Raw genomic sequence first — 54,646 nt, 5'->3', positions numbered from 1 at the left:
GGCAAGGCCAACGACATGCACGGACAGCGGGTGGAGAGCGCGAAGGCCCGGTTGGACGAGGCCGAGCGGTCGCTGCGGGACGACAAGACGATCTCCCTGTCGTTGCCCGACACCACCGTTCCGGCCGGCCGCACCGTGTTCCACGGCGAGCACCTGCGGGTGCGGGACCTGTTCGCCGGCGACGGCGTGAGCCTGTCGATCCGTGGGCCGGAGCGGATCGCGCTGCTCGGGGCCAACGGCGTCGGCAAGTCCACGCTGATGCGCGTCGCCGCCGGCCTGGAGGAGCCCGCCCACGGCGTGCTCACCCGGGCCGACGGCCGCGTGGCCTACCTGTCGCAGCGGCTGGACCTGCTGGATCCGGAGCTGTCCACCGCCGACAACCTGCGGGCGTTCGCCCCCAGCCTGCCCACCTCCGACATGATGAACCTGTTGGCGCGCTTCCTTTTCCGTGCCGAACGGTCCCAGCTGCCGGTGCGAGTGCTTTCCGGCGGCGAACGCCTGCGGGCCACCCTGCTGTGCGTGCTGTGCGCCGAGCCGGCGCCGCACCTGCTGCTGCTCGACGAGCCGACCAACAACCTCGACCTGGCCAGCGTCGAGCAGCTCACCGGGGCGTTGAACGCCTATCAGGGCGCGTTTGTGGTGGTCAGCCACGACGAGCGCTTCCTGGCCGAGATCGGCATCACCCGCCGGCTCCAGCTGGAGGATCGGGCGCTCACCGAGGTTTGAGGTCCTCGGGTCTCGGCACGCCGAGGCGGTCCATCTCCGTCACACACAGGCGGACGGCCGTCTCGGCGTCGCATATGGCGATCGGCTCGCCGTGCCAGCGGTCCCCACTTCCTGAGCACACCTTGAACTGGCCATCGTCCTGCCCGAGTCCCAGGACCCACGGCCCCGGCACGTGGAACTCGTCGGCGGTCGGCCGGAACGACAGCCATCCCATCTGCACGAACGGGTACATGCATCGCAGCCGAGGCTCGTTCATCGCCACCGGGATGAACCCTTCCAGCCGGAACGAGTCATGCACGAGGGCCGACTGCCACATGCGCTCGATCCGGTCGCCACGCTCGAACGCGTCGGCGATGGCCACGAAGTCGGCGAAGGGCCACGCGGCGGCGAATTCCCGTGACGTGGCCCCGCCGAGCCATGTCGCCGCCGACGCCGTGGCCACCCCGAGGTCCGGGGTGCGGGCGTGCCGCAGGATCGCCTTCCCGACCAGGTAGCTCACTCGGAAGGCCGACTTCTCCCGGTGCCAGAACACCGACGCGGCCCGTTCACCGCGGCGCGCCTCGACCTTCGGGCCGCCCCGGTTGTCCCATGCCTTGATCTCGCAGTCCGGGCAGGCGTGCTCCAGCGCGGCCCGCAGGCCGTCGACATCGATCAGGTCGCTCACACCGTCCCAAGGTAACCGTGGCGCTGCCCACCGCAAGGCATACACACCACGGCTCGCCACCCCGTCGACCTGAGCAACGACGAGCCGTACGACCTGGCCGACATCGGTATCACCCGCCGGCTTCGGCTGGCGGACGGTGCTCTGACGGAGATCTGAGGTCCTCCGGCCTCGGCACGCCGAGGCGGTCCATCTCCGTCACGAACACCTGGACCGCCTCGGCCGGGCTGTAGTCGATATCGGTTTCTACCGGCCGGTTCTCCACAATCGTGTACCGGCCATTGTCGGCCGCCCGCACCCACGGCCCGGGCACCCGGAACTCCTCGGCAGTCGGCCGGAACGACATCCACCACATCGAGGTGAACGGGAACATCTGCCGCAGCCGGGGTTCCCGCATGGCCGCGTCGATGAACTGATCCAACCCGAACCGGGGATGCGCGCGGAACAGTTGCCAGCAGTATTCGATGCGGTCGCCGCTCTCATACGCGTCGGCGACATCGACGAAATCGGCAAACGGCCACACCACGGCGAATTCCCTCGCCGTTGCCCCACCGAGCCAGGTCGCCGCGGAGCCGGTGACTTCGGCGAGATCGGTCCGGGCCGCTCGGTTCATGAACCCCCTGGACAGCCGGTAGCTCACCCAGAAAACCGACTTCTCCCGGTGCCAGAACACCGACGCGGCCCGTTCACCGCGGCGCACCTCGACCTTCGGGCCGCCCGGGTTGTCCCATGCCTCGATCTCGCCGTCGGGGCAGGTGTGCTCCAGCGCGGCCCGCAGGCCGTCGACGTCGATCATGTCGCTCACGCCGTCCCAAGGTAACCGTGCCGCAGCTCACCGCACGTAAGTTGCCAACGCCATTAGACGGCGTCTGCAATTATTGTGTACGCTGGCTTCCGTACCGAGCAAGCATACGAAGGGCGTTCGCACCATGGCTCACCACCCCGTCGACCTGAGCAACGACGAGCTGCGCGACCTGCTGGACACCGCACGCGGCGAGGCGGAGCGGACCGGTATCAAGGTCAGCGTCACCGTGCTCGACCGTGGCGGTCACCTGCTCGGCTTCGTGCGCGACCAGGACGCGCTGCTGATCTCCGGCGAGACCAGCACCCGCAAGGCCTACACCGCCGTCCAGCTGGACGCCGCGACCGCCGACGTGGTCGACGCGGTCAAGCCGGACGGCCCGTTCCACAGCCTGCCGACCGCCCTCGACCGGCCGCTGCTGTTCATCGCCGGCGGCGTGCCGCTGCGTCGTGACGGCGTGCTGGTCGGCGCCATCGGCGTCGGCGGCGGCGCCCCGGAGCAGGACCACAAGGTCGCCACCGCCGCGGCCGCTGCGCTCGCGCCGGCGAGCTGACGGCATCAGGCTGGACCCTCACCTTCAGAACAGGAGATCCCCTCACATGCGCCTCGACCTCACCGGCAAGGTCGCCCTCGTCACCGGCTCCACCCAGGGCATCGGCCAGGCCATCGCGGCCGGACTGGCCCGGGCCGGCGCCACCGTCGCCGTCAACGGGCGTAAGGCCGACGGCGTCGCCGCCACCATCGAATCCCTGGCCGGCCGGGGCGAGTTCCTCGCCGCGCCCGGCGACGTCTCCACCGACGAGGGCGCCGCCCAGGTGCTCGCCGCCGTGCCGCACGTGGACGTGCTGGTGAACAACCTCGGCATCTTCGGCGCGGAGTCGCCGCTGGAGATCAGCGACGACGAGTGGCGGCGCTACTTCGAGGTCAACGTGCTGTCCGCGGTGCGGCTGACCCGCGCCTACCTGCCCGGCATGACCGAGCGGGGCTGGGGCCGGGTGCAGTACATCGCCAGCGACTCGGCGATCGCCACACCGGCCGAGATGATCCACTACGGCATGACCAAGACCTCGCTGCTAGCCGTGTCCCGCGGCTTCGCCAAGTTCGCCGCCGGCACCGGCGTCACCGTCAACTCGGTGATCGCCGGCCCCACCCACACCGGCGGCGTCGAGGACTTCGTCTACCAGCTCGTGGACAAGGACCTGCCGTGGGAGCAGGCCCAGCGCCAGTTCATGCGCGAGCACCGGCCGCAGTCCTTGTTGCAGCGGCTGATCGAGCCCGAGGAGATCGCCAACATGGTCGTCTACCTCGCCTCCCCGCTGTCCTCGGCCACCACCGGCGGCGCACTGCGGGTCGACGGCGGCTACGTCGACGCGATCCTGCCGTAGTCCCCCCGTACCGCGTCCTTCGGCAGATTCCTTGCCAGGTAAGGCATTGCCGCCACCGCGACCGTGGCTGCCAGCAGCGCCACCAGCCACGGCAGCCACGGTCCCAGCGCGAACAGCGCCACCACCGCCGGCGCGAGCACCCCGGCCGCCGTGAAGGCGTACTGGAACGCCGCCAGGTGCCGCCCCCGCGTCACCTTCGGCGCGGACGCCTCGGCCAGGGCGTTGGCCCGGTTGCCGATCAGCGTTCCCAGCGCCAGGAACGCCGCCGTGCCCAGCAGGTACGCCGGCAGCCACGACGTCGGCACCAGCACCGCGCCCAGGCTGGCCAGCGCCCACACCCCGCAGATGGCGGTGCCGATGCGGATGGCCGTGGTGCGCCACAGGGTCCGTGTCCAGCGCACCACCAGCGTGCTGAACACCATGCCGCTGACCGTCAGGGCCGTGATCATCGCCCCCGGTATCCACGCCGGCCCGTGCAGCACTTCCGTCACGTACACCGAGCCGCCGTCGAGCATGATGTCCACCGGGAACGTCGCGAACGCCGTGACCACGATCAGCATCAGGTAGGGCCGGTTGCGCAGCACACTCACCGCCGGTTCCCCGTCCTTGTGGCGCTCGTGTGGCACGTGCAGGAACGCCGCCAGCACCGCCGCCGCGACCAGGAACGTCACCCCGTCCAGCGCCACCGCCGCCTCGTAACCTTCCCGGCCGAGGCTCGTCAGGCCCGCCACAGCCAGCCCACCCAGGCCGAAGCACACCCCTCGCACCTGCCCCACCAGGGCATACGCCGAGTCCTTGCTGCCGTCCCGGACTGTGTCCGCGATCAGGCCGAACACCGAGCTGTAGAACGCCTGCTGCCCCGCCGCCAGCAGCGCCGACGCCACCAGCACCAGCACCGCGTTCCCGGCCACCAGGTACACCCCCACCCCGGCGGCCTGAAGCAGCTGCGACCCGATCACCACCTGCCGCGGTCCGAACCGGTCGACCAGCCTCCCCGCCACCGCCGGCATCGCGATCCCCACCAGCTTGCCCACCGTCACCACCGTGCCCGCCACCGCGATCGGCAGCCCCACGACCTGGATCGCGTACAGCACCGACAGCGGCAGAAACAGCCCCGACCCGAAGTTGTCGATGCCGAGCGCCACAAGCAACGCCAGTCGTCCCCCCATGCCGGCCAAGCTAACAGCGCCCGAGCACCGCGATGACGTCGTCGTACGTCTGGTCGACGCCACGGCCATCGGTCATCACGACCACACATTCCGGTCGACCCCGCACATACGCCGTGAGCTGGTCATGGATCCGCACCAGCAAAGCCGGCCCACCCCCGCGCGCCACGATCTCCTCGATGTGCCGATGCCGTTCCGCGTGCGTCTCCGCCATCCCGATCGCCAGCCGCCGCCCGGCTGTCAGCGCCTGCCAGAAGTTCTCCCGCCAGCCTCCGATCAGGCTGACGACCTGATCCGTGTCGAGGTTGAGCACGCCCGGATGCCGATCGGCGTACCGCTGAGCCACCGTCGACTTTCCGACGCCGGACGGGCCGTTCACGTGGATCAGCTGCGCCATCCGCCGGATGCTACCGACGGACCGCGGCCGAGCTCGATGGCCAAAGAGACGGGGAAGCAGCGACTGGCTTGACGTTCGGCTCAAATCTCCCGTCACCTTCCAACGGGCTCGCAGCGGCTGAGTTCCACGGCCGGGAACTGCACGAGGGTCGGCGGGCGGCCGGCCTGGACTTCCCAGACCTGGTTGGAGTCGACGCCGGAGGCGATGTGCTCGACGGCGGAGGCGACGTCGTCGGGGGTGGCGATGGCGAAGCCGTGGGCGGGGAGCTCGTGGCGGAAGGCGGAGATCATGGGGGTGTCGACGAAGCCGGGGCAGACGGCGTTGAGGGTGACGCCGGGGAGCTGGAGCGACCGGACGAGGCCGATGAGAGCGTGCTTGCTGGCCGCGTAGACGGGGTCGAAGGTGGCGGGGGAAATGCCGGCGAGGCTGGAGGTGACGACGATGGACCGGACGCCGGCGCGGAGGGCGGAGCGGATGCCGTGGACGGTGCCGTCGAGGTTGACGGACATGACGCGGCGGTACCGGTCGAGGTCGAGCTCGGTGCCGCCGTTGCCGGCGCCGGCGTTGAGGTGGGCGATGTCGAGGCGGCCGAAGGCGGAGACGGCTGCGGCGACGGCGTCGTCGTTGGCCTCGGGAGAGGACACGTCGGTGGGCACGAACAGGGCGCCGATCTCGGCGGCGACAGCGGCGCCGAGAGGGTTGAGGTCGGCGATGACGACGGAGGCGCCGCGGGCGGCGAAGCGGCGGGCCACGGCGGCGCCGATGCCACTGGCGCCGCCGGTCACCAGGATGACGGTCACTTCTTCTTCCCCTTCATCAGCATGACCTGTCCCGACTCGGCCAACACCTTGGCGGCCACGGACTTCCGCCGCATGTAGAGCCGGGTCCCGATCTCCAGCGCCAGGTACACGACGAAGTACTGCAGGGTGTTGATCAGCGGCACCTGGTCGACGGGCAGCCCGTAGGCCAGCACGACCCGGACCACGGAATCGCCCAGCAGGCCGACGCCCCACATCACGGTGGCCATGCGCAGAACATGGCGGTACGTCGGCGAATCCCGCCAGCTGAGCACGAACCGCTCGTGCGTCTCCCCCGAGGTGAACGACAGCAGGAACTGCTGCAGGAACGGCGTCCGCCACAACGTGGCGAGGATCCACACGCCGGCGATCGCGGTCATCCAGCCGTCCTTGGCCAACAGGAAGCGCGGACTGCCGGTGACGAACGAGGTCACGACGCTCAAGCCGAGGATGGACAGGGTGAACAGAGCCAGGGCGTCGATCTTGCGACGGACGATCACGCCGTGCACGGCGTGCGCGGTCGGCGGGATCGCGCCGAGCACCAGGGCGAGCCACTGGTCGACGCCGGCGGCGCGGAGTCCGTAGAACAGGGCCAGCGGCGCGACCAGGTTGAGCGCGAGGTTGACGATGACGGCCCGGCGCGGGTCGGCGGTCCGCCGGGTGGTGTCTGCTGCGATGACCATGCCACCAAACTATTGGGGCGCATGCGCCGGCGGAATGTACCTGGCTGCCGTTCCCGGGTGTACCTAGCTCCACCGCCGATCGTGGAGGTTATTCCGCCCCGCCCGCTTCCTCCACGTCGCGTCGATCCACACCGTGGTGCTGGGTGCGTCCGATATCCGTAGAATGACCGCTCGACGTGATTTCAGGGGGGAGAACCTGATGCGGTTGACGCTGTTCGCCGTCGTGCTGGGCGCGGCGGTGCTGACGACCGGATGCAGCGCGCTGCTGCCACCCCAGCCGGCGCCTTGCCAGCAGGAGCGGAGTGATGTCATCGGGGCCAAAACGATGCGGGACCTGGCCGACACCGAGTCGGCGGACGCCTCGCTCAAGGCGGCGAACGAGCAGCTGGCGGCCCTGGAGGTGAAGTCGGCGCTGACCAACGCGACCACGCAGCGGACGTTCGCCGTGATGAACCACGCCGACGCCGCGACCATCGCCCGGCTCGACCAGCAGATCCCCGACGCCACTCCCAAGGTGGCCGCCGCGGACGCCGCGATCAAGGCCGCCGAGGCGGATGAGGACCAGGTCAAGGGCTTCGTCGAGACGAGGACCAAGCAGCTGGCCGACGCCCAGTCCAAGCTGGACAAGTGCCGGCAGGAGCATCCCTAGCGGTCGCGCCGCCCGCCGCCCGCTTCCCCGACCTGGGGAGGCGGGCGGTTTTTTTGGGGAGGAGAGAGAAGAAGAAGGACACGGAGCCGGGCGGCTTCGGCGGACGGGAGCGAATCTGAGCGGGTCGGGAATCAAAAGCTTGAGTCGATCGTTGTCAAGTGTGTCGGCGGCAAGGGGTCGCCGGAAGACCGAGAGAGGGGCGGTGCACCATGTTGGTGCGCACGGATCCGTTCCGCGAGCTGGAGCGGCTGATGTTCTCCACGGGCGCCACCCGGACGCGCGCCGCGGCCATTCCGATGGACGCGTTCCGCAAGGGTGACGAGTTCGTGGTCACGTTCGACCTGCCGGGCGTCGCGCCGGAGTCGATCGACGTCAACGTCGAGCGCAATGTGTTGACGGTCAAGGCCGAGCGGCCGGCGAGCAAGGACGACGAGGTCCGCTGGCAGGTCGCGGAGCGGCCGACCGGCACGTTCACCCGGCGGGTCGTGCTCGGCGAGGCGCTGGACCGGGACGGCATCCAGGCCAGCTACGACGCGGGTGTGCTGACCCTGCGCGTGCCGGTGGTGGAGAAGGCCCAGTCCCGCAAGATCGCGGTGACCGCGGGCGCGGCTCCGCAGATCGAAGGCTGACGACGAGGCTGTGGACAGTTTGTCCACAGCAGATGTACTGTCCACAGCGTGTCCACGATGGCTGACCGGCTGGCCCCGGTGTGCGAGGCGATCGCCCGCCTGCTTTCACCGCACGCCGAGGTAGTGCTGCATGACCCGGCCACGGACTCGGTCATCGCCATCTGGAACCCGCTGTCGAAACGGACCGTGGGCGATCCGTCCCTGCTGGGCGAGCTCGACGAGCTCACCCCGGCCGGCGCGGACGTCTACGGCCCGTACCCCAAGTCCCTGCCCGACGGGCGGGGACTTTCCAGTGTCAGCGCGGTGATCCGCGACGACGAAGGCCGCCCGGACGTGGTGCTGTGCGTGAACGTGGACCGATCCGCGTTCGACGCCGCGGCCCGCATCCTGGCGGCCTTCGCCGCGCCGGTGGCCGCCCAGCCCGAGGCGCTGTTCGCCCATGACTGGACGGAGCGGCTCAACGAGACGGTGGCGGGGTTCGTCCGCGACCACGCCACCACCGTCGACGGGCTGTCCAAGGACCAGCGGCTGGACCTGGTGGCGCAGCTGGCTTCCGCGGGCGTCTTCGACCAGCGGCGGTCCGTGCCCACGGTGGCGCGGGCGATGGGGATCTCCCGCTCGGCCGTCTACCAACTGCTCGCGCTGACCCGCAAGGAGCCCGCCGATGCCGACCCTGCCTGATTTCCGGCTGGAGACCTACTTCTCCGCGTGGGAGTTCACTGCCCGCTACCACCTCACGGCATCGGACGCCCAGAGCTTGCCGATGGCCGAACTCCTGGCCATGGCCGACGACGACGGCCGCCGCCGCTGGGAGTCGCTGACGCTGGGCTACACGGAGACCCGTGGCCTGCCGGCGTTGCGCGAGGAAATCGCGGCGACGTACGACAACGTGGAGCCCGAGGACATTCTGTGCTTCGCCGGCGCGGAAGAGGCCATCTACCTGGCGATGCAGGTGCTCCTCGACCCGACCGACCACGCGGTGGTGCTCACGCCGAACTACCAGGCGGCGGAGACGCTTCCGCTGGCGCTCGCCGAGGTCACGGGCGTGGCCCTGCGCGAGGACGACAACTGGGCGCTGGATGTGGACGCCGTCGAAGCGGCGATCAGACCCAACACCCGGCTGGTCTCGGTCAACTTCCCCAACAACCCCACCGGCGCGGTGCCGGATCCCGACTCGTGGCGGCGGTTGGTGGCCCTGTGCGAGGAGCGGGGCATCACGCTGTTCAGCGACGAGGTGTACCGCGGCCTCGAACTGGACCGGCCGTCGCTGCCGCAGGCCGCGGACCTCTCCCCCACCGCGCTGTCGCTGAACGTCATGTCCAAGGCGTACGGCCTGCCCGGCCTGCGGATCGGCTGGATCGCCTGCCGTGACCGGGGTGTGCTCGACCGATTGGAACGGGCCAAGCACTACACGTCCATCTGCAACTCCGCGCCGAGCGAGGTGCTGGCGCTGATCGGCCTGCGGGCGCGGGACCGGCTGCTGGCCCGCAACCGAGGCATCGTGGCGGCGAATCTCCCGCTGTTCGAGGACTTCTTCGCACAGAGGCCCGACCTGTTCGCCTGGGAACGGCCGCAGGGCGGCTGCGTGTGCTTCCCCCGCTACCTCGGGGCCGACGGCGTCGAGGCGATGTGCGCCGAGCTCGTCCAGGACGTGGGCGTGCTGTTGCTGCCGTCGAGCATCTACCGCTCGGACCTGACCGCGACCCCGACCGACCGGTTCCGCGTCGGCGTGGGGCGAACGGGGCCGGAGGAGGCGTTGGAGCGCTGGGGCGACTGGCTGGACCGGCGGTGAGGATCGTTGCCGCGGAAGAGATCCGCGCCGCGGTGGCGCCGGAGGTCGTGTTCGGCGCAGTGAAGGCGACCTTGCTGGCCCACGGTGATGGGAACCGGCCAACGGGCTCTGCTCCAGATGACCTGACTGGCCTGGTTGCGCCCGATCCGCCGGGTGCACGTCCGGGGCCGCCGACCCGAGGCCGCAACCCTTCTGTGCCAACAACTTCGCACTGAGGGACTCGCCGCCCTCATCGTCACCGACGACCACGACCATGCCTCGACCACGGCGACTTCGGCCACGCCGTCCGGGCCGGATTCGTTTCCCCGCAGGCGGATCGGCCCGCCGGATCAGTGCTGGACGGCACGCACCGCAGCCGCCGGTCCATCGCCGACCTCACCGGCATCGGCGCGACCGATGCCTGGCGTTGCCGGGGCGGTGTGGCAGATTCTGGGCTAGGTTCGACGGCGTGACCGACATCGCCGCCGATCTGCGCCGTTACCTCCAGGAAGCCCGCGACAGCCTGGTGTCCGCGCTGGACGGGCTCAGCGAGTACGACATCCGGCGGCCGCTCACGCCGTCCGGCACCAACCTGCTCGGGCTGGTCAAGCACGCGCTCGGCGGCGAGTTCGGCTACCTCGGCGACTGCGTCGGGCGGCCGGCGCCGGTCACGCTGCCCTGGGTCGAGGACGGGTCGGTCTGGGACGGCGCCGACATGTGGGCCAAGGCCGACGAGAGCCGGGCCGAGATCCTCGATCTGTACCGCACGGCCTGGAAGCACAGCGACGAGTCCATCGAGCGGCTCGGCCTCGACGCCCCGGCCAGCGTGTCCTGGTGGGCCGAGGAGAAGCGCGCCACGACGTTGGGCCATCTGCTGGCTCGGGTCCTGGCCGACACCGCCCAGCACGCCGGCCACGCCGACATCGTGCGGGAGATGATCGACTGCCGCGGCGGCGAGGACCACGACGAATTCGGCGACGCCGACTCCTGGAACCGTTACGTGGCCGGCATCCAGGCCGCCGCCGACACACACAAGGTCACGGGGCCGGTGCTGGTGATCGGGCTCGACCCGGCCCGGATCCCGGGCTACGACCCGGAACCGGTCCAGCAGGCGATCGCCCGCGGCAACGTCCGGTTCGAGGAGCTGGGGATCCAGGCCGACATGTGCCTGGTGGACCCGGAGGACGATCCCGAGGCTCCGATCATGGAAGCGTTGGGCCGCAAGAATTATGCCTGCGTGGTGGTCGGTGGCGGCATCCGCAAGCACGAGCCGCTGCTGCTGTTGTTCGAACGCGTCGTCAACCTCGTGCACCAGCACCAGCCGAGCGCGGCGATCGCCTTCAACCAGCGAGCCGACGACACGCCCGACGCCGCGCTCAGGTGGTTGTGAGCGCGGCGTCGGGAACCGCCTACATCAGGTGTCGCAGGAAGAACCGGACGGCGCTGTCCGCCTCGAAGCGCGGCAGGTCCTTGTGCCGTCCGGTGTTGGCGTGCAAGGACTTCACGGTCGAGCCGAAGGCGTCGAACAGCGCGAGACCGGCCTCGCGCGGGATGTGCTCGTCGTCCCACTGGAGTGTGTACTCGATCGGCACGGTGATCTTCCGGGCCGTCTCGACCAGGTTGTCCGGCCAGAACAGGCCGAAGGCCGCGGCGGTGATGCGGGAGTCGACGGCCGTCAACGGCACGCCCGTGGCCGTGCCCATGTTCAGGCCGAAGTAGCCGACCGGGCCATGGATCACGTCCTGTAGCGCGTCGAGGGTGGCCTGCCACTCGGGCACGGCCTGTTCGGCGAGATGGCCGTTGTAGCGGACGACGATCGGCCCAACGGGTTCACCCGTGGCCATCGCCTTCTGCATCAGGGCGATCTCCCGCTCGTCGTGAGCGGTGCGCGGCCGGTCGCCGTGCCCGGGGGCGTCGATGCACGCGGCGGCGAAGCCCGCGTCGACCAGGATCCGGGCGCGGCCGGTCATGGCCGGCGCCTTCTTGTGCCGGCCGCCGCCGTGTCCCAACAGGACCAGCGGCACATCGGCCGAAGCGGTGTCCGGTGTCCACAGGACGCCGGGGACGTCGCCGACGGTGAACTCGCGTTCGAGGATGCCGTCGTACGTGGTGTCAGCGGTGAAGTTCATGGCGTGTCGCCTTTCGGGAGTGCTGGGGAGCGCTCCCGGCGACACCTACGTCGGCCCGTCCGTGATCGGGAGTGGGAGCACCCACGTCGTAACAACGGTCACGGGTCTCACCTCCTCGGTCGGGTCACGGCGCGCAGGACATTAGCAGGCCGGTCCGATGACGCCCAGTGATTTAGCGAGACAAGGGGAAGAAGTCACGTTCGCGACGCCGTTGCGGTGCTACTTTCCGTGCTGTCATCAGCGGACCAGCTGGGGGTCGGACCGTGATCGCCTCGACGCAGACGGACAAGTTCGCCGCGTGCCTGCGCATGCTGAAGGACCGCAGCGGCAGGGGCTTCGACCGGCTGGGCAAGCAGTCCGGGGTGAGCGGGTCGAGCCTGCACCGCTACTGCTCGGGCCTGAGCGTGCCGACCGACTATCGCGTGGTGCACACCTTCGCCAAGGTTTGCGGCGCCAGCGCGGAGGAACTGCGCGAGCTGCACCAGCTGTGGGCCCTGGCCGACACCGAGCGGGACACGCCGCCGCCGCTGGCCGAGATGGACCTGGCCGAGGTCGAGGTGCCACCGCCCGCCCCGAAAGCCCGAAAATGGCTCACGTCCTGGTATGCCGGCGTGGCCGCGGCGGCGGTGGTGCTGCTGGCCGGGGGCCTGGTCTGGGTGACGAGGGCGCCGGGCAACGCGGAAAGCCTGTCGGACACCGGCTGCCAGACCGTCAGCATGGGCGAGCACGACGACTGCGTGGCCGAGGTGCAGTCGCTGCTCCTCAAGGCCAGCACCAAAATCTCCGTGGACAGCGACTTCGGCCCCGAGACCCTGCGCAAGGTCACGGCCTTCCAGGTGCTGGCCGGCCTGCCGGCCAAGGGCGTCGTGGACACCGCCACCAGCAAGGCGCTGCACACCGGCACGGTGTCCATGGCCACGTGGAGCCCGCAGCAGGTGGAGCAGAAGATCCGTGAGGTCTTCACGGAAGATCCCGACACCGCGGTGGCCGTCGCCCGCTGCGCGTCCTTTCTGGACCCGCTGTACGTGCTGCCCAACACCAACGGCAGCCGCAACTGGGGTGTCTTCCAGATCTCCGACATGCGCCTGCAGCAGCAGGACGGCACGCCGCTCAAGGCGTTCGACCCGGCGTGGAACATCGAGGCGGCGCACAAGCTGTGGGCCGTGAAGCGGGACTTCCACGACTGGCCGTCCTGCCAGGCGGCGCTGTCCTCGACCCCCAGCCCATCGAGGTAGCGCCGCCCGCAGTTTTTCGGTCACACGGTGCCGTTCTCCCACCACCAGGCGCGGCCGAGGTCGGCGCGGCTGTCCACGTGCTGGTGGTCGGTGTTGTACGTCTCCAGGCCGGAGAAGCCGCACGTCTCGGCCTTCTCGTACACGGTCTTGTTGGCCACGCCCGGCACGTCCAGGTCGGCCGCGGTGCCGTACATGTGCATGCTGTCGCTGGCCCCGCCGATGTCGGCGTTGTGCTGGATGGAGCGGAAGCCGGAGTTCACGGTGATCGGCTTGTCGCCCAGCTTCTTGCGCAGCGCCTCCAGCTTGTACATGCAGCGGCGGGCGTTCTCCTTGGCCGTGGCGGCGCTGACCTTGCCGCCGTTGAAGGTGCCGCTGACACGGTCGGTGAACTCGCTGAAGTTGAAGTGCAGGGTGGAGCCGTCGGACTGCTCCAGCGAGTTGAGCTTGGCCTGCGTGTTGGCGCCGACCTCACCGTCGACGGACAGCCCGTAGGCGGCCTGGAAGCGCTTGACCGCGGCGTCCGTGCCCGGGCCGAAGTCGCCGTCAACGCTGACCCGGGTCTGGCTGGCGCTGGACGCGGCCCAGCCGGCGACCCGGATCTGGAGCTCGGTCACGTCGGCGCCGTTCATGCCCTGCTTGAGGGTGCGCGACCAGGTGTAGGCCTGCGCCGTGCCGGCCAGCAGGGTCGGCGCGAGCACCGCGCCGGCGCCGACGACCAGCGCCCCGCGCAGCATCGCCCGGCGGCTCATGGAGAGGTTCATCGTCTATCCCTTTCTTCAAGCCCGGTCAGAAGGCCAGCTGGAAGTGCACCAGCTGCGAGTCGATGTCGTAGGCGTGCACGCGCAGCTTGAAGTGGGTGCCGTCCTTGACGTCGGTGGCGACCGTCAGCCACGGCGGGCCCATGGTCTGGTAGGCGTTGTCGTTGTTGCACAGCGTGGTGTGGTCCACGAACACGACGCAGGCGTCGAGGAACGTGCCGTTGTCGGTGGTGAGCCGCATGTTGATGTCCTTGCAGCGGGACGAGGTGGTGTACGTCCCGTACTCCACGGCCGCGGACGAGTAGTGGTAGGTCAACGAGATCGCGCCGCCGTAACAGCTGGTCGCCGCCTGGGCCGGCGCCGGCATCACGGTGAGCCCGAGCAGGACCGGCAGGCCGAACAGCGCCGGCAGCAGTCTGCGGATCATGGCGGAGACTCCGTTCCTAGAAGGCGAACTGGACGGTGGCGTCGTCGCCCTCCAACGGCACGCCGACGAGCACCTCGAAGTGCGTGCCGTCGAGCACGTCGGTGGCGATGGTGTGCCAGGCGCCCTTGGGCACCCTGGTCCACCGGTTGCACTGGCTGGTGTGGTCGATGAACACCACGCAGGCGTTCACGTAGTCGCTGGTGCCGGCGGTCAGCCGCAGGTTGATGTCCGTGCAGCGGCTGGAGGCGCTGTAGGGGCCGAAGAAGGCGCCGTCGCCGTAGTGCTTGGTGATCGCGCCGCCGTAGCAGGTGGTGGCGGCAGCGGCGACCGTGGGCGTGGCCACGGCGGTCGTCGCGGCCAGGACGGCGCTCAGGGTCAGGACGTCGAGCCGCACGGCCGGTCTCCTCACTTGTTGGCCAGGTGGTCGAGGTCCGCCTGGGAGCCGTTGAAGACGTCGCCGGTGGCCGGGGCGGGCACGCCGTCCGGGATCGCGGCGTCGGTGTACTGCCACATCAGCCACGTGGAGGAGCCGGCGGGCAGCGGCGGCGCGGTGATGGAGCGGCGGTAGTCGGCCAGCTGCATGGGGTAGCCGCTGAACGCCGTGGTGCCGCCGTAGCAGTCGTCGATCACGGACTTCTGCGTGTAGATGATCGGCGTGCGACCGAAAGCGGCCTGCACCTTGTCGAGCCAGGCCTTGGCGTCGGCCACGGTGCCGAAGGCCGGGCAGTTGCCGGTGCCGTCGTCCGCGCGCTCGAAGTCGAACACCGGCGGCAGGTCGCCGGGGCGCTTGCCGGTGTAGCCGGTGGCGCGGACGGCCGCGATGAAGCGGTCGGCCTGCGCGCCGCCGGTATTGGCCGCGCTGGCGGTGTAGTAGTGGTACGGCGCGACGTCGAGGCCGGCGTTGTGCGCGGCCGGCAGGTCGGTGGCCAGGTACTCGTCGGTGACGTTGGTGCCGCGCGTGGCCTTGACCGTGGCGAACTCGACGCCGGAGGCGCGCACGGCCGCCCAGTTGATGGCCGCGCCGCCGGGGTGCTGGTACTTGGCGGTGTCGATGCCGTCGACGGCGTAACCCACGGGCTTGGGCGGCGCGCAGTAGGTGTTGCGGCTGGACCAGTCGACGAGCTTGGCCCACGTGTTCGGCCCGAGCACGCCGTCGGCGCTGAGGTTGTTGCAGCGCTGGAAGTCCTCGACCCGGTCCTGCGTGCCGCCGCCGAAGTTGCCGTCGATCGTCAGCGGTGCGTAGTGCCCGGGCTCCATGGCCAGGTTCAGCCGGCACTGCGCCTCTTTGACGTCCGCGCCGGTCGCGCCCTGCTTGAGGGTCGGCTGCGCGGTGCTGTGCCCGCACACGACGGACTGGGCCGCCGTGGAGGTGCCCGTGGTGGCACAGCGGCGCGGGTGCGCGGCCCAGGTGTTCAGCGCCGCCCACGTGTTGGGGCCGACGACGCCGTCCACGCCGAGGCCGGCGCACTGCTGGAACACCCGCACACGGGCGTCGGTGGCCGGCCCGAAGGTGCCGTCGGCGCCGATCGGCGTGTAGCGGCTCGCCTTGGTGGCGAGGTTGAGCTCGCACTGGGCTTCCTGCACCTCGGTGCCGGTCGCGCCCTGCTTGAGCGAGGGCTGTGTGCTGCTGTGCCCGCAGACGGCGACGGCAGCCGGTGCGAACCCCGCAGCCGCACCCGTTGTCGTCGCCGTCAGCACCAACCCGGCCAGGAGTGCCCTGATGACCATCTCTATCCCCCGCTGTGAAGGGCCGGGGACTCCCGGCGGCACGAACGCTGGCAGCCCGGTCCGACGGGGCACAGAGTGATGGGAGGCTGACACGTCCCACCCGGCCGTGACCTGCGTGAACAACGCGCCGCTGGGACGGTGGTGGGACGCGCTAGGGTGTCGCCGTGCGGTTCCAGCTGCTCGGTGATGTCCGGGTGACGAGGGACGGGCAGCACGTGGACGTCGGGCCGGTGCGGCAGCGCAGCGTCCTGGCCGCGCTGCTGGTCGACGTGAACGAGACCGTGTCCACGGACCAGTTGGTGGACCGTGTGTGGGGTGACCGGCCGCCGACGACCGCGCGGGGCACGCTCGCCTCTTACCTGACCCGACTGCGGCAGGCGCTGCCCGAGGTCCCGATCGAACGGGTCCGCGGCGGGCAGCGGCTGGTGGCGGATCCCACGACCGTCGACCTCCTGGAGTTCCGCGCGCACATGGAGGCCGGCCGGCACGAGCAGGCGCTGGGTCTGTGGCGCGGCGAGCCGCTGGACGGGCTGACCACGCCGTGGGCCGTGAGGCTGCGCGAGACGCTGGTCGACGAGCACTTCGCCGCCGTGCTGGATCTGGCCGACCAGTACCTCGCCACCGGTCGCTACGCCGACGTGCTGGCCACGCTGAACCCGCTGTCGGCGGCGCACCCGCTGGACGAGCGGCTGGCCGGCCAGCTGATGGCCGCGCTGGCCGCCACCGGTCGCCAGGCCGATGCGCTGCGGCAGTACGACCGACTGCGCCGGCAGCTGGCCGAGGAGCTGGGCGTGGACCCGGGGCTGGAGCTACAGGAGCAGTACCAGCGCATCCTGCACGGGGAGGCGCCGGCGAAGGCCCCCGCGCCGCAGCAGCTGCTGAGCCCGCCGCGCGCCTTCGTGGGCCGCACGACGGAGCTGGCGCGGCTGGACGAGGCCGGCGCGGTGGTGGTCGTGTCCGGCGCGGGCGGCATCGGCAAGACCTGGCTGGCGCTGCACTGGGCGCACCGCGACGCCTACCGCTTCCCCGACGGGCAGCTGTACGTCAACCTGCGAGGCTTCGACCCGTCCGGACGGCCCGTGAGCCCGGAACGGGCGCTGCGCGGGTTCCTGGAGGGCCTCGGCGTGCCGTCCACGGCTGTGCCGAGCGAGGTGGAGTCGCAGGCGGCGCTGTACCGGAGCCTGCTGGCGGGCCGCCGCATGCTGGTGCTGCTGGACAACGCCGCCGATTCCGCGCAGGTGGCGCCGCTGCTGCCCGGCTCGACCAGCACGGTCATCGTGACCAGCCGGGATCAGCTCACGGGCCTCGTCGCCTCGCACGGCGCGCGCCGCCTCACCGTGGACACGCTGCCGCCGCGGGATGCCCGAGCACTGCTGGCCGCGCGCATCGGCGCGGACCGCGTGGCCGCCGAGCGTGACGCCGTGACCGAGCTGGTGGACAGCTGCGCCGGCATGCCGCTGGCGCTGAGCATCGTCGCCGGCCGTGCGCAGGCGTACCCCGCGTTCCCGCTCGCGGCGTTGGCCGCCGAGCTGCGTGAGGCTCGGCTCAACGCCTTGGACGAAGACGACCCGCTGGCCAGCGTGCGTGCCGTGCTGTCGTGGTCGACCGACGCCCTCAAGCCGCCGGAGGCGCAGTTGTTCGCGCTGCTCGGGCTCGCGCCGGGGCCGGACATCAGCGCGCAGGCGGCCGACGCGCTCATTGGGGCCGATGCCGGCCGTGCGCTGCGCGCGCTGGAACGGGTGTCGCTGGTGCAGCAGAACTCGCCGGGCCGCTACCGCATGCACGACCTGGTGCGACTGCACGCCGCCGAGCAGGCCACGAGCGACCGCGACGCGGCGCTGGACCGCCTGATCGGCTACTACATGCACGGCGCCTACGCGGTGGAGCGCGCGCTGTTCCCGCACCGCGCGCCGCCGGTGCTCGCGCCCATGCCCGAGGGACCGATCGCCTACGAGCCGCCGGATGACGATGCGGCGTGGGCGTGGTTCCACGCCGAGCACGCGTGCCTCGCCGGCACCGCCCGGCTGGCGATGCGGCGCCGCCAGTATGCCGTCGTGTGGCAGCTGGCCTGGTTCCTGGCGCCGCTGCGGTGGCGGCAGGGCTATCTGGACGACGACTTCGACGGGTGGCGGCTCGCGCTGGCCGCCGCGGAACACATCGACGACACCGCCGTCCGCGCCCACGCCTCGCGCGGGTTGGGCCGCGCCTGCGTGCAGTTCCACCAGATCGACGAGGGCATCGGTCATCTGCAACGGGCGCTGGACCTGTTGGCCGACACCGATCTCGCGCTCGAACGGGCGATCGTGCACAGCGCCACGGCCAACGCGTTCTCCACGGGCCGGCGCTACGCGGAGGCGCTGCCCCACGCCCGGCAGGCCCTCGCCCTGCTGGAGCCGCTCGGCCAGCCGGTGCTCACGGCCCAGGCCCGCAGCCAGGTGGGCGAGACCCTGGTCCGGCTGCGCGAGAACGAGGCCGGCCGGGCGCTGCTGGAGCAGGCGGTCACGGTCTTCCGTGAGCATGGCGACGTGGACAGCGAGGCGATCACGCTGTCCAACATCGCCATCAGCCTGGACCAGAGCGGCCGACCGGCCGAGGCGCTCGCGCTGTTCGCGACCTGCCGCGGGCTGTACACGACGAGCGGCAACCACTATCACCTGGCCGACACGCTGGACCGCAGCGGCGACATCCTGCTGGCGTTCGGGGACATCGACGCCGCGGCCGAGTGCTGGCGGGAGGCGGTCGTGCTGTTCGCCACCACCCACCAGCGCGAGTTCGCCGAGCGGATCAAGGGCAAGCTGACCGATCTCAGCTGACCGCCGCCGGTTCGGACGGCCCGGCAGCGGCCGATGTGGACTGGACCGCCGGATATTGTCTGACTAAAGTCAGAGATATGGACGCGGGTGTGGTGGCGACGGTCCGGCGGTTCAGCCGCACGGTCACGCAGCGGTTCGGCGCGCTCAACGAGCACTACCTCGGTGGCGCGCGGCCGCTGGGCGAAGCGCGGCTGCTGTGGGAGATCGGCGACGGCCGGGACCTCCGGACGCTGCGCGCGACGCTGGGCCTCGACTCCGGCTACCTGAGCCGGCTGCTGCGCTCGTTGGAGGCCGACGGTCTCGTGACCGTGCAGGCCGACGCCGCCGACCGCCGGGTGCGGGTGGCCCGCCTGACCACCGCTGGCAAGCGCGAGCGGCGCGCCCTCGACCGCCGCAGCGACGGCGTCGCAGAGGCCGTCCTGGCCCCGCTGTCTCCGCGCCAGCGGGAACGCCTCGTGGCCGCGATGGCCGAAGTGTCACAGTTGCTGCGTGTCGGGATGGTCGAGGTCGAGGCCGTCGACCCCGGCCATCCCGACGTGCTGCCCTGCTTCCAGGCCTACTTCGCCGACCTCGCCGTGTTGTTCGAGGACGGCTTCTCGCCGGACGCCGTCCTCCAGCCGGCGATCGAGGTCGTGCTGCTGGCCCGGCTCGGCGAGGAAACCGTTGGCTGCGTCGCCTTGTACGAGCCGGAGCCGGGCGTGTGGGAGTTGAAGCGCATGTGGGTGGATTCCTCCGCCCGTGGGCTCGGCCTCGGCCGGCGGCTACTCACCGAGGTGGAAACCCTTGCGCGGCAGCGAGGTGCTTCGGCCATGCGACTGGATACGAACCGGTCGCTGACCGGGGCCATCGCGCTGTATCGGTCGGCCGGGTTCGAGGAGGTGCCGCCGTTCAACGCCGAGCCGCACGCCCATCACTGGTTCCGCAAGGCTTTGTAGCCGCCGAAGTGCGCGGTCAGCACGCCTTCGCCACCGGTAAGACCGGGCAGCAGGCGTTGGAACTCCCGTAGCCGGGCCGTGGGCAGCACCGCCTCGATCACCGCCGTTCCGTTGCCCAGCAAAGGCGTCTGCGGCAGGCCGTTGTGCTTGGTCAGGGTGGACTGCACCATGGTCAGCGACTCCACGGGAACCTCCAGCTCGATCTCCTCCAGCGGCTCGCACACCACAGTTCCCGCTTGTCGCAACGCCTTGGTCAGCACCAGCGGAGTGAGGTCGCGGAAGTCCGCCGCCACGCTGACCGGGCTGCAATATCCGGTGTGGGTCAACGTGACCACGCAGTCCTGGATCGGCCAGCCGTGCAGACCTTCTTGGAGCGTCGCATGGACCGTGTCCTCGATGGCGGTGATGAACGCCGCCGGCAGTGATCCACGCTCGGCCTCCAGTCGGAAAGCGGCGGCTTCGCCGGGCTCGACCCGCAGCCCGATCGTCGCCCAGTGCACCGTCTCCCCCATGCTGATCAGCCCGTGTCCCGTGCCGGCGACACGCTCGACGCAGGCCACTCGCGGCGGGGAGAACTCCGCTGTGACACCGAATTCCTCGGCCAGGCGGGTCGCGATCACCTCGCGCTGCACCTCGCCGTAGAGGGAGACGACGAGGCTGCCGTGGCTCGGGCCGCGTCGCACGTCGATCAGCGGATCCTGGTCGGCCAGCCGGCTCAGGCCGTCGAACAGCCTGGCCGGGGATTCGGCCGTCACTATGGTTTCCATGGTCGGCAGGCGGAATCGGTGCCGACCGTCGGCCGCGTGCGCGCCGAGCCGGTCGCCGACCCGCAGGCCCGGAAGTCCCGTGATGCGGGCGATCCCGCCGGCCGGGATCCGCGCCTGCTCACCGTCGACGTCCCTCACGCCCGTGGCGACGCCGGATTCCGTGACCAGGGCGCCGGATCGGTCGCGGCGGGCGAAGGTGACCCGGTCACGCGTGGCCAGGGAGCCCGTGAACAGCCGGGCCACCGCGGACCGGCCCTTGTCGTGTTCCACCGCGAACACCACGCCGTCCAACTCGCCGCTGGTGTCCGGATCGACGGACGGCAACAGGTCCACGATTGCCTTGCGCAGGGCCGCAATACCGACTCCGGTGACCGCCGAGCCGAACAGCACCGGATGCACGAGTCCGCGCCGGGCCTGCGCTTGGAGTTCGTCGCGCAGCAGGTCCGGGTCGATGCCGTCCACATAGGACTTAAGCGCGGCGTCGCTGTGCTCGGCCAGCACCTCGGCCAGCTCCGGGTCGGGATCGAGGTCGACGACGTCCGCCGACTTCGTGCCGAGATCCACCGGACGGTTCAGGGAAATCGCGCCGGGAGTGAGCTTTCGCCGGATGTCCTGGAGCAGATCCTTGTGCCGCGCGCCGACCCGGTCGATCTTGTTCACGAACAGGATCGTGGGCACGCCGGCCGATTTCAGGGTGCGCATGAGCACCCGGGTGTGGGCCTGCACACCCTCCACCGCCGACAGCACCAGGATCGCGCCGTCCAGCACACCCAGCGCGCGCTCCACCTCGGCCACGAAGTCCGTGTGGCCGGGCGTGTCGATGAGGTGGACGCGGCGGTCGGCCAGGGTGAAGGCGGCGACGGCCGAGCGGATCGTGATCCCCCGGCGGCGCTCCAGGTCCATGCCGTCGGTGGTGGTGTCCCCGTCGTCGACGGAGCCGAGGCGCTCGATGGCGCCCGAGTCGAACAGAAGTCGTTCGGTGAGGCTGGTCTTACCGGCGTCGACGTGCGCGACGACACCGAGATTGAGCATCCGCATGCGAGAAGGCGTCCTTGGGTGCGAGCGGGCGACGGCGGATGGGGCCTGTCGTCACTCGGCGCACGGAACCTCCCAGGTAGCGGAATCCGGACGGTAACAGCCGATGTGTTCGATCGCATCCGATTTTGTAGGCTGGCCGCATGGAGCAACGGGTTTTGGGCCGCACCGGTCATCAGGTGTCCGTCGTCGGGCTGGGCACGTGGCAGCTCGGCGCCGACTGGGGTTCGGTCGACGAGGGCGACGCGCTGGCCGTGCTGGCCGCTTCCGTCGAGGCCGGCGTCACCTTCTTCGACACCGCCGACGTGTACGGCGACGGGCGCAGCGAGCAGCTCATCGGCCGCTTCCTGCGGGAGAATCCCGACTCCGGCGTGGTCGTGGCGACCAAGATGGGCCGTCGTCAGGCGCAGGAGGTCGAGCGCTACAACCTGGACAACTTCCGCGCGTGGAACGACCGGTCGCGGGCCAACCTGGGCGTGGACACCCTGGACCTGGTCCAGCTGCACTGCCCGCCCACCGTCACCTACTCCACCAACCGCGTGTTCGACGCCCTCGACACTCTCGTCGAGGAGGGCCGGGTCGCTGCTTACGGCGTCAGCGTCGAAACTGTCGACGAGGCCCTCGCCGCCATCGCCCGTGAGCACGTCGCCAGCGTGCAGATCATTCTCAACGCCTTCCGCCTCAAGCCCCTGGAGCGGGTCCTGCCGGCCGCCCTCGACGCCGGGGTGGGCATCATCGCCCGCGTTCCGCTCGCCTCGGGCCTGCTGTCCGGCCGCTACACCCACGACTCCGTCTTCGCCGCCGACGACCACCGCAACTACAACCGCCGCGGTGAGTCCTTCGACGTCGGCGAGACCTTCTCGGGCGTCGACTACGACACCGGCGTCGAGGCGGCCATGGAGTTCTCCGCCCTCGTCCCCGCCGGCACCACCCCGGCCCAGGCCGCCCTGCGCTGGATCATCCAGCAGCCCGGCGTCAGCACCGTCATCCCCGGCGCGCGCAACGTCGCCCAGGCCGAGGCCAACGCCGCCGCGGCCTCGGTTCCCGAGCTCGACGCCGACACCCTCAAGGCCATCGCCGAGCTCTACGACCGCCGCATCCGGCCCCAGGTGCACGACCGCTGGTGAGGAGGACTCGGAACAGGGCCTCCTTGTTGGTCGTCACCCCTTGACTCCGACACCGTGTGAGGGCGTAGACCTGGGACCGTGAACTTCGCGACGCAGAGCCGATTCTCCGATCCCGGCCGGCACGGCGACTGGCTGGACGACACGCCCGCCGACATCGCCGCGCTGCGGGACATCGCCTCCGGCCTGGTGTTCCACCACTGGGCCGGCGGCGATCCCACGGCCCATGGCTTCGAGCCGTCCCGGCTGGCCGAGGTCGACCTCCGCTACGCCGAGGCGATGCTCGGTCGCCTCCGGGAGCTCGATCCCACCCTTTCGGGCGCCCCTCGCCGCCCCACCGACCGCATTCTCGGCTGTTGCCGCGACTTCACCCTGCTGTACGTCACTCTCCTTCGCCACCACCGCATCCCCGCCCGCACCCGGGTCGGCTTCGCCGACTACCTGCTGGCGGACTGGCACCTCGACCACGTCGTCGCCGAGGTCTGGGACGGTTCTCGGTGGCGGCTGGTCGACCCCCAGTTCCCGGCCGACAACGCCCTGCCCGTCGACGTCCTCGACGTCCCCCGCGACCGTTTCCTCGTCGCCCCCGACGCCTGGCGCGCGCTGCGCTCCGGGGCCCTGGATCCTTCCCGCGTCGTCGCCCCCGACCTGGTCGAGCCCTTCCTGCGCGGTCTCCCCTACGCCCGCCACAACCTGGCCCTCGACATCGCCGCCCTCAACCGGCACGAGATGCTGCTGTGGGACATCTGGGGCGGCATGAACCTCGACCCGACCGTCAGCCCGTCCGACGCCTCCCGCGCCGACGAGCTCGCGGCCCTCGCCCCGTCCGCCCTCCAGGCCGCCTTCGCCGATGACGACCTGCGTGTTCCTCCGGTCATCCAGTCCCTCAGCCCGACCACCCACGCCCTGACCGAGGTCTCCCTGCTGTCCTGATCGGACGGTGCCCGCGACGGCGGTTCGACACCGGCACAGGCTGATGCCGGCGCCGAACCGACGAGCCGCGTGGCGGCACCGGCTCGCTCAGCAGTACTTCATCGACGAGATCTTGTCGTTGATCCAGCTCGGCAGACCGGGCCACTTCTCGAAACCGTGGATCTTGAACTCCAACCCCTTCCCGAAGGGGTCGGAGTAGAAGCACACGGTGTGACCGGTCGTGTTCACGATCGACGAGATCACGTCGTCATAGCGCTGCTGGCCTCCCCCGAGAGGGTTGCCGCCATTTCCGAAGTTGTTGACCAGCCCTCCGTTGATCCCGGCGGAAACACCGAAGGGCGCCTTGTAGTTGTCGTCGCCCCATGTGCAGATCTCGAAGCCACAACCCGGCCCCGCCGGGATGTCGAATTTGAGGGCGTTCTCGGCCTGGGCCGCCGGCCCGGCCATCGTCAGCGACACCGCGGACAGCGCCAACGCGGCCACGGTCGCACCGATATTTCGAATTCTCACCAGTTCTCCTGTTATCCGGATTCACCGCTTCCACGAGGAGACATCAGGAGTTCGGCCACTTCAAGGCGATCCGCCCGCGCGCGCAGGTGGTCACGTTCGATCCGACGGACCCGTTCGCACGGGTGATGCAGCGTGCGTCTTCGGAGCTGTGGCGCGGGCCTCGGAGACACCTCACCGCCGGCCGAGCATCTACCGTGGGGCTATGAGGATTCTGCTGGTGGGTGCGACGGGCAAGCTGGGCACGGCGGTGCACGAGGAACTGGCCGCGCGCAAGCACGAGGTGGTGACGGTGGCCCGCAGCGGCGGCGACCTCCGGTACGACGTCACGGATCCGGCGCAGGTCGCGGACATGTACGGCCAGGTGGGCCAGGTGGACGCGGTGGCGTTCACGGCGGGCACGACGCCGTTCAAGCCCATCGAAGAGCTGACGCTGGACGACTACCAGGCGGCGCTGACGGGCAAGGCGCTGGCCCAGGTGAACCTGGTGCGCGAGGGCCTGGGCCATGTGGCGCCGCGCGGATCGTTCACGCTGATCACGGGCATCCTGGCCCGGGAACCGATCCGCACGGGGGCGGCGGCGTCGCTGGCCAACGGCGCGCTGGAGGCGTTCGTCCGGGCGGCGGCGATCGAGATCGCGCCGCGGCGGATCAACGCGGTGAGCCCGAACGTGTTCACCGAGGCGCTGGACGGCTACGGCGAGTTCTTCCCGGGCATGGGCTCGGTGTCGCTGGCCGACGTGGCCCAGGCCTACGTCCGCTCGGTCGAAGGCCTGCAGACGGGCCAGGTCTACGCCCTCTGACCGTCCACACGGGACGCCTGCACCAGGTAGCCGTGGCCGACGCCGGGGGTGCCCCGGGGAACCTCGGGGTATCCCCACCGCCCGTACGAACTGCCGACGGCGTCGAACAGGGACGTCTCACACGACCAGCCGTCGAGCAGCGACTCGGGCTCGTCGGTGCCGAACCGCCAGGTCATGTCCAGGCCGGCGAACCGCTCCAGCATGGGCCGCATCGCCGCACTGTCCAGAAGGGACTGACCGACGAAGTCGATGAGCAACCGGCTGCCGGGCGCCGACAGCTCGGTGATGCCGTCGATCAGCCGGCGGACGTCGTCGGCGGTCAGGTACTGGACCAGACCCTCCACGGTCCACACCGTCGGCCGTGACGCGTCGAAACCGGCGTCCAGCAGGGCGGGCGCCCACGATGCGGCCAGGTCGACGCCGACGTCGTGGCGTTCGCCCAGAGGCGGCGCGGCGATGAGCTCTTCCTTGAGCCGCAACACCTCCGGTCGATCCAGCTCGTACACGACAGCGTCCCGCAGCACGTCGAGCCGATAGGCCCGCGAGTCCATGCCGGCGGCGACGATCACCAACTGCTCGGGACGCAGCGCGGTCAGCCGGTCGTCGAGAAACCTCGTCCGCACGGCGATGGTGGAGTTCTCGCCGAACTCCACCATGAGCTGACGGCCGACGTCGCCGGCGAGGCGGTCGGCGAAAGGATCCACGAACAGGTGATCGGGACGCCGGGACTCCAGCGCCCGCAGCGCCGCGGTCAGCCGGCCGGTGAGGGCTACCTGGTCGAGTTCGTTCATGGGCCAGAGCCTGCCGCCGCAAGACCGAACGAGCCACTGCCAACGGCATCCCTGACGGAATCCGAAGTGCAACTACCCTGTTCTGGTGGATTCACTCGACCGGCAGCTGGTGCATGCGCTCGGCGTGGACGGCCGCGCCTCGTTCAGCCGGATCGCCGCGGCACTGGACCGCTCCGATCGCACGATCGCCCACCGCTACCACCAACTCCGCGCGGCGGGCCTGCGCGTGGTCGGCGTGGTCAACGCCCGCCGGGCCGGCCACGTGGACTGGCTGGTGCGCATCAGATGCGCCCCCGACGCGGCCGCCACCGTGGCCGCGGCCCTGGCCCGCCGCGACGACACCAGCTGGGTGGCCATCCTCTCCGGCGGCACGGAGATCACCTGCATCACCCGGATCCGCACGGGCGAGGACTACCTGCTGCTGGAACGCCTGGCCCGCACGCCCCGCATCAACGGCGTGACGGCGCACTGCATGCTCCGCGAGCTGGCCGGCGTCGGCGGCTGGCCCGGCCGCGTCTCCGAGTTGACCAGCGACCAGATCGAGGCGATCCGCCCACCCCACACCGAAGCCGGCCCCGTCGGCGACCTCACCACTCAGGACTGGGCCCTGCTCGGCGCGCTGGCCATCGACGGCCGCACGACCTACCCACGCCTGGCCGCAGTGACCGGCTGGTCGGAATCCACCGTCCGTCGGCGCCTGGCCGAGCTGCTGGCGGCCGAGATCCTGTACCTGGACGTGGACATCGATCCCGCGCTGTTCGGCTACGGCTGTCAGGCCGTCATCTGGCTGACCGTGCGCCCGGCGGCGCTGAACACCGTGGCGCAAACGCTTGCCGGGCACCGGGAGATCGCCTTCGCGGCCGCCACCACCGGCGCCAGCAACATCTTCGCCTTCCTGGTCGTGCGCGACCTCGACGAGCTCTACGACTACCTGGCCGACCGGATCGGCGGCCTGCCGGGCGTGCTCCAGGTCGACACGGCCCCGCTGGGGCGGCAGGTGAAATCCGCCGGCCGGATCGTGTAGAGAATCGCGAACCGGCTCCGACCAAGGGGTGACCGACCCGAAAAGGAGCCGTGATGAAGGTTGTGGAGCCCGAGCAGTGGCAGGCCGCGCTCAAGGAGCTGCAGGTCCGTGAGCAGGAGCTGGCCGCCGTCCAGGAGTCCGTCCGCACCGCCCGCCAGCAGCTGCCGATGGTCCGCGTGGACAAGAAGTACGTCTTCCGGGGCGCCGACGGCGAGGTGAGCCTGCCCGACCTGTTCGAGGGCCGCCGCCAGCTCATCGTCTACCACTTCATGTTCGACCCGAGCTGGCAGCAGGGCTGCAAGTGGTGTTCCTACCTGGTCGACAACATCGGCCACCTGTCGCACCTGCACGTCCGCGACACCACGCTGGCCCTGGTGTCCCGGGCCCCGATCGAGAAGATCCTGCCGTTCCGCGAGCGCATGGGCTGGACCGTGCCGTGGTACTCCTCGCACGACAGCGACTTCAACGACGATTTCTCGGCGACAGTGGACAAAACGGAGCAGGGTGGCGCCAGCGTCTTCCTCCGCGAGGGCGACGACATCTACCACACCTACTCGGGCTTCGGGGAGGCGATGGACATGGTCCACACCATCGACAACTACCTGGACCTCACTCCGCTGGGCCGCGGCAGCAGCATGAGCTGGCTGCGTCACCACGACGGGTACTGACCGGTCCCGGTTGGACGAACTACCATGGCGTGAACCGGGGGGACGCCATGGAGTGGGACATTCGGGTGCACGGCCCGCGCGACGCGGCGGCCTCCGTGCTGCTGCTGTCGGGCGGGCTGAGCACCGCCGAGTTCTACGCCGAAGTGGTGGCCAGGCCCGAACTGGCCGGCCTCAAACTGGTCGCCGCCACGCTGCCCGGCCACGGCGGTTCGCCGCCGCCGGACGATCCCGGCGTCGAGGCGTGCGCGCACGAGGCCATGAAGCTGGCAGGCGAGCACGACTGCGCGGTGGTGCTGGGTTACAGCATGGGCGCCAACGTGGCGCTGGAAATGGCCGCGACCGAGGGCTTCACCGGCCCGATCGTCCTGCTGGGGCCCAGTTTCTCCGTCCGCGACGAGCTGCTGACGCTGCGCGTGCTCGACCGGCTGGCGCTCGTGCTGGGCTCGCTGCCGTACCGGATCATGCTGGGATTCACGGATGTGGCGCTCAGTGCCGCACAACTGCCGCCGGAGCGGCGAAACGTGCTCGGAAACGAGGTGCGGAAGAACAGTCCGGGCCAGATCAGGCGGCTGATCCGGGCGTATCTGGACTACCTTCGGGGACACGGGTCCGTCGCCTCGCGGCTGTGCGACACCGGTGTGCCGGCCTGGGTCGTGCACGCCGAACGCGGTGACGGCGGGCTCACCGCGGCCGAACGCCGCATCCTGACCGCCTGTGCCACCACCACGGTGGTGACCGTGCCGGGCACGAGTTGGTTCCTGCCCAACGAGAAGCCCGAGCTGGTCGCCGGCCTGATCCTCGGAGCGCTACCTTGACCGACCCCGTGACCGTTGTCGACGCGATGGAGCGGATGTCCGGGCTGCATCCCGGTTTCCGCCGGGCCCACGCCCTCGGCCGCTGCTACGACGCCGTGTTCACCCCGTCCGGCGCGGCCGCCGCGTACACCACGGCCGAGCACCTGGCGGCCGAGCCGACGCCGGCGATCGTCCGCTACTCCAACACCGCCGGCGATCCGGGCGAGCCGGACGGCGGCGCCACGGTGGTGCGGGGCATGTCGGTGAAGTTCCTGTCGCCGGAGACGGACCTGGTGTCGCTCAACGTGCCGGTGTTCATGGCGTCCACGCCGGCCAAGTTCCTGGACATGACCCGGGCGCTGACCGACAAGCCGCGGGACAGCCAGGAGCGGGCCGACGCCGTGATCGCGTTCATCACCGCGAACCCGGAGTCCGTCAACGCCTTCCAGGAGGCGGCCACCATCCCCGTGCCGGAAAGCTACGCCACCATCCGGTTCTGGGCCCAGCACGCGTTCGTCTGGGTGGGCCCGGACGGCGTGCGCCGGTTCGTGCGCTACCGCTGGGAACCCGAGGCCGGACTGCGCCACCTGACGGCGGCCGACACCGCCGACTGGGGGCCGGGTCACCTGCTGGACGAGGTGACCGAGCGCCTGCCGGTCTCCTTCCGCCTCATGGTGCAGTTCGCCGGGCCGGAGGACCCGACCGCCGATCCGACGCAGGCCTGGCCGTCCGACCGGCCGGAGATCGACGCCGGCCGCCTGGTGATCTCGAAACCGGTGGCGGACCAGGAGTTCTGGGACCGGAGCGTGTTCGATCCGACCCGGTTGACCGACGGGATAGAGCTTTCGGACGATCCCGTGCTGGCGTACCGGAAGCGGGCGTACGCGGAGGGACACCGCCGCCGGGCGGCTGGTCACTAGTCGTCCACTGTGGAGCGACCCATCTGCGGTACGCTGGGCCCATGCGCGAGACCCGCATCCTGGACGCGGCGGCCGAGGTGTTCGCGTCGCAGGGCCTGTCGGCCACCCTCGCCGACGTCGCCAAGCAGGCCGACGTCGGTGTGGCCACGGTGTACCGGTGGTTCGCGAGCAAGGACGACCTGGTGCACGGCGTGTACGCGGCGCGGGTGACCGAGGCCGAGGAGCTGGCCCGGGTCGCCGCCGTCGCGACCGACCCGTGGACGGGGATGGCCGCGTTCCTGGAGCGCATGGCGGTGGACATCGCCGCCGACAAGGGCTGGCACGAGCTGCTCACCGGTTCCTACGCGGAGATACTGGGCTGTGCCCGCACCGGCCTGGTGGATCTGGTCGAGGCCGCCCAGCACCGCATCGCCGAGCACGTGGCGGCGCTGGTGCTGCGGGCCAAGGAGGCCGGGCAGCTGCGGGCCGACTTCGAGCCGTCCGACCTGATGCCGCTGGCGTTGTCCGTGCAGGCGGCGGGCGATCTGCGCCAGCGGGCGGTCGGTTTCCTGCTGGACGGCCTGCGGGTGGCGCGGGACCGGCCGAGCGCGCTGCCGGCCCCGGTCCAGCGGGACCGGGATTCGGTTGCCCTGGACCGGATGCGCCGGTCCGGCGCGCGGCCGCCGTTGCGGGGCCGGGAATCCCCGTCGCAGCTGGACGTGATCGTGCGGACCGCGCTGGAACTGCTGGACGAGTCCGGTTTCGACGCCGTGACGCTGCGGGCGGTGGCGGCGCGGATCGGCGTGCGGCTGAACACCGTGTCCTGGCACGTGAAGACCAAGGCCCGGCTGCACGACCTGATGGCCGACGCGGTGCTGGCCGAGATCGACCTGGACGGCCTGCCGGAGGACTGGCGGGAACGGGTCAGCGCCCTGGCGCACCGTTATCGGCGGGCGCTGTTGTCGCATCGGGACGGCGGCCGGCTGGTCGGCAGCACCTTCGGCGCGGAGCCGGCCACGCTGGCCGCCGCCGACACGCTCGTGGCCGCGCTGCTGGACGGCGGCCTGCCGGCCCCGGCCGCGGCGTGGACGTGTTGGACGATCATCTACTTCACGTTGGGGCTGGTGCAGGAGGAACAGGGCACCCCGGGCACGCTGGCCGACGAGGTGGCCGGCACCGGGCGGTTCCCGTCGCTGGCGCTGGTGCTGCCGCACCTGGCCGACGACGAGTACGAGACCCGGTTCCGGTTCGGGCTCGACCTCATTCTCGCGTCGACGGCCCGGAATCTGGACGTCGCGGCCTCGCCCGCCTGAGGGAGCTCAGCGGCCGGTTCGGGTGTACCGGTGCTTCACGCCGACCGGGAAGTACTCGGGGTCGCCGGCCGGCCGCAGCTCCACCTCGGGCAGCTGCCGCTCGGCCGGCACGTAGTGGGCGAACTCGCTGTTCAGCCGGAGCAGCTGGTCCCGGATCGAGACAGCCACCGCATCGACGTCGCCGGTCCTGCCCGGCGCCAGCTCGACGGTGATCCGCAGCCGTCGGTCGCGGTTGTCGTCCTCGACCGCCTCCAGCACGAACTTGCCCGTCACGAAGTCGCTGATGCCCGGCTGCTCCAGGCCGACGGTCACGTTCTCCGGATACACGTTGGCGCCGAAGAACGACACCGTGAACAGGGACCGGCCGAACACGAAGACGAACGGCAGCTCGTCGCCCTCCGGCGGCTCGAAACCGTTGGCACGGCAGAACTCCAGCATCTCGGCGTGCCCGATGACGCCGCCCTCGTCGGCGATGTGGTAGCGGATCAGCGGGATTCCGTTGTCACCGCTGAACAGCAGCGTGCCCTCGTGCGTCTCGAAGTACCGGCTGGCCGGGTCGTACTGCACCAGCGTCGGCAGCCGGGAGTCGCCGAACAGCTCACGGGCCAGGTCCGGCCGGCCGGCCAGAAAACGCCTGATGCTGACGGAAAGCGCCGTCTCGTTGCCCAGGACGCCGGCGTCGGCCGTGCCGTACAGCGAGGCCACGTGACGGATCGGGTCCTCGATGGCCGCCCGCTGAGACACCAGGTCGCGCCACTCCTCGCTGAACACCTCGCCGGCCAGCACCAGTTTGACGTGGTACCGGTTCCAGTGTTCGCCGGAGTCGATGACGTCCTTGACGAACGGCGGGTAGCCCAGCAGGACCGTCTGGTCGAAGTGCTGGGCCAGCTCCGGGATCACCCGCAGGATCTCGGCCTTGTTGTTGCCCGGCGCGACCGTGGTGATCCGGTAGCCCCTGGCCGCCAGGTGCCGCACGCAGGCCAGCGTGAACAGGCCGCCGACCCAGGTGCCCAGCGGGAAGCAGATCACCGCCAGCGTCGACCTGCCGGCGGCGTCGAAGCCGTCACGGAAGATCTGCTCGAACCGCGCGGTGATGTGGACCTCGTCCTGGACCGACCGGGGCCAGATCGTGGGCTCCCCGCTCGACCCGGAGGAGACGGCGATCATGTCCAGCGCGTCCAGCCGGCCGTCACGGCACAGCTGCGGCAGCGGATACCGCCGATGGTAGGAGTTCTTGTCCAGCAGCGGCAGCTCGGCGAATCCGGTCACCTTGGCCGGATCGATCCCGCGCTCGGCCAGGAACTTGCCGTACGCCGGCACGGTCGCGGCCACGTCGTGGAACAGCCCCATCGGCTCGTCAATCACTCGGCCGACCCTACCCGGCGGAACTAGGATGAGCTGTGGCCGGCGCGGCTGTTGCCAACCTGCTGCTGTACCTCGTGCTGACGATGGTGCCGGCGGCCTTCTGCTGGCTGATCCTCCAGGCCCCTCGGATCATGGACTGGTTCCTCGTGCGCCGCCGCGGCCCCAGCCCCACCGGCCCCTCCATCCAGTTCCTGGCCCAGCGCCTCCGGCACGTGCACCGCACCCTGCTGGACTTCGAGCCCGGCACGCCCGCCGTCCGCCGCTACGCCGCCCGGCAGGCCTACGACGACCTCCTCCGCCAGGCCTGCCACGCCCTGGACATCGACCAGCACCTCGACGACTTCCCCGAAGGCATGGACAAGGAGATCGAACGCCTCCGGGTGGAAGAGTCGCTCCGCCGCGCCGGCCTCCACATCCCCTGACCCGCGACCGAACACCCCCGCGAGTCCTGCCCAGCGTCACACCGAAAGCGTGAAACCGTTTCGGCATTTCGGTGTGACTGTGGGCGGGACTCGCGGGGGGTTCAGGTGGTGGCTATGTCGTTGGCGGCGACGTAGCCGAAGGTCATGGCGGGGCCGATGGTGGAGCCGGCGCCGGCGTAGCTGTGGCCCATGACGGCGGCGCTGGCGTTGCCGGCGGCCCACAGGCCGGGGATCACGGAGCCGTCCTCGCGCAGCACCCGGGCCCGGGCGTCGGTGACGAGGCCGCCCTTGGTGCCGAGGTCGCCGGGCACGATCTTGAAGGCGTAGAAGGGCGCCTCCCACAGCGGAGCGAGGCAGGAGTTGGGGAACACCGCTGGATCGGTGTAGTAGTGGTCGTAGGCGCTGCGCCCCCGGTTCTGGTCGGCGTCGACGCCGCTGAAGGCGAAGCCGTTGAAGCGGTTGACGGTGGTGCGCAGCGTGGCCGGCGGGACGCCGATCTTGGCGGCGAGATCCTCGATGGACCAGGCGTTGGCCACCGAGCCCGACTGGTACCAGGCGTCGGGCAGCGGCAGCGCGGGCAGCACGTCACGGAACAGGTAGCGGTTGCGGTAGTTCTGGTCGGTGATCAACCAGGCGGGAATGTCCGGCGCGCCGGGGTTCTTGTCGTACATGACGTGCACGACGTCGCTGTACGGCGCGGCCTCGTTGACGAACCGCTGCCCGGCCTGGTTGACCAGGATGCTGCCCGGCAAGGTCCGCTCGGCCAGGCAGAAGTACGGCTCGTCGGGCAGCGGAATGGCCGGGCCCCACCAGGAGTCCTCCATCAGGTTCAGCGCGGCGCCGAGGCGGTGGCCGGCCTGGATGCCGTCGCCGGTGTTCTCCTTGGCCCCGACCGTCCAATATGTAGTGATCGGCTGCCGCTGGTACTGCACGCGCATGTCGGCGTTGTGCTCGAACCCGCCGGACCCGATGACCACACCGCGGCGGGCCCGCACCAGGCTCGGAACTCCGTTGCTGGTAACGACAACACCGGTGACGCGGTCGCCCTCGACGTGCAGGTCGGACAGCGGAGTGTTGAGCCACACGGGAACATTGGCCCCCATGAGCCCGGCGCGCAGGCCCGCGGCCAGCGCCTGCCCCATGGTCAACGGCTTCTGCCCGGCGGACGTGGCGGACGTGCCGCGAGCGAGGCAGCCGGCCGCGACGGCGACGCCCTTTGCGTTGACAGCGGCCAGGTTCAGCCACTTGTACTCGGAGCTGAACACCACGAGCCCGGCCGGCACGGCCAGATACGACGGGTTCAGGTGGGCGAGCTCGGCCCCGAGCAGGTTGCCGTCGAACATGTCCGGCTCGATGGACCGGCCGTTGGGCATGCCGCCGGGCAGCTCCGGGTAATAGTCGCTGTAGCCGTCCATGAAGCGGAAGCGCAGCGGACTGTTGTTGAGGACGAAGGAGATCATCGCCGGGCCGTTGTCCAGGAACGCCTTCTGCCGCTCGGGCGTCGAGCCGTTGCCGACGACAGCGGCCAGGTACTGGGTGGCTTTGGCGTACGTGTCGGGCACGCCGGCCGCGAGCACGACGGGGTTGTTGGGGATCCAGATCCCGGCCCCGGACCGCGCGGCGGAGCCGCCGAAGGTCGGGGCCTTCTCCACCACCACGCAGCTCAGGCCGCGCTTGGCGGCGGTCAGCGCCGCGGTCATGCCGGAGGCGCCGGAGCCGACGACGACCACGTCGTACTCGCCGAGCACGGGCAGACTGCTTGCCCCCGCCGGGAAACGACCCAGCAGGGTGGTGGCGACGGCGAGACCGGAGCCGCGCAGGACCTGACGACGAGAGAGAGATTCGGGCATGGCATGGGCCTCCATCGACGGTGACGACCGGCCGGCCCAGCCATGATCCCGAAAATCCCGCCCCCGTCGACCCGCCGAACGGCGGACATCGGTGTTGTCCCTGGCGGACAACGGTTATGTGTAATGCTCCGCCTCGTCGCCCTCGATGACGTAGCTGGCCGCGCCGTCGACGCCGACCGGGACATCGCCGGCCAGGGTGACACGGTGCAGCAGCCGGGGCAGGTCGCCGTAGTCGTCGGGGGCGTAGTGCTGGGTGCTGCGGTTGTCGAAGAAGATCAGGTCGCCGGGCGCCCAGCGCCAGCGGGCGATGTTCTCCGGCCGCGTCACGTACGACTGGAGCAGGCGCAGGATGTCGTGCGACTCGGTGGCGTTGAGCCCGACGATGCGCTGCGCGAAGCCGCCGATGAACAGGCCCCGCTCGCCCGACTCGGGGTGGACGCGCACCACCGGATGCGCGGTGCGGTACTTGCGCGAGGTGAACACCTTGCGCCGCTCGGCCGCCACCGAGCTGGCCGGCGGATCGGCGTAGTCGTAGTCGTTGGTGTGCACGGCCCACAACTTGTCGGCGAACTCCCGCAGCGGCGTCGGCAGGTCGTTGTACGCGGCGACGGCGTTGGCCACCAACGTGTTCCCGCCGTACGGCGGTACCACGAGCGACCGCAGCGTGCTGGCCTTGGGCGGAGTGCGCACGAAGGTGACGTCGGTGTGCCAGCGGTTGGCCCGCACGCCCTCCTCCCCGTTCACGGCCAACACGTGCGGCTGCCCCTCGACGGACGGCACGGTCGGGTGGGCGCCGGTGAGTTCCCCGAACAGCCCGGCGAAGCGGGTCTGGCCGGCGTCGTCGAGGTGCTGCTCGCGGAAGAACAGCACCTTGTGCTCGACCAGGGCGGCGTTGATCTCGGCCACGATGGCCGGCTCGATGCCGGCGGCGAGGTCGACGCCGACGATCTCGGCCCCGATCCGGCCGCCCACCCGGCGCACCTCGAATCCTGTTGTCGTGGTCATGACTGTTCCCTTCGCCAGGACGTGAACCGTCGTTCCAGTGCGACCAGCAGCTGGTTGAATGCCACCCCGATGACCGAGATGGTCACGATGCCCGCGTACATCTGCGGGATCGCGAAGTTGAACTGCGCGGCGTTGACCAGGTAGCCGAGGCCGGCTTTGGCCCCGACCATCTCGGCCGCCACCAGCACCAGGATGGACACCGCGCCGGCCAGCCGGATCCCGGTGAACACGGTCGGCGCGGCGGCCGGCAGGATCACCTTCTGGAACAGCCGCAGCGGCGGCAGATCCAGGGAGCGGGCCAGTTTCAGCAGGGTCGGGTCGACCGTGCGGACGGCGCTGATGGTGTTGAGCAGGATCGGCCACACGCAGGCGTACAGCACGATCGACACCTTGGATGTCTCGCCGATACCCAGCAGCAGCACGAAAACCGGCAGCAGGGCCAGGGCTGCGGTGTTGCGGAACACCTCCAGCAACGGCCCGAGCAGGTCGGCGACCGGGCGGTACCACCCGATGAGCAGCCCGAGCGGCACGGCGACCGCGACCGCCAGGCCGAAGCCGGACAGCGATCGACCGAGGCTGGCCAGGGTGTTGTCCAGCAGCTGGCCGTCGAGCACCAGCTGCCACCACGCCACCACGACCTCGGAGAACGGCGGCAGGAAGGTGGCGTCGACCAGGCCCAGTCGCGGAGCCACCTCCCACACGGCCAGCAGGGCGACGATGGCGACCGAGCGGTAGAGGATCCTACGCAGGACACCGAGGGACCGATTGCGGGCCAAGGCAATCGCGACCTCGACCGCGCTCGCCCCGCCCGACGGCCGCCCGGCGATCTCCGCCACGTTCACCCTGGCCGCGCGCCGCTCGGCAATCTCCGTCGCGCTCATCTCGCCACCTCCAACCGCTGGGCCCGCGCCACCTCGTCGTGCAGCAACTCCCAGATCTCGTGCCGGTGCCGGGCGAACTCCGAGCTGGAGCGCAGATCCCGGACCTCCTGCCGGCGTCCCAGGTCGATTCGCACGGTGCGCTTGACCCGGCCCGGCCGTGACGTCAGCACAGCGACCTGCTGTCCCAGGTAGACGGCCTCGTCGATGCTGTGCGTGATGAACACGATGGTCTTGCCCGTGCGCTCCCAGATCCGCAACAGCTCATCCTGCAGCGACTCCCGGGTCTGCGCGTCGAGCGCCGCGAACGGCTCGTCCATCAACAGCACCTCCGGGTCGTAGGCGAGGCTGCGGGCGATCGCCACCCGCTGCCGCATACCACCGGACAGCTCGTGCGGATGGTGGTTCTCGAAACCGGTGAGCCCCACCAGCTCCAGGAACTCGCGGGCTCGCTCGCGCCGCTGCCGGCGTGGGATCCCGCTGGCCTCCAGGCCGAATTCGATGTTGCCGAGCGCGGTTCGCCACGGCAACAGGGCGTACTGCTGGAACACGATGCCCCGATCGAGCCCGGGGCCTTCGATCGGCTTGCCGTGCAACAGAAGTTGGCCGCTGGTGGGTGTGGTCAGGCCAGCCAGCAGGTCCAGCAGCGTGGACTTGCCGCAGCCGCTCGGACCGACCAGCACCACGAACTCGCCGGCCGCCACGTCCAGGTCGATGCCGTCCAACGCGGTGAAGGCGCCGAAGTCCTTGGTCACGCCGCGCAGGCTGATCACGGTTCCACCCCGTTGACGCCGATCACTGCTCCCATGCCTTCGCTCCCACCGATCACGGTCCCACCCCGTTGAACTCGTTGGTGTACAAGGAGGTGATGTCGACCTTCCTGTTGGCCAGCTCGCCGCGACCGGCCAGCCAGTCCACCCACATGGACAACTCGTGCTCGGACACCCGGCCGCCCTTCTCAGCCACGCCCCACGACTTCCAGTACTTCAGCGCGGAGGTGTCCTCGTTGCGCCTGCGCTTCCGCACGATCTGCGTCATCCGGTCCACCACCTGGGCCGACGGCGTGCTGCGGCTCCACTCGATGGCCTTGCCGACGCCGGTGACGAAGGCCCGCGCGGTGTCGGGGTTCTGCTTGAGGAACTTGTCGGTGAACACGTAGGCGCCGGCGGTGAACGGACCCAGCAGCTCGAAGTCGGTGAACAACTTGCGGATGCCGCCGGTCTGCAAGGCCTTGTCCCGCAGGATGCCGCCCAGCACGGCGACGTCGATCTGCCCCTGCCGCAACGACTGCTCGGTGTTGATCGGCGGCACCACCAGCGGCTCGGCCTTCTTCGGGTCCGCGCCGGCCCGTTGTAGGTAGATGTCCAGCATGGCCTCGCTGTGCGCGCCGAGCGTGTTCATGCCGACCTTCTTGCCGGCGAGGTCGGCCGCCGACCGGATCGGGCTGTTCTCCTTGACGTAGAAACCGTTGTAGGCATACTGGTCCGAGCCGTAGTAGCCGATCACGGCCTTGATCGGCGCGCCGGCCGCGGCCAGCTTGACCACGGCCCCGTTGAACGCGCCGCCGAAGTCGGTCTGGCCGGTGGCCGCGGACTGGATGTCCTGCGGACCGCTGATCGTGTTGCCGACCCAGTCCAGCGTCACGTCGCCGAGATAGCCCAGGTCCGCGGCGAGCTCGGGCAGCGTGACCGCGCCGGCGCTGCCCTGGTAGCGCAGGGTCTTCGTGCCGCGGCCGCTCCCGCTGGCGGTGCCGCAGGCCGTGCTGACCGCGGCGGCGGCGGCCAGCGCGAGAAAGGCTCTTCGCTTCATGAGGAAATCCGCTCGAATCGACTGGCCGGCCGGCCGAGACCGTAGTGGCCGCGCAATGTGTCCGCCTCGTAACCGGTGCGGAACACACCGCGCCGACGCAGTTCCGGAATGACGTGGTCGACGAATTCCTCCAGCCCGGACGGCAGCAGCGGCGCCATCACGTTGAATCCGTCGGCCGCGCCGCCGGAGAACCAGCGTTGAATATGGTCGGCGATCTGCACGGGCGTGCCGGCGATCACCTGGTGCCCACGGCCGCCGCCCAGCCGGCCGATGAGCTGCCGCAGGGTCAACTTGTCCCGCTCGGCCAGGTCGCGGACCAGCTCGAACCGGCTCTTCGCGCCATTGATGCGCGTGACCGGGGGAAACGGCGGCAGCGTCGCGTCGAGCGGATGGTCGTTGAGGTCGACGCCGATCAGCTCGGACAGCTGCTTCACCGCGCGCACCGGCACGATCAACTCGTCCAGCTCGTCGGACAGTCGCCGCGCCTCGGCCTCGGTCGACCCCAGCACCGGCACGATGCCGGGCAGCACCTTGAGCTCGTCGGGCAGCCGGCCGTGAGCGCCCAGCCGTGACTTGAGGTCGCGATAAAAAGCCTGCCCCTCCTCGAACGTCTGCTGCGCGGTGAACACCGCCTCCGCGTGCCGGGCGGCGAACGCCTTGCCGTCCTCCGACGAGCCGGCCTGCACCAGCAGCGGCCGTCCCTGCGGGCTGCGCACCGCGTTCAGCGGACCCCTGACCTGGTAGAACCGGCCACGGTGGTTGATCTCGTGCACCTTGTCCGGGTCGGCGAACACCCCGCTGCCGGTGTCCACCACCAGCGCGTCGTCCTCCCAGCTGTCCCACAGCGCGGTGACCACGTCCAGGAACTCGTCGGCCCGCTCGTAGCGCTCGGCGTGGTCGGCGACGCCGTCCCGGTTGAAGTTCTGCGCGGCCCGGTCACCGGCCGAGGTGACGATGTTCCACCCGGCCCGGCCGCCGCTGATGTGGTCCAGCGAGGAGAACAGGCGGGCCAGGTTGTACGGCTCGGTGTAGCTGGTCGAGGCCGTGGCGATCAGGCCGACGTGCTCGGTCACCGCAGCCATGGCCGTGAGCAGGGTGAGCGGCTCGAACTTGCCGGCGGCGGTGTGCTTGACGTCGCCCCAGATCTGCACGCCGTCGGCCAGGAACACGGAGTCGAAGGCGCCCCTTTCGGCGATTCGGGCCAGGTTCTGAAAATGTCGCACGTCATTCACGAGCGACGGATCCGTTCTCGGGTGCCGCCAGGCGGCTTCGTGGTGTCCTACGCCCATCAGAAATGCGTTGAGGTGCAACATGGCAGCAATCATGTGAACCGCGCGCCGGCACGGTCAACATTGCGTCAGCTGAAAATAAGTCAGCCCACTGCGTGGGACAACGGATCCGCGTAGAGCACGCCCAGCGCGACCGCGCCGCCGGCCATGGCCAGCACGGTGTCGGCGGTGAAGCTGCTGGGCAGCACGGTGTGCTCCGGCGCCGCGCACAGCCGCGACCGGGTCGCGATCTCCTCGCGCAGCGCCTCCAGGCACTCCGGGAAGGTGATCACGCCGAGCTCCGTGACCACCAGAACCTCCGGGTTGACCACGTCGTACAGCAGCGCGGCGGCCCGGCCGACGGTCCGCGCCCGTGCCACGAAAGGCGCCGGATCCCGAGGCCCGGCAAGGAGTTCCGGCATCGTCACGCCGGCGACGCGCCGGGCCCAGGCGTCGTCGGACATGGTCGCCTCGAAGCAGCCGCGGTGGCCGAGCCGGCACTGGACGGCCGAGTCGCCCAGTGGCAGATGGGCCACGTCGCCCGCGGCCGATCGGGGGCCGCGGTGGGTCGAGCCGCCGGTGACGATCGCCGCGTCGACCACGTTGCCCACGAACAGATGCAGCACCGACTGACTGGCCCGCACCTGGCCGAACAGTTGTTCCGCCTGCACCAGCGCGCGGGCATGGCTGTCGGCGTGGACGGGCCGGCCGGTCGCGGCGGCCAGGATTTCCCGTACCGCAACGTTATGCCAGCCCAGCGACGTGTGCTCGACGATCACGCCGTTGTCCGTGTCCACCCAGCCGCCGGCCGCCACCCCGATGGCCAACGGCTGCCGGCCGGCGAGAAACCCCGGCAACGCCTGGATGATCGTGCCGAGAACCTGGTCAGGCTCCGGGTCGGCGTGTGGGATGCGTTGCTGGGCAAGGATGTTGCCGCGCAGGTCGAGCAGCGACAGTGTGCAGTGGGCGTGCGCGATGTGCACGCCGCACACAGTGTGGCGAACGGTGTCGATGTCCACCGGCACGTGCGGGCGGCCCATTCCGTTGCGGGACACCGGCTCTGCGGTCTCCGTCAACAGACCGCGGTCGGCCAGGCTCCCGCAGTGGCGGGAAACTCCGGCCGGGCTCAGGCCGGTCAGCCGGGCAATCGTGCTACGCGCGACCGGCCCGTGCCGGAGCACGGCGCGCAGCACGGTGGCGGGAGCACCGAACATGCCCCGATCGTCACACCCCCGCCCCCAGCTGCCAACCCCGTACCAAGCCTTGGGAACCCCCGCGAGTCCCGCTGAGCGTCATACCGAATGCGTGAAACGGATTCATGCAGTTCGGTGTGACTGTGGGCGGGACTCGCGGGGTTCGTCAGGTCAGGGCGCTGACCATGGCCAGGGCCCGGCCCAGGTTTTCCAGCTTGGCGTCCACGGTCTCGCCGGCGGGGTACATGCGCACCAGGTCAACGCCCGCGTCCCGCCACACCCGCAAACGCTCCCGCACCATTGACTCGGTGCCGATCAACGTCGTCGCCAGCACCATGTCGTCGGTGACGAGCGCGGCGGCGCCGTCCCGATCGCCGGCCTGCCACCGTTCCCGCACCTCGGCGGCGACCTCCGCCCAACCCTGCCGGCTGTAGGCGTCGTTGTAGAAGTTGACGCTGGCCGAACCCATGCCGCCCAGGCTGAACGCCAGCTCCTTCTTGCGGCCGGCGACCATGTCCCGCAGCGCTTCCTCGTCCGCCGCGAACGCCACCTCGGCGCCCTGGCAGACGTCGAGATCACGCCGGGTGCGCCCGGACCTGGCCAAGCCGGCGTCGAGATGCGTGAAGTACGCGGCCGAGCCCTCCGGCACGAAACTGGTGCCCAGCCAGCCGTCGGCGATCTCGCCGGTCAGCTCCAGCATCTTCGGCGACAGCGTGGCCAGGTAGATCGGGATGTCCGGATTCGGCGCCATGGACAGCCGCATCGGCCGGATGCCCTCGCCGGGCAGCGGCACGGTGAAGTGCTTGCCGGCAAAGGAGATCTTCTCGCCGGCGAAGGCCTCGCGGATGATCTGCACCGTCTCCCGCATGCGACTCAGTGGCCGGTCGAACGACACGCCGTGCAGCCCCTGCATCACCTGCGGCCCGGAAGCGCCCAGCCCCAAGGCGAACCGGCCGTCCGACAGCTGCGCCAACGTCAACGCCGCCTGGGCGATGGCCACCGGGGTTCGGGTGCCGAGCTGGATGATGCCGGAGCCAAGCCGAATCCGGTCTGTGCGGGCGGCGAGGAAGCCCAGCACGGACGGCGCGTCCGAGCCCCAGGCCTCCGCGACCCAACACGTGTCCAGGCCGAGCTTTTCCGCCTCCAGCACGAAATCCAGGGTGCCGGACCAGTCGCTGGACGCCTCGATCGTCGTCGCGGTGCGCATCACGGGCTCTCCACCCGCTGCTTGATCTGGGCCAGGGTGCCGGTGATGGCGTTCTCGAACTCCCGCAGCCGGACGAAGACGATCTTCTGTTCCTTGTCCGGCATCCGGTCGATCGCCCGCGACAGGCCGGAACGCGCCGGGCCCAGCTGCATCCACTGGGTCAGCTCGGTGCCGCCGTCGCGCGGCTCCAGCGTGAACCGCCACAACGAGGTCGGGTTCTCCGGATCCTGCACCGCCCAGCCGAACACGCGCGGCGGCTCGAACTCGACGATCTGCGAGGTCGTTGCCCACTCCCCCAGCGCCTCGTGCTTGCTCGCGCCGACGAACCGCGCCCCCAGCGCCGGCCCGGCCACGTCGTCACACCAGGTGACCTTCTGCAGCTCGTCGCTCATCTCCGGCATCAGCGTGACGTCGGCGACGACCGCCCACACGCGTTCGGGCGGGCCGTCGATCCAGGTCCGCACCTGCACCGTCGGCTTGTCGGCGTACCTGGCTCCGGTCCACTCCATGAACGGATGGTCTCTTAGATAGACTCAGCATGTCAACGGTCGTCTTGGGCGGCAAATCTGGCCGCGACGTCGGGTCGGGTTGCCAGCTTCGGCGGGTAGCCGGGGCCCATCCGATGCCGCACGTCGGCGGCGGTCAGCGGCTCCTTGCAGTGCGCGCACACCACTTCGGCGTGGGTGTCGTGGCCGCAGGAGTCGTGATGCAGCGTGATCGGCGGCCCGGCCTCGTCGGCCAGCCAGCGGTCGCCCCACGTCATCATCGCGGCCAGCACCTGCCAGAAGTCGCGGCCCTTCTCGGTCAGCACGTAGTCGTGTCGCACGGGTTCGGTCTGGTACGGCACCTTCTCCAGCAGGCCTTCGTCGACCAGCCGCCGGAGCCGGTCGACGAGCGTGTTGCGGGCGATGCCCAGCGCCTGCTGGAACTCGTCGAAGCGGCGGATGCCGTAGAACGACTCGCGCAGGACCAGCGGCGTCCACCAGTCCCCGAGCAGGTCCATGGTGCGGGCGACCGAGCACGGCCAGTGCGCGAACGAGGTCCGTCTCATGGCCCCATGCTAGTAGGTCCACCAACAAGACTCAGCAGCTAAATCCGCGAGTCCCGCTCTCCGGCATACCGAAATACGGTTTTCGGCAGCGGTTGTTCGGGCAAGGGTGGCCGCCCGGCCGTCACTGAGCGCCGAATCTATTCATCAGATGTGTATTCTAATTAATATGCGAGTTCTACTGTCGAGCATTCCTCAACACGGCCACCTGTTCCCCCTGCTGCCGCTGGCCCGGGCGTTGCGGGCGCAGGGCGACGAGCTGGCGTTCGTGACGGCCGCGGGTGTCGCGCGGGTGCTGAACCTGGAGAACATCCCGCTGTACGCGGCCGGGCCGATGCCCGACGTGCTCGGCGAGGAGACGACCCGTCGCACCGGAGACAACCCCTTCGTGCACCCGACACCCCAGGCCGCCGGGGCGTTCTTCGTCGACGTCCGCGTCGACATGGGCGGCGACGAGGCGCTGGCGGCGGGGGCGGCGTTCCGGCCGGATCTGGTGCTCCGCGAGCGGTTCGACTACCTCGGCCCGCTGGTGGCGGCCGACCGCGGCGTGCCGATGGCCACGCTGGCGTTGGGCCCGGCGGCGCCGCCGATGCTCCTGGACTTCCTCGACGACCGGGCCCGGGCCGCCCACGCGGCGCGGGAGCTCCCGATGCCGGCGGACACCTGGTTCCTCGACACCTGCCCGCCCGCGTTGCAGTCGGAAGGCTGGCAACACCCGGAGGGATGGCGGGCGCTGCGGCCGGAGGCGCACCGCGGCGGCAGCACGGCGACGCCGCCGAACACCTCGCCGCGGCCGCGCGTGCTGGTGACCTTCGGAACCTGGTACAACAAGCCGGAAACGCTGGCCCCGCTGCTCCGGGAACTGTCGACGATGGACGTCGACATTGTGGCGACGCTGGGCCTGGCCACGGATGCGTCGCAGTACGACGTCGACCCGAGCCGCGTGACCTTCGTCCCGTTCACCGCGCTGGACTCCCTGCTGGAGGGCGTCGAACTGGTGCTCACCCACGGCGGCGCCGGCACGATGCTGGGCTCGATGTCCCGTGGCGTCCCCATGGTCGTCGTGCCGGCCGGGGCCGACAACTTCATGAACGCGGCGCAGGTCGCGGCGGCCGGGGCCGGCATCGCGCTGCAGCCGGACGAGGCGACGCCGTCGGCGGTGGCGGACGCGGTGCGTACAGTGTTGGACGAGTTCCGCTACCGCGAGGCCGCCGCCTCGATCGCCAAGGAGATCGCCGCCATGCCCACGCCCGCCGAGATCGCCGCGGAGCTGAGGTCGGCCGTCAAGTGACCGGTGGCCGTCCCTACCACTCCCCCCGCCGCGCGCAGGAGGCCGCCGAGACCCGGCGGGACATCGTGCGCGCGGCGGCGGAGTTGTTCGCCACCAACGGATACGCCCGCGTCACGGTGTCGGACATCGCCCGGGCGGCCGGCGTCGCACAGCAGACGGTGTACTCCAGCGCCGGCAGCAAGTCCGACATCCTCGACGAGGTGCTGGCCGAGGCGATCCGCAATTCCGGCGGCGACGCGAACCTGGCCGAGATCCGGCTCACCGAGGACCTGCCGACGGCGTTGACCCTGCTGGCCCACGGCACCCGGCTGGGCAACGAGTCGCAGGAACAGGCCGTGGACATCATCTTCGGCGCGATGCCGGTGCACGAGAACGCCGCCCAGCTCTGGGCCTTCGCCACCGGCCAGTACCGGGAGACGCTGGGACAGATCGCAGAACACCTGCGGGACAAGGGATTGGTCGAGGACGCCGAGCGCACCACGGCGGTGCTGTGGTTCTATTTCGGCCTGCACTCGTGGCGCTCGCTGGTCCGTGACAACGGCTGGACCTGGGACGACGCCGAAAACTGGCTGGCCCGGCAGGCCCTGGCCGCCCTAGGCTGACTGCCGTGTCGGCTCTGATCGAGGGACGCTGGATCGACTCGGCGGTCCTCCCGCTGCCCTATCCAGCCGTCGACCTGCTGGTATTCGCCGACGGCACGCTGTGGCTGGCCGGCCCCGAGGTGTGTGTGCGGACGGGTCCGCTGCCGCCGGGCGGCCTGTTCGGTCTGCGCCTGCGGCCGGGCGCCTGCCTGTCGCTCGGCGTCGCCGCCGACGAGGTTCCCTTGGGCGGCATGCCTTTCGGCCGGGTCGAGCCGGGATCTCTCCGGTCGCGGATGGCGTCGGCGGTGAAGTTTCTGGACGGTTTTTCCCTCCGTGACAACGATTTTGCCATGCAGCAAGCGGTGCGTGCGCTCCAGGGCGATCCGGCAGCGCGGGTCAGCGACCTCGCCGCGGCGGTCGGCCTGTCGGAACGGCAGCTGCGGCGGCGCTTCTCCCTCGCCGTCGGCTTGCGCCCCAAGGCTTACGGGCGAGTCGTCCGGCTGCACGCCGCCCTTCGGCTGGCCCGGTTGGCGGAACGGCCGTCGTGGGCGGATATCGCGCAACAGTGCGGTTTCTACGACCAGCCGCATCTGATCGCCGAGTTCCGTGCCGCAACGGGCCAGTCACCCAAGGCGCTGCACGGCCGTTTTCTCCAATCCTCGCCGGCCTGAACCGCGCCAGACTTCGCGACATGAACGTAGGCAGCCATGCCCTCGTGGATGAGGTGCTCACCACGCACGACGTGTTCTCGTCCGACGAGATCCGTTACAGCGCAAGCGAAGTCCCGCACCGCGACAATCCCGTGCTGCACAGCATGTCGGCCATGGACCCGCCGCGCCATCACGAGTTGCGACGACTGGTCAGCCGCGCCTTCACGCCACGCACTGTGGACGCCCTGACCCCGTCCATCGAAGCCCGCGCCGCCCGCCTGCTCGACGAGCTGACGCCGGCGTCCGACTTCATCACCGGGTTCGCCCATCCGCTGCCGATCGCCACGCTGGCCGCCCTCCTCGGCGTGCCCGCCGACCGTGAGGCGGATTTCGTGCGCTGGACCGACGCGATCACCACGTTCTTCGGCCAACCCGAGGCCCGGCCGGCCTTCGAGTCGGCGGCCTCGGAGCTTCGCGACTACCTGCGCACGGTTCCGGCGTCCGCTGGTGGCATCGTCGCCGAGCTCAGGCAAAGCGGTCTCACCGCCGACGAGATCGTCAACCTCGCCTCGTTGCTGCTGATCAACGGCCATGAGACGACGAAGACGCTGCTGGTCAACACGGTGCTGAGCGTGGCCGACCACGTCCCGACGCTGCGGGCCGACCCCGATCTCGTGCCGTCGGCGATCGAGGAAGTGCTCCGCCTGCGGCCGCCCGCCGGCGGCACCGACCGCTTCGCCACGCGCGCCGGCACCCTCGGCGGCGAGGCCTTCGCCGCCGGGCAACGGATCATCGTCTCCCTGGCCGCCGCCAACCGCGATCCCGCCGTCTTCGACCGGCCGAACGCCTTCGACGTGCGGCGATCCCCCAACCCACACCTGTCCTTCGGCCACGGCATCCACTTCTGCCTCGGCGCTCACCTGGCCCGCCGCCAGGCCGTGGTCGCGCTTCGGGCCCTGCTCGCCCGGATTCCCGGCCCCTGGACGGTCGAAGGCCTGGTCACGCGGGACAGTCCCGTCGGGACGGACGTGCTCGCGCTGCGTCTGGTGTGGTCCGCTGAGCGGGACCGGCCGGGGCGCACCTAGGATCAAGGGCATGGCCAGGTACTTCGACGTGCATCCGGCGAACCCGCAGAAGCGGTCCATCGGCCAGGTGATCGACATCCTGCACGAGGACGGGCTGATCGCCTACCCCACGGACTCGTGCTTCGCGCTGGGCTGCCAGCTCGGCAACCGCGAGGGCCTCGACCGGATCCGCTCGATCCGCCACCTCGACGACCGGCACCACTTCACGCTCGTCTGCCGCGACTTCGCCCAGCTCGGGCAGCTCGTGATCGTGGACAACGCGGTGTTCCGGGCGATCAAGGCGAGCACCCCCGGCAGCTACACGTTCATCCTGCCGGCCACCAAGGAGGTGCCGCGGCGGCTCATGCACCCCAAGAAGAAGACCGTCGGCGTGCGCATCCCCGAGCACGTCGTCACCCAGACGCTGCTGGCCGAGCTGGGCGAGCCGCTGGTCTCCAGCACGCTGCTGCTGCCCGACCAGGAGGAGCCCATGACCCAGGGCTGGGAGATCAAGGAGCTGCTCGACCACGTGCTCGACGCCGTGATCGACTCCGGCGACTGCGGCACCGAGCCGACCACGGTCATCGACTTCTCCGACGGCACCCCGGAGATCGTCCGCTACGGCGCGGGCGACCCCACCCGCTTCGAGTAGACGGCCTTCAGCGCCGCCCGGACCGCCACCACGCCGGGGCGCTGGTGCGCGCCTTCGCGGGCGCACGTGTAGATGTGGCGGTGGCCGAGCTCCGGCGCCTCGGGCGGCGTGTGCGGCCAGACCAGATCGGGCAGGATCGCCACGGCGTGGCCGGTTTCCACCAGCCGGATGTGGGTGACGATGTCGGTGGAGTCGAAGGCGACGTCGGGTTCGAAGCCGGCCGCGCGGCACAGCACCCGGGCCCAGCGGCCGCTTTCGGTGTCGGCCGGTTCGAGGATCCAGCGCTGGTCGGACAGTTGGCTCAGGGAACGGCCGGCCAGGGCGGGCGGCAGGGCCAGGCGCATCGGGTCGGGGCCGACGTCCACACGGTCGAGGCCAGGCCGCAGCAGCAGGGGGTAGCCGGGGTACTCCTCGGCCAGCACCAGGTCGCAGGCCCCGGCGGTGAGCAGGGACAGGGCCCGTTCGGGCTCCTTTTGGACGGCATCAAGTCGCAGCTTGGGTGCGTCTCGTGCCAGCAGATCCAGCAGTGGTGGCATCAGTGTGAGCATCGCCGTCTGGAAGGCGGCGATGCGGATGACACCGGTCGGCGCGGTCAGCGAGGCCTCGATCTCGGCCTCGGCCTGCTCCAGGCGGTTGAGGACCGCCTCGGCGTGCCGGACCAGGATCAGCGCCTGTGGGGTGAGCCGGACGCCGCGGCCGACGCGTTCGAGCAACGGGGCGCCGGCTTCCTTCTCCAGCAGGGAAAGCTGCTGTGACACCGCCGAGCTGCTGTAGCCCAGGGCAGCGGCCACGGCGGCGAGGGTTCCGCGGGTGTGCAGCTCCTTGAGCAGGCGCAGCCGGTGCAGGTCGAGCATGCGGACAATAGTAAGAGAAAGTGGACTGTATAGGCCACGAAAGATCGCTTTTCCTTCACGGTCACGGGCCGCAGACTGGGGACATGACCGTCTACCGACGCCCGGAAGCCCGGTTCTGGCGCTGCCCGGCCCCGCCGACCGGCCCCCAGGCCTTCCACCGCGGCCTGCCGGGCTACCAGCCGACGCCGCTGGTCGACGTGCCGAAGCTGGCCGCGGAGCTGGGCGTCGGCCGGGTGCTGGTGAAGGACGAGTCGTCGCGGCTCGGGCTGCCGGCGTTCAAGGTGCTCGGCGCGTCCTGGGGCATCCGGCAGGCCCTGGTCGACCCCGACGGCCCGCAGACCCTGGACGGGCTGCGGGCTCACGTTTCTGGCCGGGGGATCCGGCTGACGACCGCGACCGACGGCAATCACGGCCGTGCGGTGGCGCATTTCGCCGGCCTGCTGGGGATTTCCGCCACGGTGTTCGTGCCGGCGGCCGCCGGGCAGCCCGCCGTCGACGCGATCGCCGGCGAGGGCGCCCAGGTCGTGCGCGTCGACGGCTCGTACGACGAGGCCTGCCGGCTCGCTTCGGCCGCCGACGGAATCCTGGTGCAGGACACGGCTTGGGACGGCTACGAGGAGATTCCGGCCGCCATCGTCGACGGGTATTCCACGCTGTTCCGGGAGATCGACGTCTCCCCCTCGCTCGTCGTGGTGCCCATGGGCGTCGGATCCCTGGCCCAGGCGGCGGTCCGGCACTATCGGAGCACGCCCGGAGCCGTCTCGCTGCTCGGTGTCGAACCGACTCACGCGCCCTGTGTTCTGTCCAGTTTGGACGCCGGCCGGCTCGTCTCCATCGGCACCTCCGCCACCGTGATGGCCGGGCTGAACTGCGGAACCGCCTCCAGCACAGCGTTTCCCGATCTGCTTGCCGGTCTCGATTCCGCCGTCGCGGTGCCGGACGAAGACGCCGCGCAGGCCGTCACCGACCTCAAGGCCCTCGGCGTCAACGCCGGCCCCTGCGGCGCCGCCACCTTGGCCGGCGTCCGCGCCGCCCGGCCCGTCCTGGACATCCCGTCCGACGGGACCATCGTGTTGATCAGCACGGAAGGACGTCACGAATGACCGTCGACGAGCTGCTGAAGCGCTTGGTGGACATCGATTCCGTCAACCCGTCCCTGGTTCCCGGCGCCGCCGGCGAGCGGGAGATCGCCGACTTCGTCGCCTCCTGGGCGCGGGAGGCGGGTCTGGCGGTCGAGGTGCTGGAGGCAACTCCGGGCCGCCCCAGCGTGATCGTCCGCACCACACGTGGCGGCCCCGGCCGGCGGCTCATGCTCTGCGGGCACCTGGACACTGTTGGTTTCGGCGACTCTTTGACGTCCTATGTGGACGGCGATCGCCTCTACGGCCGTGGCGCGTACGACATGAAGGCCGGTCTCGCCACCGCGCTCATCGCCTGCCGTGACGCCAATATGGACTCCCTGGCCGGCGAGGTCGCCGTCGCCTGCGTCGCCGACGAGGAGTACGCCAGCCTCGGCGTGCAGGAGGTGCTGACCGTGCTCAGCGCCGACGCCGCCATCGTGTGCGAGCCCACCGAGTCCACCGTCGCCGTGGCGCACAAGGGTTTCGTCTGGACCGAGATCGAGGTCGTCGGCCAGGCCGCCCATGGCTCACGCCCCCACCTCAGCGTCGACGCCATCATGCGCACCGGCCCCGTGCTCGTCGCCCTCGACCGTTTGAACGCCGCCCTCCGCGGCCGTGAGCACCCCCGACTCGGCCCCGGCACCCTGCACGCCTCCCTGATCTCCGGCGGCCGCGAGGAATCCACCGTGCCCGACCGTTGCGTGCTCACCATCGAGCGCCGCACCCTCCCCGGCGAGACCGTGGCCGACGTCGAGCGTGACGTCACCGAGCTGTTGGCCTCCTGCCAGGCCTCCGATCCCTCCCTGACCGCGAAGTCCCGCACCACCATGTCCCGCGAGCCCTTCGAGACCGCCGACGACAGCGCGGTCGTCTCCGTCCTGGCCGAGGTCAGCGGGGCCGAGATCACCGGCGTCAGCTACTGGGCCGATTCCGCCTTCATCTCCGCCGCCGGCATCCCCACCGTCCTGTTCGGACCATCCGGCGACGGCGCCCACGCCGCCGTCGAGTGGGTCAGCATCTCCGACACCATCCGCTGCGCCGCGACCCTCACCGCCACGGCACTGCGCTTCTGCCGCTGAGGCTTCAGGCGCGGGCGGTCGACAGCTGCGCGGCGGCGTCGGCCGCCTTCTGGGCCGTGGCGGCAGCCTCGCGGTTCGCGCGGCCGGTCAGCTTCCAGCCCACCATGCGCAGGCCTACCGCCGGCGAGGGCGGGAAAACACCGAGCTGGCCCAGCATCATGATGTCGTCACGGACCGCCTCGTGCCGGATCACCTTGCCGTCACGGACATCGAGCACGTGGATCTGCTCGAAATCGATCTCCTGGCCGGTCGGCGGGACGATCTGGTCGAGCTTGCCTTCGCGGTAGCGGACGAACGCGCCGGTGTGGCGGCCCTGCATGCGCAGCCGGACCCAGACCTGGTCGTCGTTGACCGCCGTGCCCAGCACCGGGAAGCGCAGCTCGCTGAACGCCGACCGCATCCACGCGCTGGAGGCCAGCACCCCCGCCGGCCCCGGGATCGAGCAGGCCGCCGGCGCCACGTCCGCCTCCCGGTTCCGGAAGTCGCCCCCGATCACCTCGGCGGCCAGCCCCGCGTCGCCCGTCTCCAGGATCCGGAAGACCCCCAGCGCCAAGTCGATATCCATGGTTCACGCACCCCTTCACCCCCATCGAATGATTTGAGGTTACACTCGACCTATCGAATAGGCCAAAAGTGAAGTCATGGGGGGACTCTGTGCCGGAGAAGCGGAACTACGTGTCGCCGCTGCGGGAGCAGGCGGCGGCGAGGACGCGGGAGCTGATCCTCGTGGAGGCGACGCAGCTGTTCGCGGAGCGGGGCTACGGGCGGGTGACCGTGGCGGACATCGCCGCGGCGGCCGGAGTGTCGTCAAAAACGATCTTCGCCAGCGTGGGGAGCAAGGCGGACATCCTCGACAAGATCGTGGACGAAGGGGTCGCGGCGTCGGGGTATGAGCAGGCAATGCGGGACATCGTGGCACTGGACGCACCGAAGGCGGTCCTCGCGGCGCTGGCCAGGGGCACGCGGGCGGGCAACGAGGGCCAGTTCACCATCCACGAAGCCATCCGCAAGGCGCTGCCGGCCCACGACGCGGCGGAACAGCTCTGGGACCGGGCGATGAACGCCTACCGAGAGGCGCTCAACGCCACGGCCCGGCACCTGCACACCCTGACGGAGAAGCCGCAGACGCCGGAAGAAGAGACGGCGGGGCTGCTGTGGCTGTGGTTCGGGCCCAACAGCTGGCGCACGCTGGTCGTGGACAACGGCTGGACCTGGGACCGGGCCGAGCAGACCCTGGCCCGCATCGCGCACGCGGCCCTGTGAACTGCCGGAAACCGTATTTCGGTGTGACGCTGAGCGGGACTCGCGGGGGGTCAGGCCAGCAGGCCGGTGAGGGCGGCGGAGGCCAGGGCGTCGGCGTCGGGTGGGGACAGGGGGGCGTGGCCGCTGAGGAGGCGGAAGATCAAGGGGCCGAAGAGGAGGTCGATGGCCGTGTCGACGGACACCGAGGCCTTGACCTCGCCCCGTGACACCGCCCGGTCCCACAGCACAGCCACGGCCTGCCGCCGGCCGTCGAGGAAGAACTCCCGGAAGAACGGGGCGGCCTCGGGGTCGGCGACAGTGGCGGCGAGCAGCTGGGCGAACACCAGTCCGTGACGCCCGGCGTAGAAGGCGCTGACGCGGCGGACCTGCTCGGACAGGTCGTCACGGGCGTTTCCGGTGTCGGGCAAGGGAATCGCGTCGGCCATCCGGCGGCCGAAGGCCTCGGCGGCGACGGCGGTGCGGTTGGGCCAGTGCTTGTAGATCGTCGCCTTGGACACGCCCGAACGAGAGCTGATGGCGTCCACGGTGGCCGCCGGCAGCCCGCCCTCGTCCAACAGTGCGATAGTGGCCGCGAGCACGTCGTTGTGCGCGCGGACACTACGCGGATTCACGCGGCAACCGCCGCGAACTCCTCGTCCGTCAAGGAGATCCGGCCGGCGGCCATGTTCTCCTCCAGGTGCGCCACCTTGGACGTGCCGGGAATCGGCAGCATCACCGGCGACCGCCGCAGCAGCCAGGCCAGCGCGAGCTGCGAAGGCGTGGCGCCGTGCGCCTCGGCCGCCTCGGAAAGCGGGCTGCCCGGCCCGGCGAGATCGCCGGTGGCCAGCGGGAAGTACGGAATGAAGCCGATTCCGTTGGCCTCCGCGTACTCCAGCACGTCCTCGCTGGCCCGGTGCACCAGGTTGTACGAGTTCTGCACCGTTGCAATGGGAGTGATCTCCCGCGCCTGCGCGAGCTGAGCAACACTCACCTCGGACAGCCCGATGTGCCGGACCTTTCCCTCCTGCTGCAACGCGACCAGCTCGCCGACCTGGTCGGCCAGCGGCACGGTCGAGTCGATCCGGTGCAGCTGCAACAGGTCGATGCGCTCGACGCCGAGGTTGCGCAGGTTCAGCTCCGTCTGCTGCCGCAGGTACTCCGGCCGCCCCACGACCGTCCACATCCCGGGGCCGCCGCGGGTGAAGCCGACCTTGGTGGCGATCACCAGATTCGACGGATACGGGTGCAGCGCCTCGCGGATGAGCCGGTCGGCCACGTACGGCCCGTACGAGTCGGCGGTGTCGATCAGGGTCACGCCGAGCTCGACCGCCCGCCGCAGCACCCGCCGCGCCTCGTCGGGATCCGCCGGCTCGCCCCAGACGCCGGGGCCGGTGAGCTGCATCGCGCCGTAGCCGAGGCGGTCCACCGCCAGGTCGCCGCCGATCAGAAACGTCATCACTGCTCCTCGTATGCGGTGGAAACGGCCAGGTCACGCCACTGCGCGAGTTCGTCGGCGACCTGCGCCAGCTTCGCCTCGACGCGGGCGACGCTGTCGGCCCCGAGCTGCACGCGCAGCGGCGGCTTCTCGGCGGTCGCGACGGTGATGATCGCAGCCGCCGCCTTGGCCGGATCACCCTGCTGCCGTTGGTTGAACTCGGCCGGGCGGCCACGGGTCTGCCCGGCGGTGTCCGCGTAGTCCTCGATGACCGCGCCCGCGGTGTGCAGCGAGCTGTCGTCGAGAAAGTCTGTGCGGAACATGCCGGGTTCGACGATGGTCACGTCGATGCCCAGCGGCGCCAGCTCGATGCGCAGCGCCTCGCTCAGCCCTTCGACCGCGAACTTGGTCGAGTTGTAGATGCCCCAGCCCTGACTGCTGGCGAAGCCGCCGATCGAGCTGATGTTGATCACCCGACCGGCGCGCTGCCGGCGCAGCACCGGCAGCACCGCGCGGGTCACAGCCAGCAGCCCGAACACGTTGGTGTCGTACACGGCCCGCACCTCGGCGTCGGATGCCTCCTCGACCGCGCCGAGCAGCCCGCGGCCGGCGTTGTTGACCAGCACGTCGATGCCGCCGAACCGGTCGACGGCCGCGTCGACCACACGCTGTGCCGCTGCCTCATCGGTCACGTCCAGCGGCAGCGCGAGCAGCCGGTCGGACGTCAGCGCGGCCGCGATCTCCTCGGGCCGTCGCGCCGTCGCCACCACGTTGTCGCCCTGCTCCAGGGCCTGCCGGGCGATCTCGAAGCCGAAGCCCCGGGACGCCCCGGTGACGAACCAGGTCCTCACGCCGCCTCCTAAACTAAACTGTACGTTTAGTTTACTTACGAGCCTGCGTGAGAGTCAACCGATAGGCTCGGCGCATGACGACGGTGCTGGACGGAATCGTGGACGGCGTGCTGGAGGACCTGGCTCAGCGGCAGCGCGAGCTGCCCCTGGCCGAGCTGAAGGCCCGAGTCGCAGACGCCCCGCCGGCCCTCGACCCGCTGCCCGGCTTCCGCGCCGACGGCGTGTCGATCATCGCCGAGGTCAAGCGCCGCAGCCCCAGCAAGGGCGCGCTGGCCGACATCCCCGACCCCGCCAAGCTGGCCGCCGAGTACGCCGCCGGCGGCGCCGCCGCGATCAGCGTGCTCACCGAGCAGCGCCGCTTCGGCGGCTCCCTGGCCGACCTCGACGCCGTCCGGGCCGAGGTGTCGGTTCCCGTGCTGCGCAAGGACTTCATCGTCACCGAGTACCAGCTGTGGGAAGCCCGGGCGCACGGCGCCGACCTCGCCCTGCTGATGGTCGTCTCCCTCGACGGCGCCCTGCTCGGCGACCTCTACGGCCTGGCCCGCGAACTCGGCCTCACCCCGCTGGTCGAGACCCACAACGAGACCGAGATCGCCCGCGCCGCCGAGATCGGCGCCTCGGTCATCGGCGTCAACGCCCGTGACCTGACCACCCTCCAGGTCGACAACTCCGTCTTCGCCAAGCTCTCCCCCCTGATCCCCGCCGGCGCCGTCCGCGTAGCCGAATCCGGCGTCGCCGGCCCCGACGACGTCGCCGCCTACCGCCACCAGGGCGCCGACGTAGTGCTGGTCGGCGAGGCCCTGGTCAAGTCCGGCGACCCCCGCGAGTCCATCACCAAGTTCCGGAGTGTCTGAGACTGTGACATTGGCGCCGCCTTCGGCGTCGCGGCTCGGCCCCTTTTAAGCCCCTGCCTCGCCCTTGCTGGATTTTTCGAGCCCCGCATCGGCATGGTGGTGGGGCGAGTTGGGTGGCGGACCTCGAAAAATCCAGCAACCGGGCGAGGCAGGGGCGGGGCCGAGCGCTCTCCGGGGTTGGAGGGTCAGCCCTGGGTTGGATTCGCGCGGTCTGATCATCGCGGCTAGAACGGCCAAGCCGGTGCTGATCAAGAAGGCGTAGGGGTACGGCCAGGTGGGATGATCGCGCCGAGGTTGAACCCCGTGGTGCCCAAGGTGCCGACGATCCGAGGCGTCGACCGTCTATGAGGGAAACCGGACCAGGCGGGTAACGCAGAGAGTGCGAGGCCCCGCCGGTGCTTCGCCCGGTTGCCGGATTTCGACCGCCGCCACCCAACGCGCCCACCCGCCCAAGCCGGCGCGGCGGGCGAAATCCGGCAAGGGCGAGGCACCGGCTACCCGGGGGCCGAGCCCCGCGCGGAACGCGCGGCATAGGCACAGCACCGGCTACCCGGGGGCCGAGCCCCGCGCGGAACGCGC

Annotated in this window: 59 protein-coding genes (1 of these 59 cut by a window edge); 29 read left to right on the top strand and 30 right to left on the bottom strand. The window is 70.6% G+C overall.

The features are described from left to right. Positions 1-726, top strand: partial view of an ABC-F family ATP-binding cassette domain-containing protein gene (locus tag AB0M73_RS02280; RefSeq protein WP_363885803.1) — the end only. It extends 870 nt beyond the left edge of the window; the window shows 726 of its 1,596 coding nt (coding positions 871-1,596); the start codon falls outside the window, past its left edge; it ends in the stop codon at positions 724-726. Here AB0M73_RS02280 and AB0M73_RS02275 read toward each other — a convergent pair. Beyond that, a complete protein-coding gene (locus AB0M73_RS02275) occupies positions 713-1,390 on the bottom strand; it encodes a DUF6193 family natural product biosynthesis protein (protein WP_363885801.1) in 678 nt (225 codons plus the stop codon). The genes AB0M73_RS02280 and AB0M73_RS02275 overlap by 14 nt on opposite strands. 109 nt (positions 1,391-1,499) lie before the next feature. Beyond that, positions 1,500-2,183 carry a DUF6193 family natural product biosynthesis protein gene (locus tag AB0M73_RS02270; protein ID WP_363886292.1) on the bottom strand — a complete coding sequence of 228 codons (684 nt, stop codon included), beginning with the start codon at positions 2,181-2,183 and terminating at the stop codon, positions 1,500-1,502. 133 nt (positions 2,184-2,316) lie between these two features. On the opposite strand from AB0M73_RS02270, the gene AB0M73_RS02265 reads away from it, so the two are divergent. Beyond that, positions 2,317-2,742: a heme-binding protein gene (locus AB0M73_RS02265; protein ID WP_363885799.1), complete on the top strand. Its 426-nt coding sequence runs from the start codon at positions 2,317-2,319 to the stop codon at positions 2,740-2,742. A gap of 46 nt (positions 2,743-2,788) precedes the next feature. After that, a complete protein-coding gene (locus AB0M73_RS02260; RefSeq protein WP_363885797.1) occupies positions 2,789-3,574 on the top strand; it encodes an SDR family oxidoreductase in 786 nt (261 codons plus the stop codon). Here the strand turns inward: AB0M73_RS02260 and AB0M73_RS02255 are convergent. The 4 genes from AB0M73_RS02255 to AB0M73_RS02240 all read right to left on the bottom strand — a co-directional run bounded on the left by AB0M73_RS02255 (position 3,550) and on the right by AB0M73_RS02240 (position 6,617). Then, the gene (locus AB0M73_RS02255) at positions 3,550-4,743 is read right to left on the bottom strand and encodes an MFS transporter (protein WP_363885796.1); all 1,194 of its coding nucleotides are present in this window, start codon (positions 4,741-4,743) and stop codon (positions 3,550-3,552) included. The two genes, AB0M73_RS02260 and AB0M73_RS02255, sit on opposite strands and share 25 nt — an antisense overlap. A gap of 10 nt (positions 4,744-4,753) precedes the next feature. Continuing rightward, positions 4,754-5,137 (bottom strand): AAA family ATPase, encoded by a 384-nt coding sequence (locus AB0M73_RS02250; protein WP_363885794.1) that lies wholly within the window; start codon positions 5,135-5,137, stop codon positions 4,754-4,756. A gap of 92 nt (positions 5,138-5,229) precedes the next feature. Continuing rightward, entirely contained in the window at positions 5,230-5,937 is a 708-nt protein-coding gene (locus tag AB0M73_RS02245) for an SDR family NAD(P)-dependent oxidoreductase (RefSeq protein WP_363885792.1), read from the bottom strand. After that, positions 5,934-6,617 carry a VC0807 family protein gene (locus AB0M73_RS02240; RefSeq protein ID WP_363885790.1) on the bottom strand — a complete coding sequence of 228 codons (684 nt, stop codon included), beginning with the start codon at positions 6,615-6,617 and terminating at the stop codon, positions 5,934-5,936. Before AB0M73_RS02240 ends, AB0M73_RS02245 begins: the two co-directional genes overlap by 4 nt. Positions 6,618-6,816: 199 nt before the next feature. Here AB0M73_RS02240 and AB0M73_RS02235 point away from each other — a divergent pair, with 199 nt between their 5' ends. The 5 genes from AB0M73_RS02235 to AB0M73_RS02215 all read left to right on the top strand — a co-directional run bounded on the left by AB0M73_RS02235 (position 6,817) and on the right by AB0M73_RS02215 (position 11,056). Next, positions 6,817-7,266 carry a hypothetical protein gene (locus tag AB0M73_RS02235; RefSeq protein ID WP_363885789.1) on the top strand — a complete coding sequence of 150 codons (450 nt, stop codon included), beginning with the start codon at positions 6,817-6,819 and terminating at the stop codon, positions 7,264-7,266. A 209-nt stretch (positions 7,267-7,475) separates the two neighbouring features. Continuing rightward, entirely contained in the window at positions 7,476-7,895 is a 420-nt protein-coding gene (locus AB0M73_RS02230; protein ID WP_363885787.1) for an Hsp20/alpha crystallin family protein, read from the top strand. A gap of 57 nt (positions 7,896-7,952) precedes the next feature. After that, entirely contained in the window at positions 7,953-8,576 is a 624-nt protein-coding gene (locus AB0M73_RS02225) for a PAS domain-containing protein (protein WP_363886289.1), read from the top strand. Next, positions 8,560-9,687, top strand: coding sequence for an aminotransferase class I/II-fold pyridoxal phosphate-dependent enzyme (locus AB0M73_RS02220; protein WP_363885785.1), 1,128 nt, complete (start codon positions 8,560-8,562; stop codon positions 9,685-9,687). The genes AB0M73_RS02225 and AB0M73_RS02220 overlap by 17 nt, the downstream gene beginning before the upstream one ends. Before the next feature lie 448 nt (positions 9,688-10,135). Next, positions 10,136-11,056 carry a DinB family protein gene (locus AB0M73_RS02215; RefSeq protein ID WP_363885783.1) on the top strand — a complete coding sequence of 307 codons (921 nt, stop codon included), beginning with the start codon at positions 10,136-10,138 and terminating at the stop codon, positions 11,054-11,056. A 19-nt stretch (positions 11,057-11,075) separates the two neighbouring features. On the opposite strand, the gene AB0M73_RS02210 is transcribed toward AB0M73_RS02215, so the two are convergent. Beyond that, positions 11,076-11,795 (bottom strand): alpha/beta hydrolase, encoded by a 720-nt coding sequence (locus AB0M73_RS02210; protein ID WP_363885781.1) that lies wholly within the window; start codon positions 11,793-11,795, stop codon positions 11,076-11,078. A 263-nt stretch (positions 11,796-12,058) separates the two neighbouring features. Here AB0M73_RS02210 and AB0M73_RS02205 point away from each other — a divergent pair, with 263 nt between their 5' ends. Further along, positions 12,059-13,030 (top strand): helix-turn-helix domain-containing protein, encoded by a 972-nt coding sequence (locus AB0M73_RS02205; RefSeq protein WP_363885779.1) that lies wholly within the window; start codon positions 12,059-12,061, stop codon positions 13,028-13,030. A gap of 20 nt (positions 13,031-13,050) precedes the next feature. On the opposite strand, the gene AB0M73_RS02200 is transcribed toward AB0M73_RS02205, so the two are convergent. From AB0M73_RS02200 to AB0M73_RS02185, 4 genes are read right to left on the bottom strand one after another with little or no spacing between them, the layout of a single operon-like run. Next, on the bottom strand, positions 13,051-13,791 hold the full coding sequence (locus AB0M73_RS02200) for a D-Ala-D-Ala carboxypeptidase family metallohydrolase (protein WP_363885777.1): 741 nt from the start codon (positions 13,789-13,791) through the stop codon (positions 13,051-13,053). A gap of 25 nt (positions 13,792-13,816) precedes the next feature. Next, positions 13,817-14,215 (bottom strand): hypothetical protein, encoded by a 399-nt coding sequence (locus AB0M73_RS02195; RefSeq protein ID WP_363885776.1) that lies wholly within the window; start codon positions 14,213-14,215, stop codon positions 13,817-13,819. Between the two features lie 16 nt (positions 14,216-14,231). Continuing rightward, entirely contained in the window at positions 14,232-14,609 is a 378-nt protein-coding gene (locus AB0M73_RS02190; RefSeq protein WP_363885774.1) for a hypothetical protein, read from the bottom strand. A gap of 11 nt (positions 14,610-14,620) precedes the next feature. Then, positions 14,621-15,943: a GH25 family lysozyme gene (locus tag AB0M73_RS02185; protein ID WP_363885772.1), complete on the bottom strand. Its 1,323-nt coding sequence runs from the start codon at positions 15,941-15,943 to the stop codon at positions 14,621-14,623. A gap of 164 nt (positions 15,944-16,107) precedes the next feature. On the opposite strand from AB0M73_RS02185, the gene AB0M73_RS02180 reads away from it, so the two are divergent. Together AB0M73_RS02180 and AB0M73_RS02175 are read left to right on the top strand one after the other, a co-directional pair. Further along, the gene (locus tag AB0M73_RS02180; protein WP_363885770.1) at positions 16,108-18,756 is read left to right on the top strand and encodes a BTAD domain-containing putative transcriptional regulator; all 2,649 of its coding nucleotides are present in this window, start codon (positions 16,108-16,110) and stop codon (positions 18,754-18,756) included. 77 nt (positions 18,757-18,833) lie between these two features. Further along, positions 18,834-19,691, top strand: a complete 858-nt coding sequence (locus tag AB0M73_RS02175) for a bifunctional helix-turn-helix transcriptional regulator/GNAT family N-acetyltransferase (protein ID WP_363885769.1) — start codon at positions 18,834-18,836, stop codon at positions 19,689-19,691. Here the strand turns inward: AB0M73_RS02175 and AB0M73_RS02170 are convergent. After that, entirely contained in the window at positions 19,667-21,496 is a 1,830-nt protein-coding gene (locus AB0M73_RS02170) for a translation factor GTPase family protein (protein WP_363885768.1), read from the bottom strand. The genes AB0M73_RS02175 and AB0M73_RS02170 overlap by 25 nt on opposite strands. 140 nt (positions 21,497-21,636) lie before the next feature. On the opposite strand from AB0M73_RS02170, the gene AB0M73_RS02165 reads away from it, so the two are divergent. Both AB0M73_RS02165 and AB0M73_RS02160 read left to right on the top strand, forming a co-directional pair. Beyond that, on the top strand, positions 21,637-22,620 hold the full coding sequence (locus AB0M73_RS02165; RefSeq protein WP_363885766.1) for an aldo/keto reductase: 984 nt from the start codon (positions 21,637-21,639) through the stop codon (positions 22,618-22,620). Between the two features lie 78 nt (positions 22,621-22,698). Then, positions 22,699-23,550 (top strand): transglutaminase-like domain-containing protein, encoded by an 852-nt coding sequence (locus tag AB0M73_RS02160; protein ID WP_363885765.1) that lies wholly within the window; start codon positions 22,699-22,701, stop codon positions 23,548-23,550. An 87-nt stretch (positions 23,551-23,637) separates the two neighbouring features. On the opposite strand, the gene AB0M73_RS02155 is transcribed toward AB0M73_RS02160, so the two are convergent. After that, the gene (locus AB0M73_RS02155; RefSeq protein WP_363885763.1) at positions 23,638-24,060 is read right to left on the bottom strand and encodes a peptidase inhibitor family I36 protein; all 423 of its coding nucleotides are present in this window, start codon (positions 24,058-24,060) and stop codon (positions 23,638-23,640) included. A 202-nt stretch (positions 24,061-24,262) separates the two neighbouring features. On the opposite strand from AB0M73_RS02155, the gene AB0M73_RS02150 reads away from it, so the two are divergent. Next, the gene (locus AB0M73_RS02150) at positions 24,263-24,859 is read left to right on the top strand and encodes a short chain dehydrogenase (protein ID WP_363885761.1); all 597 of its coding nucleotides are present in this window, start codon (positions 24,263-24,265) and stop codon (positions 24,857-24,859) included. Here the strand turns inward: AB0M73_RS02150 and AB0M73_RS02145 are convergent. Continuing rightward, the gene (locus AB0M73_RS02145; protein WP_363885759.1) at positions 24,847-25,650 is read right to left on the bottom strand and encodes an SAM-dependent methyltransferase; all 804 of its coding nucleotides are present in this window, start codon (positions 25,648-25,650) and stop codon (positions 24,847-24,849) included. The two genes, AB0M73_RS02150 and AB0M73_RS02145, sit on opposite strands and share 13 nt — an antisense overlap. An 85-nt stretch (positions 25,651-25,735) precedes the next feature. Here AB0M73_RS02145 and AB0M73_RS02140 point away from each other — a divergent pair, with 85 nt between their 5' ends. From AB0M73_RS02140 to AB0M73_RS02120, 5 genes are read left to right on the top strand one after another with little or no spacing between them, the layout of a single operon-like run. Continuing rightward, complete coding sequence (locus tag AB0M73_RS02140; RefSeq protein WP_363885758.1) at positions 25,736-26,674, top strand: Lrp/AsnC family transcriptional regulator; 939 nt, start codon at positions 25,736-25,738, stop codon at positions 26,672-26,674. A 53-nt stretch (positions 26,675-26,727) separates the two neighbouring features. Further along, on the top strand, positions 26,728-27,342 hold the full coding sequence (locus AB0M73_RS02135; RefSeq protein ID WP_363885755.1) for a DUF899 domain-containing protein: 615 nt from the start codon (positions 26,728-26,730) through the stop codon (positions 27,340-27,342). Positions 27,343-27,371: 29 nt separating this feature from the next. Then, the gene (locus AB0M73_RS02130; RefSeq protein ID WP_363885753.1) at positions 27,372-28,157 is read left to right on the top strand and encodes an alpha/beta fold hydrolase; all 786 of its coding nucleotides are present in this window, start codon (positions 27,372-27,374) and stop codon (positions 28,155-28,157) included. Positions 28,158-28,165: 8 nt separating this feature from the next. Then, entirely contained in the window at positions 28,166-29,056 is an 891-nt protein-coding gene (locus AB0M73_RS02125) for a catalase family peroxidase (RefSeq protein WP_363885751.1), read from the top strand. 41 nt (positions 29,057-29,097) lie between these two features. Next, positions 29,098-30,348, top strand: coding sequence for a TetR family transcriptional regulator (locus AB0M73_RS02120; RefSeq protein ID WP_363885749.1), 1,251 nt, complete (start codon positions 29,098-29,100; stop codon positions 30,346-30,348). 6 nt (positions 30,349-30,354) lie between these two features. Here the strand turns inward: AB0M73_RS02120 and AB0M73_RS02115 are convergent, their stop codons facing one another. Next, on the bottom strand, positions 30,355-31,713 hold the full coding sequence (locus tag AB0M73_RS02115) for a phenylacetate--CoA ligase family protein (protein WP_363885747.1): 1,359 nt from the start codon (positions 31,711-31,713) through the stop codon (positions 30,355-30,357). A gap of 35 nt (positions 31,714-31,748) precedes the next feature. Here AB0M73_RS02115 and AB0M73_RS02110 point away from each other — a divergent pair, with 35 nt between their 5' ends. Beyond that, positions 31,749-32,135: a hypothetical protein gene (locus tag AB0M73_RS02110; RefSeq protein ID WP_043717100.1), complete on the top strand. Its 387-nt coding sequence runs from the start codon at positions 31,749-31,751 to the stop codon at positions 32,133-32,135. A 101-nt stretch (positions 32,136-32,236) separates the two neighbouring features. Here AB0M73_RS02110 and kstD read toward each other — a convergent pair whose 3' ends face one another. The 10 genes from kstD to AB0M73_RS02060 form a co-directional block, all read right to left on the bottom strand. Continuing rightward, positions 32,237-33,985: a 3-oxosteroid 1-dehydrogenase gene (kstD, locus tag AB0M73_RS02105; RefSeq protein ID WP_363885745.1), complete on the bottom strand. Its 1,749-nt coding sequence runs from the start codon at positions 33,983-33,985 to the stop codon at positions 32,237-32,239. 114 nt (positions 33,986-34,099) lie between these two features. Continuing rightward, positions 34,100-34,990 carry a TauD/TfdA family dioxygenase gene (locus tag AB0M73_RS02100; RefSeq protein WP_363885743.1) on the bottom strand — a complete coding sequence of 297 codons (891 nt, stop codon included), beginning with the start codon at positions 34,988-34,990 and terminating at the stop codon, positions 34,100-34,102. Further along, positions 34,987-35,871 carry an ABC transporter permease gene (locus AB0M73_RS02095; RefSeq protein ID WP_363885741.1) on the bottom strand — a complete coding sequence of 295 codons (885 nt, stop codon included), beginning with the start codon at positions 35,869-35,871 and terminating at the stop codon, positions 34,987-34,989. Before AB0M73_RS02095 ends, AB0M73_RS02100 begins: the two co-directional genes overlap by 4 nt. Then, on the bottom strand, positions 35,868-36,641 hold the full coding sequence (locus AB0M73_RS02090) for an ABC transporter ATP-binding protein (RefSeq protein WP_363885739.1): 774 nt from the start codon (positions 36,639-36,641) through the stop codon (positions 35,868-35,870). The genes AB0M73_RS02095 and AB0M73_RS02090 overlap by 4 nt, the downstream gene beginning before the upstream one ends. 52 nt (positions 36,642-36,693) lie before the next feature. Continuing rightward, the gene (locus AB0M73_RS02085; RefSeq protein ID WP_363885737.1) at positions 36,694-37,677 is read right to left on the bottom strand and encodes an ABC transporter substrate-binding protein; all 984 of its coding nucleotides are present in this window, start codon (positions 37,675-37,677) and stop codon (positions 36,694-36,696) included. Continuing rightward, positions 37,674-38,990, bottom strand: a complete 1,317-nt coding sequence (locus tag AB0M73_RS02080) for an LLM class flavin-dependent oxidoreductase (RefSeq protein ID WP_363885735.1) — start codon at positions 38,988-38,990, stop codon at positions 37,674-37,676. The genes AB0M73_RS02085 and AB0M73_RS02080 overlap by 4 nt, the downstream gene beginning before the upstream one ends. A gap of 59 nt (positions 38,991-39,049) precedes the next feature. Further along, positions 39,050-40,159 (bottom strand): ROK family transcriptional regulator, encoded by a 1,110-nt coding sequence (locus AB0M73_RS02075; protein ID WP_363885733.1) that lies wholly within the window; start codon positions 40,157-40,159, stop codon positions 39,050-39,052. Between the two features lie 145 nt (positions 40,160-40,304). After that, entirely contained in the window at positions 40,305-41,345 is a 1,041-nt protein-coding gene (locus AB0M73_RS02070; protein WP_363885731.1) for an LLM class flavin-dependent oxidoreductase, read from the bottom strand. Then, positions 41,345-41,854 carry an SRPBCC family protein gene (locus AB0M73_RS02065; protein ID WP_363885729.1) on the bottom strand — a complete coding sequence of 170 codons (510 nt, stop codon included), beginning with the start codon at positions 41,852-41,854 and terminating at the stop codon, positions 41,345-41,347. Before AB0M73_RS02065 ends, AB0M73_RS02070 begins: the two co-directional genes overlap by 1 nt. Positions 41,855-41,886: 32 nt before the next feature. Continuing rightward, positions 41,887-42,396, bottom strand: a complete 510-nt coding sequence (locus AB0M73_RS02060; RefSeq protein ID WP_363885728.1) for a helix-turn-helix domain-containing protein — start codon at positions 42,394-42,396, stop codon at positions 41,887-41,889. A gap of 166 nt (positions 42,397-42,562) precedes the next feature. Between AB0M73_RS02060 and AB0M73_RS02055 the strand changes: the two genes are divergently transcribed. From AB0M73_RS02055 to AB0M73_RS02035, 5 genes are read left to right on the top strand one after another with little or no spacing between them, the layout of a single operon-like run. Further along, a complete protein-coding gene (locus AB0M73_RS02055) occupies positions 42,563-43,684 on the top strand; it encodes a glycosyltransferase (protein ID WP_363885727.1) in 1,122 nt (373 codons plus the stop codon). Then, on the top strand, positions 43,681-44,286 hold the full coding sequence (locus AB0M73_RS02050) for a TetR/AcrR family transcriptional regulator (protein WP_363885726.1): 606 nt from the start codon (positions 43,681-43,683) through the stop codon (positions 44,284-44,286). The genes AB0M73_RS02055 and AB0M73_RS02050 overlap by 4 nt, the downstream gene beginning before the upstream one ends. A 5-nt stretch (positions 44,287-44,291) precedes the next feature. After that, positions 44,292-44,936 (top strand): helix-turn-helix transcriptional regulator, encoded by a 645-nt coding sequence (locus AB0M73_RS02045; protein ID WP_363885724.1) that lies wholly within the window; start codon positions 44,292-44,294, stop codon positions 44,934-44,936. A 20-nt stretch (positions 44,937-44,956) separates the two neighbouring features. Continuing rightward, on the top strand, positions 44,957-46,000 hold the full coding sequence (locus AB0M73_RS02040) for a cytochrome P450 (protein ID WP_363885722.1): 1,044 nt from the start codon (positions 44,957-44,959) through the stop codon (positions 45,998-46,000). A 10-nt stretch (positions 46,001-46,010) separates the two neighbouring features. Further along, entirely contained in the window at positions 46,011-46,631 is a 621-nt protein-coding gene (locus AB0M73_RS02035; RefSeq protein WP_043717109.1) for an L-threonylcarbamoyladenylate synthase, read from the top strand. On the opposite strand, the gene AB0M73_RS02030 is transcribed toward AB0M73_RS02035, so the two are convergent. Continuing rightward, the gene (locus AB0M73_RS02030; RefSeq protein ID WP_363885720.1) at positions 46,598-47,485 is read right to left on the bottom strand and encodes a LysR substrate-binding domain-containing protein; all 888 of its coding nucleotides are present in this window, start codon (positions 47,483-47,485) and stop codon (positions 46,598-46,600) included. The two genes, AB0M73_RS02035 and AB0M73_RS02030, sit on opposite strands and share 34 nt — an antisense overlap. Before the next feature lie 83 nt (positions 47,486-47,568). Here AB0M73_RS02030 and AB0M73_RS02025 point away from each other — a divergent pair, with 83 nt between their 5' ends. Both AB0M73_RS02025 and AB0M73_RS02020 read left to right on the top strand, forming a co-directional pair. Next, complete coding sequence (locus tag AB0M73_RS02025; protein ID WP_363885719.1) at positions 47,569-48,588, top strand: pyridoxal-phosphate dependent enzyme; 1,020 nt, start codon at positions 47,569-47,571, stop codon at positions 48,586-48,588. After that, complete coding sequence (locus tag AB0M73_RS02020) at positions 48,585-49,685, top strand: M20/M25/M40 family metallo-hydrolase (protein ID WP_363885718.1); 1,101 nt, start codon at positions 48,585-48,587, stop codon at positions 49,683-49,685. The genes AB0M73_RS02025 and AB0M73_RS02020 overlap by 4 nt, the downstream gene beginning before the upstream one ends. A gap of 4 nt (positions 49,686-49,689) precedes the next feature. Here the strand turns inward: AB0M73_RS02020 and AB0M73_RS02015 are convergent, their stop codons facing one another. Beyond that, on the bottom strand, positions 49,690-50,250 hold the full coding sequence (locus AB0M73_RS02015) for an ester cyclase (protein WP_363885716.1): 561 nt from the start codon (positions 50,248-50,250) through the stop codon (positions 49,690-49,692). Positions 50,251-50,339: 89 nt separating this feature from the next. Between AB0M73_RS02015 and AB0M73_RS02010 the strand changes: the two genes are divergently transcribed. Next, on the top strand, positions 50,340-50,948 hold the full coding sequence (locus tag AB0M73_RS02010; RefSeq protein ID WP_363885714.1) for a helix-turn-helix domain-containing protein: 609 nt from the start codon (positions 50,340-50,342) through the stop codon (positions 50,946-50,948). Between the two features lie 50 nt (positions 50,949-50,998). Here the strand turns inward: AB0M73_RS02010 and AB0M73_RS02005 are convergent, their stop codons facing one another. From AB0M73_RS02005 to AB0M73_RS01995, 3 genes are read right to left on the bottom strand one after another with little or no spacing between them, the layout of a single operon-like run. Further along, positions 50,999-51,559, bottom strand: a complete 561-nt coding sequence (locus AB0M73_RS02005; RefSeq protein ID WP_363885712.1) for a TetR/AcrR family transcriptional regulator — start codon at positions 51,557-51,559, stop codon at positions 50,999-51,001. Further along, positions 51,556-52,383, bottom strand: coding sequence for an aldo/keto reductase (locus AB0M73_RS02000; protein WP_363885710.1), 828 nt, complete (start codon positions 52,381-52,383; stop codon positions 51,556-51,558). The genes AB0M73_RS02005 and AB0M73_RS02000 overlap by 4 nt, the downstream gene beginning before the upstream one ends. Continuing rightward, a complete protein-coding gene (locus tag AB0M73_RS01995; protein WP_363885708.1) occupies positions 52,383-53,213 on the bottom strand; it encodes an oxidoreductase in 831 nt (276 codons plus the stop codon). Before AB0M73_RS01995 ends, AB0M73_RS02000 begins: the two co-directional genes overlap by 1 nt. A gap of 74 nt (positions 53,214-53,287) precedes the next feature. On the opposite strand from AB0M73_RS01995, the gene trpC reads away from it, so the two are divergent. Further along, positions 53,288-54,067 carry an indole-3-glycerol phosphate synthase TrpC gene (gene trpC / locus AB0M73_RS01990; protein WP_363885706.1) on the top strand — a complete coding sequence of 260 codons (780 nt, stop codon included), beginning with the start codon at positions 53,288-53,290 and terminating at the stop codon, positions 54,065-54,067. The last annotated feature ends 579 nt before the right edge of the window (positions 54,068-54,646 follow it).

Source organism: Kutzneria sp. NPDC051319, from assembly GCF_040682195.1.
GTDB lineage: Bacteria > Actinomycetota > Actinomycetes > Mycobacteriales > Pseudonocardiaceae > Kutzneria.
The sequence above is the reverse complement of the archived record's forward strand: the minus strand, read 5'-3'. Positions and strand labels throughout refer to the sequence as shown.

Bases quoted from the DNA above. Each gene is read 5' to 3' on its own strand.
- AB0M73_RS02270 (WP_363886292.1), bottom strand. From the start codon at position 2,183: ATGATCGACGTCGACGGCCTGCGGGCCGCGCTGGAGCACACCTGCCCC.
- AB0M73_RS02265 (WP_363885799.1), top strand. From the start codon at position 2,317: ATGGCTCACCACCCCGTCGACCTGAGCAACGACGAGCTGCGCGACCTG.
- AB0M73_RS02260 (WP_363885797.1), top strand. From the start codon at position 2,789: ATGCGCCTCGACCTCACCGGCAAGGTCGCCCTCGTCACCGGCTCCACC.
- AB0M73_RS02255 (WP_363885796.1), bottom strand. From the start codon at position 4,743: ATGGGGGGACGACTGGCGTTGCTTGTGGCGCTCGGCATCGACAACTTC.
- AB0M73_RS02250 (WP_363885794.1), bottom strand. From the start codon at position 5,137: ATGGCGCAGCTGATCCACGTGAACGGCCCGTCCGGCGTCGGAAAGTCG.
- AB0M73_RS02240 (WP_363885790.1), bottom strand. From the start codon at position 6,617: ATGGTCATCGCAGCAGACACCACCCGGCGGACCGCCGACCCGCGCCGG.
- AB0M73_RS02235 (WP_363885789.1), top strand. From the start codon at position 6,817: ATGCGGTTGACGCTGTTCGCCGTCGTGCTGGGCGCGGCGGTGCTGACG.
- AB0M73_RS02230 (WP_363885787.1), top strand. From the start codon at position 7,476: ATGTTGGTGCGCACGGATCCGTTCCGCGAGCTGGAGCGGCTGATGTTC.
- AB0M73_RS02225 (WP_363886289.1), top strand. From the start codon at position 7,953: ATGGCTGACCGGCTGGCCCCGGTGTGCGAGGCGATCGCCCGCCTGCTT.
- AB0M73_RS02220 (WP_363885785.1), top strand. From the start codon at position 8,560: ATGCCGACCCTGCCTGATTTCCGGCTGGAGACCTACTTCTCCGCGTGG.
- AB0M73_RS02210 (WP_363885781.1), bottom strand. From the start codon at position 11,795: ATGAACTTCACCGCTGACACCACGTACGACGGCATCCTCGAACGCGAG.
- AB0M73_RS02200 (WP_363885777.1), bottom strand. From the start codon at position 13,791: ATGAACCTCTCCATGAGCCGCCGGGCGATGCTGCGCGGGGCGCTGGTC.
- AB0M73_RS02195 (WP_363885776.1), bottom strand. From the start codon at position 14,215: ATGATCCGCAGACTGCTGCCGGCGCTGTTCGGCCTGCCGGTCCTGCTC.
- AB0M73_RS02185 (WP_363885772.1), bottom strand. From the start codon at position 15,943: ATGGTCATCAGGGCACTCCTGGCCGGGTTGGTGCTGACGGCGACGACA.
- AB0M73_RS02175 (WP_363885769.1), top strand. From the start codon at position 18,834: ATGGACGCGGGTGTGGTGGCGACGGTCCGGCGGTTCAGCCGCACGGTC.
- AB0M73_RS02170 (WP_363885768.1), bottom strand. From the start codon at position 21,496: ATGCGGATGCTCAATCTCGGTGTCGTCGCGCACGTCGACGCCGGTAAG.
- AB0M73_RS02165 (WP_363885766.1), top strand. From the start codon at position 21,637: ATGGAGCAACGGGTTTTGGGCCGCACCGGTCATCAGGTGTCCGTCGTC.
- AB0M73_RS02150 (WP_363885761.1), top strand. From the start codon at position 24,263: ATGAGGATTCTGCTGGTGGGTGCGACGGGCAAGCTGGGCACGGCGGTG.
- AB0M73_RS02145 (WP_363885759.1), bottom strand. From the start codon at position 25,650: ATGAACGAACTCGACCAGGTAGCCCTCACCGGCCGGCTGACCGCGGCG.
- AB0M73_RS02135 (WP_363885755.1), top strand. From the start codon at position 26,728: ATGAAGGTTGTGGAGCCCGAGCAGTGGCAGGCCGCGCTCAAGGAGCTG.
- AB0M73_RS02120 (WP_363885749.1), top strand. From the start codon at position 29,098: ATGCGCGAGACCCGCATCCTGGACGCGGCGGCCGAGGTGTTCGCGTCG.
- kstD (WP_363885745.1), bottom strand. From the start codon at position 33,985: ATGCCCGAATCTCTCTCTCGTCGTCAGGTCCTGCGCGGCTCCGGTCTC.
- AB0M73_RS02100 (WP_363885743.1), bottom strand. From the start codon at position 34,990: ATGACCACGACAACAGGATTCGAGGTGCGCCGGGTGGGCGGCCGGATC.
- AB0M73_RS02095 (WP_363885741.1), bottom strand. From the start codon at position 35,871: ATGAGCGCGACGGAGATTGCCGAGCGGCGCGCGGCCAGGGTGAACGTG.
- AB0M73_RS02085 (WP_363885737.1), bottom strand. From the start codon at position 37,677: ATGAAGCGAAGAGCCTTTCTCGCGCTGGCCGCCGCCGCCGCGGTCAGC.
- AB0M73_RS02080 (WP_363885735.1), bottom strand. From the start codon at position 38,990: ATGTTGCACCTCAACGCATTTCTGATGGGCGTAGGACACCACGAAGCC.
- AB0M73_RS02075 (WP_363885733.1), bottom strand. From the start codon at position 40,159: ATGTTCGGTGCTCCCGCCACCGTGCTGCGCGCCGTGCTCCGGCACGGG.
- AB0M73_RS02070 (WP_363885731.1), bottom strand. From the start codon at position 41,345: ATGCGCACCGCGACGACGATCGAGGCGTCCAGCGACTGGTCCGGCACC.
- AB0M73_RS02065 (WP_363885729.1), bottom strand. From the start codon at position 41,854: ATGGAGTGGACCGGAGCCAGGTACGCCGACAAGCCGACGGTGCAGGTG.
- AB0M73_RS02060 (WP_363885728.1), bottom strand. From the start codon at position 42,396: ATGAGACGGACCTCGTTCGCGCACTGGCCGTGCTCGGTCGCCCGCACC.
- AB0M73_RS02055 (WP_363885727.1), top strand. From the start codon at position 42,563: ATGCGAGTTCTACTGTCGAGCATTCCTCAACACGGCCACCTGTTCCCC.
- AB0M73_RS02040 (WP_363885722.1), top strand. From the start codon at position 44,957: ATGAACGTAGGCAGCCATGCCCTCGTGGATGAGGTGCTCACCACGCAC.
- AB0M73_RS02035 (WP_043717109.1), top strand. From the start codon at position 46,011: ATGGCCAGGTACTTCGACGTGCATCCGGCGAACCCGCAGAAGCGGTCC.
- AB0M73_RS02030 (WP_363885720.1), bottom strand. From the start codon at position 47,485: ATGCTCGACCTGCACCGGCTGCGCCTGCTCAAGGAGCTGCACACCCGC.
- AB0M73_RS02025 (WP_363885719.1), top strand. From the start codon at position 47,569: ATGACCGTCTACCGACGCCCGGAAGCCCGGTTCTGGCGCTGCCCGGCC.
- AB0M73_RS02020 (WP_363885718.1), top strand. From the start codon at position 48,585: ATGACCGTCGACGAGCTGCTGAAGCGCTTGGTGGACATCGATTCCGTC.
- AB0M73_RS02015 (WP_363885716.1), bottom strand. From the start codon at position 50,250: ATGGATATCGACTTGGCGCTGGGGGTCTTCCGGATCCTGGAGACGGGC.
- AB0M73_RS02000 (WP_363885710.1), bottom strand. From the start codon at position 52,383: ATGACGTTTCTGATCGGCGGCGACCTGGCGGTGGACCGCCTCGGCTAC.
- trpC (WP_363885706.1), top strand. From the start codon at position 53,288: ATGACGACGGTGCTGGACGGAATCGTGGACGGCGTGCTGGAGGACCTG.